Origin of the sequence: Pseudomonas sp. Z1-12 (genome assembly GCF_051132015.1) — a bacterium.
GTDB lineage: Bacteria > Pseudomonadota > Gammaproteobacteria > Pseudomonadales > Pseudomonadaceae > Aquipseudomonas > Aquipseudomonas zanjanensis.
In genome coordinates this window covers 689,610-746,779 of the sequence record NZ_CP071647.1, presented here as the reverse complement: position 1 = coordinate 746,779, position 57,170 = coordinate 689,610, and the positions used below count along the sequence as shown (strand labels likewise).

Genomic DNA, 57,170 nt, shown 5'->3' with positions numbered 1-57,170 from the left:
CGTTCGGGGGTAGTGTCCACTGTGGAGATGTAAGCGGCATCCATATTGTCTGGATGCCAGATTCGCGGCCATGTATTGAGCGGATCCAGCCGGGTGATACGCACGCCCCAGTCTTCGGCCATTCGCCGGATATCAAGCAAGGAGGTTCCCTGCTTGATGATGCGTTCCAGTTCGGATGGCATCAATGACAGCTCCTGGAATCCAGCGAGCTGGGTGGCTCGGAATTTCTCCGCGAGCGGCAGATGCGCGATGTTCGAAAAAGGCATCATGTAACTGTTGACGGTGCCAGGCATGTCTTTCTCCACTCAATCCATTGCTTTGTTGTTGTAGCAAATTGACGGTGGAGCAAGACATTGTAAATTTCGCAAGACGTGCGCAGTCTTCGCAGACTGGCGCACTCGCGTCATTCAGGCCGAATCGATTGAGGTGTTGCCCGTGTTCAGATAAATGATGACTTCCTTGGGAATGGAAGGGTCACTGGGAGACAACACGGTGGCGCGGCGGATGTGCGACTTTCGGATCAAGCCTTTATCAACGTGACACATTGCTACTTTGACGGCTACGGGTTGACGCATCATCGTGGCAGCAATGCCACTGCTTACACCGAAAATGTATTTTTTTGAATTGCGATTGATAGCCGCCAGATTACTAAACGTCATCTCGTTCTTCTGAATCGTCTCGAAGTCGATCGAAAACAATCGATTGGAAATGAAAAAGCTCAACCCATGGTACTTGAACAGGTAATCAATCTTGCCGGAGCCATTCATGTCGGGAAAGCGTTCGAGGTAATAATGCATGAGCACCCCATCACGCTCATAAAGGCAGAAAAGCGAGCGCAGAATCTGTCCTTTGTAGATCGAAGAATAATGGTAGCGCTCATAAACGCCGACCAGCTCACTCAGCTTGTTTTCGTTCACTTTCACCACTTCGTCGATGAACATCAGCATCTTCGGCGACTGGATCAGATTGCGGAACAGATGGAAATGGCCGCCCTCCACCATTGAACGAAAGTCATTGGGCGCAGAGAAAAGCACGTCGGCACTGACCCCAAAAAAACCGGCGATTGCCCGCAGATTGTTCTTTGAAGGCGCATGTGTACCCGCAAGGTATTTATTAAACTGCTGCCGATTGATACCGATCTTGCGGCACATTTCGGAAATCGTTCCGACCTGCTCACACAAGGTGCGCAGATTCTCCGGAAAATGTTTTTCACTCTGCATCTCTTTCTACCATCCTTAACTGCCGCGTTCAGTGGTTCTTGTCACCACAGCTCCGAATCCGGAAACGTGCAAGGGCGTCAAGCAAAAAAGGTGCCCATAACTCCAAAGGCCTGATCTTGTGGTTTTCCAAGGTTAGCTCCCTCCGCTCACGCCCTGTTATGCGTCAACTCGCGTTACCAAGCGAAACAAAGATGCGATACATCGGGGCCTAAACGCTTTCAAGTTGCGTCAGTTTGAGAGGGCAAGAAGTCGAATGCGAAATTGATTTCAGTTCAAGGGGCGGTAGCCTGAACTCACCGTGAATGCTGTTCGGACTGCGGCCTGATTACAGTGCCTGCATGGGTGAGGAAGTTGCGAATGAATAAGAAAGAAGAGGTGGCGCCAGACGTCATCGTCATTGGTAGCGGCGTCGGGGGAGGTACATCGGCCCTGCGCTTGGCTCAGCGCGGTCTTAATGTTTTAGTCTTGGAGCGCGGTGACTACTTGCCTCGCGAAGCCGATAACTGGAGTCCAAAAGCGGTATATGTAGACCGAAAGTACGTAGGCGAGGACACATGGTTGGATGGTGATAACCGGCCTTTTAGCCCTTCGATTTATTACAACGTTGGTGGCGCTTCAAAGTTTTTCGGCTGCACAATGATCCGTTTTCGCGAGCGTGATTTCGAAGAAGTATCACATTTCGAGGGTGTATCACCCGCGTGGCCCATCACTTATCACGACTTGGAACCTTATTACGTCCAGGCCGAACGTCTTTACCATACTCACGGCTCTGCGGGCATCGATCCAACGGAAGCGCCGCGTTCGTCCCCTTTTTTGCTTCCAGGGCTCGTTTCAGATCCTCCAATGGTTGCGCTGATGGAGAAGGTCCGGCGCCAGGGTTTTAAGCCTTTCCCCCAACCTGCTGCGATTCGTATGGCGCCAAGCGGTGCGTGCATTCGTTGTGATACGTGTGATGGCTATCCCTGCCAGGTCGAAGCAAAAGCAGACGCAGAAATCAGCGTTGTACAACCTGCGCTCGCAACGGGGCGTGTGGTGTTACGGACTCGAACCCAGGTACATCGCTTGATTCTGTCGGATGACGGCAAAAACGTAACGGGCGTTGAAGTTGAACACGACGGAAGCCGAGAAGTGCTTTCAGCACGGATCATTATTCTGTCTGCCAGCGCAGTTAATTCAGCGGCACTGTTGCTCAAGTCAGCCTGCCCGCAGGCCCCAAATGGCGTGGCCAACAGCTCCGGCGTTGTTGGTCGGCACTATATGGCGCATAACAACACTGCATTGATGGCAGTTTCGGCAAGCAAAAACGAAACGCACTTTCAAAAAACTATAGCGATGAATGATTTTTACTTCGGCGACAAGGAATTTCCACATCCCATGGGTTGTATCCACTCCTTAGGGAAACTCAAAGCAGGCATGATGACCGCTGCTAATAAATGGGTGCCTGATTTCGTCAATGCTTTCATCGCAGCGCGCAGTTTTGACTGGTGGATCATGTCTGAAGATTTGCCTGATCCGGATAATCGGGTGACTGTCGAAAACGGCATGATCAAGCTGGACACCAAACGCAACAACCTCCGCGCACATAAAGAGCTAGTGAAACGCATGACTCGAATGATGCGTAAAGCGGGACTGCCATTGATACTGACGAAGCTAATGCCCGCCGCATCAACATCACACCAATGTGGCACCGTGCGTTTCGGCAAAGACTCCTCCACCGCTGCTCTCGACCCGTTTTGCCGCGCCTTCGATCATAGAAACTTATTTGTAGTTGATGCCTCTTTTTTTCCATCATCGGCTGCGGTTAATCCCGCTCTAACGATCGCCGCACAGGCACTACGAGTCGCGGATCATATTGCCACTGAGGATTTCGGGATAATAACAACTCGAACTTCCGAATCTCAACTACATCACATTTAACATAAAACTACTACTATAAATAAAAGAGGTTTAATCGTGAGCAAGGTTCTTTATCTATATGGAGGTTGGCCCGGCCACTACCCCTATGAAGTAGCTTCATGGGCCAGAGAAGTTTTCAAGGAATTGGATTTCGATGTCGAAGAATCAACGGATATTTTTACGCTTGATCGCGACTTAACGAATTATGACTTGATCGTCGTGGGTTGGAACAACGCGGTCACCACGGAAACACTTACCGCTTCGCAAGAAAATCATTTACTCGCGGCAATCGAGAGTGGAACCGGTTTGGTCGGCTGGCATGGTGCAGGAGCGGCGTTTCGCGCCAGCTTGAAATACCACATGGTGTTAGGTGGCTCATTTCTCGAACACCCAACGGGAGAAGGTTATCCCCACCCTTATATGGTCAACATCATTGATAGTGAACACGAAGTGTCTCGCGGTGTGAATGACTTTGAGGTGCGGTCTGAGCAGTACTACATGCAGGTTGATCCTAATCTGCATGTACTGGCAGAGACAACGTTTGACGGCAATCCGATGCCGTGGTTGAAGGGTCATCGTAGCCCCGTTGCCTGGGTGCGTCAGTGGGGCGAAGGTCGGGTTTTTTACCATTCCATAGGGCACGACACGAGCAATCTAGCAGATCCCAACATTCGCCTACTCACCAAGCAAGGCCTGAATTGGGCCACCCGCAAATAGGTATGACGTGATGAAAAAACTCACTGGCAGCCAGATCGTGGCGCAAACGTTAAAAAACTACGGGGTCGAGTACGTCGCCGGGATTCCAGGCCATGGCATCTGGACGCTCACCGACGCCTTCCTCGAAGAAGATTCGAAGATCAAGTTCATTCAGGTCTTTCATGAGCAAAGCGCCGTTCACCTGGCGGATGGTTACTACCGGGTCGCCGGTAAACCGATGGCCGCTGTCACCTCCATCGGCGCCGGTGCCACCAACACCATCATCGGCTTGGCCACCGCGTTCACCGATTCCACCAGCCTGATGCTGATCACCGGCGGGCCGCCCACGCACATGCGCGGTCATGGTTTGCTGCAAGAGCTGGAACGCTACACCGACAACGACTTCCCGAAAATCGCCGAAGCCGTGACCAAGCGGCACTGGGTCGCCACCCGCGTCGAAGAGCTGCCGTTCATGATGCACCGCGCTTGGAGCGCCATGGTCACTGGCCGCCCAGGCCCGGTGCACATCGAAATACCGATGGACGTGCAAGCCGAAGCGGCCGAGGTGACCTTGCACGCGCTGGAAGAACGCACGCCAATCGGTAAATCGTTCCCGGATCCGGCGGCCACCGCTCAGGCTGTAGAAGAACTCAAGGCCTGCCAGCGTCCGGTGCTGGTCATCGGCGGCGGCGTGATCACCGGCGAGGCGCATGCCGAGATCCTGGCCTTGGCCGAAGCTCTGAAAATTCCGGTGGTGACCACCTGGAACGGCAAGAGTGGCTTCCCCGAAGACCACGATCTGTTCGCCGGCAGCGTCGGTCAGACCGGCACCCTGTGCGGTAACAAGGTCGCGTCGACAGCCGATGTGATCGTCGCTGTGGGTTGCCGCTTCACCGACTGGTCGTCGTCGAGTTATGCCAAGGGCGTAACCTTCGCCATTCCGCCGTCGAAACTGATTCACATCGATATCGATCCGCACGAAATCGGCAAGAACTACCCGGTAACGGTGGGCATCTGCGCCGACGCCAAATACGCGCTGGCGGCCATCGTCGAAGGCCTCAAGGGCTTCAGCGCCGAGCGCGAGCAGTACATGAGCGACCTGGCCGGTTATAAGGACGAGTGGGAGACCAAACTGGCCGGGCGTCGCGACTCCGACCGCTTCCCGTTCACCTCGCAACGCCCGCTCGGCGCACTGCGCAAGATCTTTCCGCGTGACACCATCGTTGTGGTGGGGTCGGGCAACACCCAGGGTGCGGTCAAGCAGACTTTCCCGGTCTACACCCCACGCACTCACCTGACCTCCGGCGGTTTCTCGTCGATGGGCTGGGCAGTGCCGGCGGCCATCGGTGCCAAACTGGCGGCGCCGAATCAGCCGGTGGTGTGCATTCTCGGCGATGGCGACTTCCTGATGACCTCGCAGGAAATTGCCATCTGCGTGACCAACAACATCCCCGTGATCTTCATGATCCAGAACAACGCGGGCTACATGTCGATTCGCGGTGGCCAGCGCAAGCAAACCAGCCGTCACATCGGTACCGAGTTCAACCACCCGGACGGCACGCCGTATAGCCCGGATTTCAAAGCGGTGGGTGAAGCATTCGGTTTGAAATCCTACCGGGTGGAGCGTCCGGAAGACCTGGAGCCGACCTTGCAAGAAGCGCTGGATCTGAACGTGCCGGTGCTGATCGAAATCCCGACCGACCGCGATGCCGCAGGACCTTGGGTGCCGGGTTGGTGGGACTTCCCGATTCCGGAATACATCACGGACGAGCGGCAGGAAGAGTATCGAGTGTTCCGGCAATCGGAGCAGCATTTGTAATACCCATAAAAGACTCGATGCCTAGTCGGCATCGAGTCTTGTCCCGGACCTCACGGTCAAAGCGGCGTTCGCGTCGAGGCCCTTACCACCAACTTGGTCGGTAAAATCCTGCGCTTTAAGATACAAAAGTACCCACACGCCCATCTAACTTTCGACAACCGAAGTGATATGTGCCCTGCCAACATGAGAACGCTGTCACATTGCCCCAAACCGAATTCAGTCCTCCCTCCTCAAAACTATTGAATCCTCAAATTGCCCCCCCAAACCCGCTGCCTCCTTCACGTAACCGGTGAAACGCTCATGCAAGCTATAATTCCCCAGAGATTGAGATCCTTGCACTGCTACTTCATCAACTGGGTTACGTTGCGCGTCAGCAACTTTCAACGGGCGCATATATAACGATAACCAGCCGACTTGTAGACCGACGCGGCCAATACGACACATTTGATGGAGACCTTTGCTATAAGTATCGTTCGTCCTCAGTATGCTAGGTGACGACTAAAGAAGGGAGGGTTTTCTTACCCTGCGACTCTTACCGCGAAGAGATAGATGTTATTCCACGAGCCGTTACGAGCAATATAAGCATCAACGCCGCCACGCCGAGAAACGCAGTGCGCAAAGTGCTTACATGAGCAACGAAACCAATTAGCGCTGGCCCCAGTAGAATGCCGGAATACCCAATGGTTGTGACTGTAGAAATGGCAAGCCCTACAGGCATTGCTGTCTGCGAGCCGATTAGTGAACAATAAACGGGCACCGTGTTTGACAGGCCAAAACCGACCAATATAAACCCCATAAAATAGAGCTGCCAATGGTCAAGCAATACAGCCATGGCAATGCCAATCACCACTAAGACACTGCCCCATACTAGTACCCGTCGACCACCATAACAGGCTTGAAGGCGATCACCATTCAATCGCCCAACGGCCATCGCCAATGCAAATCCTGCATAGGCGATACCGGCCAATTCAGGCTCAACGTTATGCATGGTTGTCAAAAATACCGCACTCCAGTCCAACATCGCGCCTTCTACTAGAAATGCGATAAAACACAGCAAACCAACTGCCAGAACGTTACCAGTCGGCTTGGCGATCAGGGGACCCTCTTTATCCGCTCCGTAATTGAGGATGCGGGATGCGTGTCGTAAAGTGGTGCAACCGATAATGACGACAACAGCCAGGGCAGCCTGTAAAGGCGACGCTCCGAACCATAGCAATGCACTGATCAGCGCGGCGCTGAGAATAGCGCCAAGGCTGAAAAGCCCATGAAATCCGGACATCATCGGACGCCCGCGGTCGCGCTCAACCATGACACCTTGAACGTTCATTGCCACGTCAGCGGCACCAACGCCAGCCCCAAATAGTGCCAACGCTACTGCAAGAGCCGCGAAGGATGTCAATGTCGCCAAAAGTGGTAACGTTAAACAAACAATGCTAGCTGATAGCAGCATCGAGAAGCGCACGCCTCTTTTTGCAGTAAGCATGCCCGCGAACGGCATCGTGATCATCGAACCCAGTCCAAAACATAAAAGCAATAGTCCCAGCTCTCCATGTTCTATGCCCATGCGAATGCGCGCATAAGGAACTAGCGGTGCCCAAGCCCCCATTGACATACCGGACAATAAAAATGTAAGTCGATAGGTCAACAAGTGCGGCATTGATACTTGAGGAACCTTTTCCGCGATAGTCATAAACACCTGCAATTATAAGGCAGAGAAAAAACCTCCCGCGAGCATACCCATTTTTTGTTTATGCACAAAACCATTCACAATCATCAAAGTATTATTTACATTCAGCTATCGCAACCAGAGAGACTTGTTCGCACTGTGACGCACATTAAATGAAAACGCTGCGTAACCAAGCGTCGTTTTCCTCTAAAATGTGAAATTGACTTAATACCTTGCTTGACATTGTGGCATGTGCTCTTAAGGACCCCCTGATCGACATCAACAAAATAGCGAAGGAATTATTTAAATAACTGTAACTCTTCGGTAAAATTACAATTTGTATTCTTGCGCGGTTAGACAGTTCTCGGGTTTCTGCCAAAGCCTTTTCCAACCTGGTACCCGGCGCCTTATCAGGTACAGGTAGCAGCATTGAGGCTCTTTCGTGTGTGAATTACAGAGGATGCGAAAAACTCTCAAACCGATTCGATTTTTTTCAGTTCGAAGTACTTGAATTTGCGTTTCTTCGCTTCTGCCTTCGCTTCTTGCTCGGCAACGATGCGGCTCAGAGTGCTTGCTTCATAGACGAGCAGCTCAGCATTGCCCTCAAATTCCGACATGACGCGCAACGTAACTTTTAACTTTGGCGAGCACGGATTTGAAGCACGTCGTGCGTTCGAAACGTGCTGCTGATCTGACGTAATACACGGTTTGTCTTCTATCGAGGCTAAATTTTTGGGCTCCGTGCCGAAAAGCGCCTCGCGCATTTCTTGTTCGGTCAGATTGTCTTTCATATGAAGGTCTCGGGTCTGGTGTGAATTCGCAGGTAGGCCAGTAAAAATTGAAGGGATATCGTCGCTGCCAGTCGGGCTGCAAGAGGTACCCCCGCCAACGGACTTTGCTAGTCGCATTCTATACGAATCGGGTAATTGATTGATTGATATCTCGGAGGGCGAAGCGTCGAAGCGTCAAGAGGCTAAACATCAGGGGCAGACAAAGCTAAGCGGGGTGCTTTCTGTTCAGGGTGCGGAATGGCGATACACACCGTCGCTGATTACGAACCTCACGATGGCCCACCGGCTCGCGGATGCTGGCTTCGTCATTGAATTCAAATTGCTTACAACCATACCGTATGGAAACGCTCGACAAGAGCAGAATTAAGAGGCGTGCTCAATCAAATCAGCAAGACGCGCCAAAGTTTCAATTCGCAGTCACTTGCCTGCTGCGAGCCAAGCTGAAGCGCGCGGGAACATTCTGGTGAATCCAACTCAACATCAAAACGGCAAATATCGGGTGCGGATTCCGCATAAACATATGGCCGACTAACGACATCGGTTGAAGGCGGCAATCGGCCAAGAGCAGGCATATGTGAATAGCCGTTTTCGACCGATTCTGTTGAAAAAGTCGCATTTTCAAATGGCCTGAACTCAGGCGCGACCACCACCGGAGAACCTACTCACCACATTGAGTGGTTTTTCGGCCCTTCGGTGACCTTTGCTGCTCTGCTATTGGGTTAATTTGAGGTTTCTTGCTTGGTGCAGGCGCACCTATCCCGTGACTGGTGGCCCTTGAGATGAAAATTTGGCCAGCCGTCGCAGGTTCTGCACCGCAGCGGCCAGCGTGAACTCATCCGTCGCGCCACTCATGCCACGTAGCCGCAGGCGATCCAATTTCAGGATGCGCTTGAGGTGGGCAAACAACATTTCGACCTTTTTACGTTCGTGGCGAGATCGCTGATATGCCGGCGTTGCGGCAATGCGCCGAGCCACATCGCGAGCGGCTTCATGGACGCTGCGAGCGATCTTGCGAATCGAAGTGTTCGGGCAACACTTGGCTTTCATCGGACATGTCGCGCAGTCGGTCTGTCTGGATCGGAAGATGATGGTGTTGGCTTTGGTGACGTGCGAACGCTCGTTCTTGAAGGCTCGCCATTCGCTGCGTAATACGTTGCCGGCTGGGCAGCGGTATTCCTCAGCCTCTTCATTCCAGTGGAAATCGTTACTCGAAAAGCTGTCGTTCTTGCGCTCAGTTTTGTCCCACACCGGCACATGCGGCTCGATGCCTTTTTCCTCCACTATCCAGGCCAGCATCGGCGCGGTACCGTAAGCGGTGTCGCCAATGAGGCGTTCCGGCTTGATGTCGAACTGCGCCTCGACCCGATTGATCATCGTCTTGGTGCTCTCGACTTCTGCGGTTCGATGAGCCGGTGTGGGCTCGACATCCACGATGACACCGTGCTCGGTATCGATCAGATAATTCGTGGAGTAAGCGTAGAACGCTGGGCCGCCTGGAGCAGCGGTCCAGCGGGCTTGAGGATCCGTCAGCGACAGGCGCTTCGGTAGCGTTTCGGCCAAAGCGTCTTCATCGAGGGCTTCAAGGTACTCACGCACGGCGCGGGTGCTCAGGGCCGGATCGCTCCAGTTGACTGGCTCATCACCCGGTACGCCCCGCTGCCGACTCGCATCCGCTTTGATGATGCTGGCGTCCACGGCAAAGCCTTCGCCTTTAACTAGGCCTGCGTCCATGCAGCGACGCAGCACTTCATTGAACAACCAGCGAAACAGATCACTGTCCCGAAAGCGGCCGTGTCTATTTTTGGAAAAGGTCGAGTGGTTGGGGACTTCATCTTCAAGGCTTAACCGGCAGAACCAGCGATACGCCAGGTTCAAATGGGCCTCTTCGCACAGCCGCCGCTCTGAGCGAATGCCGTAGCAATAGCCCACGATCAGCATGCGGATCATCAGCTCAGGATCAATCGACGGACGCCCGATCGGGCTATAGAAATCGGCGAGGTAATGGCGCAGGTCACTCAGATCGAGACACTGATCAATGCTGCGCAGAAGATGGTTGGCTGGGATGTGATCTTCAAGGTTGAACGAGTAAAACAGCCGATCCTGCCCACTCGATAACTGTCCCATCATGCTCTGTGATCCCCCGCCGGCCAATGAAGCAATTTTGCCGCAGGTCAAACAGGGGGAGCTACTTTTCAACAGAATCGGCCGATTGCTGTCTGTAACCATTTTTGGGTTGTAGATCTGGCATAGACTCGCCAGTCTTCGTCGGTCGTCACTCCGGCCTCTTTCAGTCACTTCAAATGCAACGGTTCGGTCGGCGCTGGCGCGTATGCAACGCAGTGGCAAGGCAAGCGAGGGTGGACAGAAATGCGACTTCCCACGTTCGAAAGAACCACATTGCCGCCTACCTCCGGGACGAGCTTCACGTTGTAGGTTGGACGAAGACTACGACTGCCGTAGCCGCATTATGGCGTCCGTAATGCCTTTGGCATTCGTATCCAATGTGTTCAGGGCAGCAATCGCGTTAACGGCGACATCCCCCACCCCATTCTTTGCAAGCCACCCAGTCACTTCCTCAATGGCCGCAGCAAGAGCATGCTGGTTGTGCAGCAGCAGGGTGAGAGCGTCAGCTATATGTATGTTGGCTTCAAAATCATCTGGCATAAATTTCGTCTTTGGATGTCCTGTGCGAGGAAGGCTAGTTGAGTTCATCCCTGGTTCAAGTCTTTTATCCAGACCCGCTTGTAAGTCGGTAACTGCGTTCGCTTGGCCAGCTATTTACCGCCGACTTTGACCCGCCCTCTACTGAGCAATACCACACTCAATCCCCGTTCTTTGCCTCCCATGTGGTAAGCAAAAAAAGCGCTGTCGAACCCGCCAGATACACTGCCAGCTCTGCATGACGAGGGGCGGCCTTCACCCCGCCCTTTCCTTTGCCATGGGCATCGCTCAAACGATTCCGAAGCGCCCCTAAACCCTCGATAACGGCTGTGCACCCTCCAAGGATTTGTTTGAACACAACCTCTTCATGTTGAGCCTTCGTCAGGTTTAGAAGCGTAGCTGTTTGCTTGTAGAGCTTGTTCAGGTCAGGAGTCGTCTCATGATCGCTCGTTCCGGCTTCGTCAAGAATGTGTTTGCATACCGATTCTAGGAGAGTACGAGCCATGGTGATAGCTCCCTCGGGATCAGTTGAGCGCCTTTCAAGCGCCTTTGTCCAAGCGATCCGAACGTGCTCAGCGTCAATGCGGTCCAGCGCCTCCGAGACAACGATATCTGAAGGGTGCTCCCCACCCGATTCAGCGAATTCAACGAGCGACCTAAACTCATCCCAGATGAACTTCCTACGCTCTGCGTAGCTTGGGAATTTTGGCTGGATGAACCCCCAAAATTGATCTAGGTTCCTGTAACGACGCACCCACGCAGGAACCAGCGAGGCCACACGGGGGTCATCAAGAACGCTCTGCCGGTAAAGAAGGTAATCCCGCTCATCGTCGTCGTTCCCGTTTCCGGTGGCGCGATTGATGTAGATCGATTGCAAGCCGTCAACGTCATCAATGAGAGCCATAGCTCCTGCACCTTCACCGTCTTGTAGTACCAACACGTTATAGCAGCCCGCACACGTTTGTGACCGGTCGCCGATTTTAATTGGTATCTAGTCGGCACAGCGCTCGGCAAGTCAGGAATCAAGGGCCAGAGCTGTCGCCCTCTGTCTCAAACTGACAGGGAGTGAAACTGGCGCCTTGGGATTGCGCTCAGTCTTATTTCGCTATCCCGCTTGCTTCTGGTGTCTGAGGCTCGACACGGCCAGTTCGACCTCGGTTTATCGATCCACTCACCTGCAACGTGCGCGGTATCTGGCCTCCGGTATCTTTCAGCCCAGTTGAAGCCGAGGCCCACTGAGCCCCTACCCTCCTATAGCTTTCTACATTTTTACTGACGGTTTTCAGCAAGCGGGGGCGGTGTCTGATTGACAGGTCTGTACGGCCCGGTTGGCTCTTTCGTACCTACATACGAAACTGTGAGCATCCCGTATTCATAGCTACCTTCAACACCTCCTATTTCAACCTGCACCCTGCCATTGATGAAGCCGTTGAACAGAACCACTGGATTGCCGTTGCGCGGGGTGATTGTCACCTTGGTTTTGCCTGAAGGTCGGCACGAAGTGTGCAGAAGAGCGTTCGTGTATACGACTTCGTCTCCAAAATCATACAACTTGTAATCACTGGCACCGCCTGGCTTGAGGCAATCGATACCCCTCAACGCGACACCCATCATCTCGCCAGAGCGAGGTATTCCGGACTTCTTGGCAACGAAGAAATGAGCGTCTGCAACGATTTGTTGGTCAGCAGGCATCGGTAGAAGGTGGTCTTGAGTCCATTCCACCATCGATGTCAGAAAAGGTCCGACGTATTCCGTTATGAGGCTTGTGTATGCCCCCAAGAAAACGCCACCGGTTGCAGAAATGACTGCGAGACGAGCCTTTTTAAACAGCCCAAAATCATTTGGTTTGCTGGCAGTATCTGGCTGGGAATTCCTACTTCTACGTTTGGCCACGTTGTATGTCTTCTGGTCTGTTCAATGGAGATGATGAGGCTGAAAAAACTTAGCGTTTGTGTTCCAGAACGAGAGGCTGAAGTTATTCTGGCCTCCGCCGTATGGCGTACAGCCCCCTTTCGTTAACGAAATCAGGAGTTAGATGCAGATCAAGCATCATTCTAATTACGGGTGAATAAGCGCTTTATCAGGCAAGTTAGCAAATGGGTGTTCTCCCTACCCCCGAACAAACTCGGAAAAAACTGACAAAAAAGGCCCATACGGGCCTTTTCATAGTTTCACCCAGATTACTTCGAGAGCCATGACTCTACGGTGGCAGCGCCATGCTCTTTCTTCCATTCCTTCAAGGTTTTGTGGTTTCCGCCCTTGGTTTCAACGGATTCACCTGTATGAGGATTCTTATAGACCTTCAGTTGGCGAGGCTTACGGCTGCCTCCTTTGGCTTCTGATACAGGGGCACGTCGAACTGGCTGGGGATCAAGCAGATTGATCACATTGCGAAGGCTATATCCATACTCTGCGAGCAAAGCGCGCAGCTTCGATTCGAATTCAATTTCTTTCTTAAGACCTGCGTCACCCTTCAACGCTTCTAGCGCGCTTAGCTGCTCGGCGAGGTGTTTCTCAAGCTGGCGGAACTCTGCGAGTTTTGACATGACGGGCCTCTTTTTAATAAGTCCTACAACACTACCATAAAAACGGTTAATGTCATCATGGTTGGAACCGCGAGGAATGCATTCTCTCCTTATCATTGATACCCATACCGCTATGATTCAACCGACGATTTTCGAGAGTGAAGGCGGCGCCTATACATGCGCCCGGAGCGTAGCTTTTGCATGCCGAACGAACATCACGGAATAAAATAATCAGGGCGAACGTCTTCAGGAGAAACTAGCCCTGCGGGCACGTAATTGCAAACTCCAAGCTTCCAGTGATGATTTATGTTCCTCACATACTCGTCGGTTACCACTGGCATCATTTCCGCTTGAAACGTCTCCCTATCAAAAATCTTAATTCTGACGCTCCGCCAATAAGGGTCTTCTGCAACGCCGAAAACGTCATCCCATTCCCGTTTAAATTCCTCCAATTTCAACAGTTCACTACCAGCATCAACCACCAACGTTAAGCTGCCCGATCGCGCACAGGCAAAAAGCACTGGAGACAGTATTCCTCTCGCTAAAGCGTCTTCTAGCCACAGGAACAAATTGGGCTCACTTAGAGCACACCACGCCACCCCAATCCGCTGAATGCTTCGGACCATTAACGGTTTTCCGTCCATACTTCTCCATTGAACAGCCTGCAAGATGCTGTACCCACATTGGCCCTCATTAATGAAAGGCCCGCTTTGTTCGTACTCTGTAAAAAAAAACCTGGAATAACAAGAATACTCACTTCTGATCAACATACATTCGTACCTATCCTTGATAGCTACGAGCAATACAACACTATAGCTTAAGAAAATTCAAGAATTACCCACAGACAAATCGGACCGCATCAATTAAAATGCCGACTATCGGGAAATTTTAAAAATACCCCGCTCTTTATTGCGCACCCAGAAATAGCGCAAATTGTTTGTCTAATAAACCCCCCTCGCATTTCGTTTAGCGAAATAAGTCTTACCATTATGGAAAATCAACTAGTTACCCACCATGACAAAAACAAAAATGACAGAATCACAACCTAATTAATAAACCAAAAAATATCAGCTTTTATTTTTTCGGTTTTGAACAGACCTTGACAATTCGCTCACACTGAACTTTCATTAAAGCCATATCGGCCAACCAATGAGTGATTGACATGAAAGTCCGAAAAAACCCGCAGACGCATGATTCCATGACGTCCATCGAAGGCCTCGAATCAAGACGCTGCCTCGCGCTCCGCGCTTGCAGTGAAACACATGAGCATCAACGAAATGATTAGCTTCATGACCGGTCATGTGGCACCACAGCGTCTGGACCATTACTTTAACTTGGCCCTACAAGACACTAATGAAGATGATCAACTCTAAATGGATGCCTCATCACTTCCATTACCTTGACGTGAGCACTGATTGTAGAAGCGCTACAGCATGGTATTACGATGCGGCGGAAATACTGCTTCTGGACTACGAGGGGAAGCCTTACTTGTTTTATATGCGGTAATAGAATTTGGTGGACTATCTTTACTATTGGAATCATACGGATTTTTAGTGGACGAGGCTCAATTTTAATTCATCCAAAATATTGAACACCTTTTCTTTAAAACGGCACGTCATCCTCCTCAAAATCAGGAGGAAGGATCGCTGGTGGAACAACGGCTGTGGCCTGAGTCCAAGGCAACTCTTCATTACCATTTGCCGCTGGTTCTGGGCGCGGTGTGGCCCAAGCACCAAAATCTGCATCACCCGACTGTGGTTTTGGATCAACAAAAGGGGCTTTAATCATCGTAGGCATTGATATGCTACCCCCAAATACTATTGCAGTTTGTCGAGGTAATCCCGAGATACGTTTTATCTCTCTTTTATCGGCCCACTCACTAGCAGACTGAATTGCAGCCAAATCTTTGTCGGATGTAAGTCGAAATGAAATCCAGTTATTGCATTGGGATAATACTGTAGGTGAACTTTCCGAAGGACGCTGAGTACTTAGCCATAGTGCCAACCCAAACTTTCGCCCCTCCTTCGCCAAGCGCTCATACGCTAGAGCGTTATCATTTGCATCCTCCCCTGATCCTACTTGACGCAGATAATGGTGAGCCTCCTCCAATACTAGAAGGGTCGGAACTTTGTTTTCCTGTCCACGTTTGAAAAGCTCGTAAGCATAAAGTTCTAATAACGCCCCTAAAATGAAGGGACTTAGGTCATGAGACAAATGGCGCAGGTTGACTATATGCATACGCCAAGGCTCTTCTGCTCCACCAAATATGCGCTCCACCAGCCTTGTCGACTCCCTTTCCCAATTTAGCACTCCAGGACCGCCTCTCCCGTCTCCACCGTTGACATCTACAACGTCACAGAACATCGGGTCCTCTGCAAAGCGATGGATACGCGTAACAAGTGGAGAGACATTTGAATAGCTAAATGAATCGCGTACCACTTGGCCATTCCTCGGTTGAAGGCTATGACTCTCCGCTACAAGTGCGGCTAAAGCCGCCATAGGGGGCCAATGAGTAGCGGTATGAGCTTGACCTCCCCGTATCTGCCGCATTCGAGTATCGGCTTCTAAAGCACCTTGCTGGCGACAGTCATCGAATAGATATGCAATGTTGTCGTTAGCTAGACCCGCACCACGCTGTGCGGGAAACCACCTGATCTGGTGCAGGTGTTCTAATGCGAATGTCAAAGCCGGTCGTTGTGTCTTCTCACTTGGGATTAGAAGGCGGTGCAGACCGCTACGGCCGAGAGCATAGTAGGGGATCTTAAATGCATTTTCGCCTTGCCCGCCAATCGTGGTGCACTTTACCGCCCCCTCTGGTAGGTCTGGGAGATCAAATGCGCTTGGGTATTCACCATTAATATCAAAAATGACAATACGTGCACGTGGCAGCCGAAGGATTTGCTGAAGAACCACTGCTGTGAAACAACTCTTCCCTTGCCCTGAGCTTCCGAGGACCGCTACATGTCGAGATACTAAATTTTCAAGTCCCACTACCAAGCTACCACCACCACGAAGATCTTCACCAAGTTTGATAGGAACGCTATCCTCCCCCTCATTTCCGAGAATGGCGGTCAGTTCTTCGCTGGTCAAAGGATATGCTTCTGCGCCTAAAGGTGGATTTGCTAAAGAGTCGTTAATAAATTTAATCACTCCTTCTTCCCTTCCTAACCTTCCGACAACGACTCCTGAAACATTTCGTAGTGGCTCCGTTTGATGAGTGCTAGATCCTATTCCTTGGCGGTGGGCTTCTCTAGGCTCATCAAAGCTCAGAGATAACACCTTCATCACCAACGCCCGACTACCCGAATCCAGTACAAGTAGGCTGCCTATTTCAGTTACTGCTGAAACACCTTGAGCATGCGACGCAAGCTGTCCACGATGCATATCCAGAAGATTCAATGTGACATCAGAACCATCAATTCTGACTACGTAGCCTACCGGTAGGCGACTCCTCATCATGCTTCCTCCGCCGGAGCATCTGTAGCCCTAAGAGCCTTTTCTAGTTTCCTCAAATCCTCATCGTAAATCAGCGGATCGGGCAAGTGACGGGCTAGTGAGTCCACATACGCAGAGGCCGCGCCGCCACCTACCACTGTAACCCGTGGGTTCTTCAACGAAAGCAATTTGCGAAGAGTTGGAGGCAATGCCAGATTCATTGGGTCGCCAGTGAATCCCGAAGCATAAATCACTAATTGTAAAGTCGGGTTTAACAGAGCCGAACGGATGAGTCTGTTTATATGCTCATCGCCAAATCCATATCCACACAGTATCAAGCATGTCTGCGGTTTGTTCATGTATTCCGCGAATCTGCGAAATAGTTCACCGAGCACATAACCTACCGTATCCATGTATTTCGCCGCTCTCGGCATTACCATCAGCCCGAGTTCTGCTCCCTCCCGCTCGGCCATAAACTCTGTAATTCGTTGGTGTGCTAACGAAGCGGGAATCTCGAAAACTTGGCCGCCCTCTTCTCTCCAAGTCAATGATCCATGTAGTTTGGCCAGATAGATGTTGTACACACCAAACCTTGCCTCACCCCTAGCTTGTGTATTGCGAAATCCAAGATCGAAACTCTGGGGAGAAAAACGGCGGGCATGGACTCCCAAAAAACCATTTGAGACTTGCAGGTCGATGGACTCTGCCGCCCACTCGATGGCGAGATCATAATTGGTGGTGAAAATCCAAGGCGAAGATTGACCAGGCTGCCTTGCTGAAACCAGTTTTTGCAAAATCGTTCTCTGGCTTGCGAGACGGGTTTCGTCTGACTCGACACCACCAGGAGAAATCCACCAAGCTTCCTGCAACAGCGCAGCACTCACGACCGTTCTATACAACGCCGCACGGGAGGTTTTGAGATCGGCGAGGTTTTGTAACTCTTCCTGTTCATCAGGAGCTAAACCAACCAGTTCGTCCTCGTCAATGAGTCCTGCTTTTCTGGTCCAGTCGGATAGCGCTATTTCCAAGCTATCTATTAAGCGCTCAATATTGGGGGTTATACGGTCTTGAGCTACTACAGCTTCCCTGGCAATGAAACCATGTTCCACTAGCCATTCAGCATCATGCGGGCAAGCAGCTACAAAATGGTTCCATAGGGCGATCATAGTAAATCCACCCGCAGCCACCGAGGCCCCAGCCCCAAGCAACAAACCAACGTTTTCTAGACGTAGGAGTGATGCAAGGTGAGCCTGAAGCTCTACTTCGTCAGCTAAAAGTGAAGCTCCACGTATGGCGATAAAAGGCATCCTGACCCCCATGGAATAATTCCATTCGTTGTGCAATGACAAGCAACTCAAATCGCGAGCAACTGAAGCTCAGCAAGCGTAGTCCGAAGCTGATAATTAGCCACCCTGTCGCGGTGCCTGCGTCCCTAGCCGCTTGACGCCAAAACCGGCTCCCAAGTGCTAATTTTTACGCTCAAGCATGGGCACCGGTAACAAACGATTCGAGCGTGAAGCGCAGTTTGTATGTGGGGCTCTAGAGCGAAATTTACGTGTACGCACGAGTCGTACCGTACGTGCAATTTTTTAGGAATTGATAGGCAAGGCGAGCCGAATGTAGTGGATGTAACCCCCAATCTAACCACGAGTTGCCCCTTTTGAAGCCACGATCGCAGAATGCAAGCTTCGGCTGGGGAAAGCACTTGGCTCAGATCAAGCAGCGTCCTCGGCGACGATTGGGTTTTTGACGTGACTGTTGGGCATGATCGCAGTGAGCCCTTACGACGCAGTGGAAACTTAATTCCTTCTCCGACCCATCGCCACGAACGCAGCATTTTTGATGACATAGATGAGTCATTCTCTTTATCGGAGATATTCATGACGGCCATCATCCCCTAAACATGACCTAATTACTGGTTGAATAACCGCGCAGGTTTACAACATAAGAAACTCCCGCTAGGCCGAAAATCTAGGGACGGACTCTCGTCGCACCGGTCATAAATGTCATAACGTTTATCCACCGATAGACGACGCAATGGCATTCTGCTAGCGTCCGGACACCGTATTCGGGAATGTCCAGACGGCAAGACAGGGAAGCCCTGAAACTAGGCGTCTTAAGCACAAAATGGCCGGGTTAAATACGTGATATCGATTACAGACCTCCACGAGATCGATCCACCGGACCGTATCTACTCAGCATCCGCGAGCCACGTTCACAGCGGAATCCCCCTCCCGAAACCAATGCGTGTTCGAAGCTTCAGCCCCGATGAGTGGGAGGAATTCGTAGAAGAGTGGGCAAGCTCCTTAAAAAATGAATATCCCAAAGTCCGACGCTTTGGCGGTTCCGGCGACCTCGGTGTCGACATTGCAGGGGTGTGTACGCCTGAAGGTTTCAAGGGAGCTTGGGATAATTATCAATGTAAGCGCTACGACCATCCTCTTCGACCTAGTGACGTCTGGGTCGAGATAGGGAAAATTATTTATTATTCTTATGCTGGCAAATACATTCCTCCAAGGAAGCATTATTTCGTCGGCTCACAAGATATCGGCACGAGCCTTGAGCAGCTTCTAAATAACCCAGAAGAACTTCAGTTTAAGACCGAAGAAAATTGGGAAAAGTATTGCAAAGGCGGCATAACCTCAACAATGGAAATCGAATTGGCAGGAGAACTACTTGCACATTTTGAATCATTTGACTTCAACATATTTTCTTCTAAATCAATTGTCGAATTGATAGAGGGTCATAGCAAGACTGGATTCCACTCTGTAAGATTTGGGGGTGGACTTCCGCTTAGACCTCAATCTCTATTGCCACCAGAAGCGCCTGCTAGCGAGGAAAACAGATACATACGACAGCTACTTGATGCTTACGGGCAGCACATGAAAATTCACTTTCCAGACCCGACTGGACTCGAACTCCATGCGGCGCTAAAGCGTGACTATCTGCGACAACGTGAACGCTTCTATCACGCCGAATCCTTAAGAAACTTTGCTAGAGACACAGTTCCAGAAGGCACTTTTTCCGCCTTGCAAGATGAAATTTTTTATGGCGTCGTTGACACATGCGAGGATGCACATGCGGATGGCTTCGCAAGAATGAAAGCGACAGTTCTGCTTTCCGCCAGCATTGCCGCAACTGCCAATCCTTTAGCGTCTGCATTCAAAACTCAAGACAGACAGGGAATTTGTCATCAACTAGCAAACGATGATCGACTTACATGGGTCCCTACACATGAATAAGTCACCTACAATCACCCCATTCAACAGCCCCCTAGAAACAGGGGTTCGGTCCCTCGCCATATTAACAGCAGCGTTTCCAATGGCAATGGATCTCCAGCGCTTGGTCGAGATGGATTACCTTGTGGTTCACTCCGAGGATGCTAACGGCCCTAGCAGCCTACATGCTCCTCTTCCTCTCAGGGCTGGAGAACTTCTTGTGCGTCGAGGGCTAATAGAATCAGGTCTAAAGCTAATGATAAGCCGTGGGCTTTTACGTCGCTTGGCTTCGTATGATGGCTTTAGTTTCATTGCTACAGACGCAGCGTCGCCATTCATATCTTCTCTCAGCTCCGTATACTCACGAAGACTGCTTAGCAGAGCAAAATGGGCGTATGACGAATACGGAAACACCCCTACAGACGAAATTGGAAATATTACTCATAGATTTCTAGAGTGGTCTAGCGAGTTCCATACAGTACAAAATCCTGGCGGTCGTTAATGAGCGAAAATAGTTTTCAATTGCGATGCATTGAGTTTGTCGGACCAGCAAACCAAAGCAAAGTTAACTTCTTTGAAGGGGTAAACGTTGTCTGTGGATCCTCTGACACCGGTAAGTCTTTCCTCGCCGAATCGATTGATTTCATGCTGGGCGGCTCTGAGCTTCGGCAAATTGATGAGCGCATAAAATATGACAGAATCATGCTTTCCGCTGAGTCATCGAACGGAGAGCGCTGGGAGTTAGAGCGCTCTACTTCTGGAGGAGGTTTCAAGCTTACAAAACCAGGAGAAGATGACCCTGTAATTCTGAAGCCCTCTCACTCGCACGGAGCTTCAGATAACTTATCTGGCTTTTTGCTTGGAAAACTAGATCTTCTAAGCAAAACCATACTAAAAAGTAGCAAAAACTCTACCACTCAAAGCCTAAGCTTTCGAAATATTGCAAGGCTTGCAATCGTCCAAGAAGACGAAATACAAAGCAAAGGCTCTCCATTCTGGGGTGGCCAATTCACCACAAAGACGTCGGAACTCGCAACCGTAAAATTAGTATTAACAGGCATCGATGATTCTTCAATAAATACACCATCGACTAAACATGTGGACAACTATGGAAAAATCGTACTTCTAGAAGACTTGATCTCCGAGCTACTAAACGATATTGGCAGCTCCAAAAAAATAGAACTTGAGGAGCAGTTTTCGCGATTAAACACCTCAATGGCGGCGCAGCGTGAAGCCCTACTATATGATCAAAAGCACCTTTCAGAAAGCTTGACTACACGTCAGACGAACATTCTCCAACGTAGGGAAATACAAGAGCGACTGGACGAGATTGTCGACCTTATTTCTAGATTCTATTTGCTTCGAGATCATTACGACATAGACATACAGCGATTGGAGGCAATCAGAGAAAGCGGCTCAATGTTAGTCTATGTGGAAGTCGTACCTTGCCCGATGTGTGGGGCGGACGCCGATTCTCAACACTTTGAATCTGGCTGTGATGGTGACATTCAGGCTACTGTGTTAGCGGCTACGGCAGAAATAGAAAAAATAGAAAAACTAAAGCTAGATCTAATCAAGACCATTGACGACCTTCAAATCGAAGATGCCGCACTAACAGCTCTAAACTTGGAAAAACAAGAAGAATTCTCTACTATAGAGCAATCGTTGCAGGACCTGATAACTCCAAAAATTAAAAACGCTCAAGCTGAATATGAAAAGTTGGTTGAGCTTCGGCTGGAGGTTTTGAAAACCCTAGGCAACTATGAGCGAATAGAGAGACTCGAAAAAAGAAAAGAAGAGTTAGAGAAAGAAACATCATTGCCAAGCTCTAAAACCCAATCATCTGTGGGAATTCCAGAAATTATCGGGAATGCACTTTCGGATAAGATCTCTAACATTCTTACCGAATGGAACTTCCCAGGCGAATGCAAAGTTCACTTCGATAAAGCTGCAAGCGATTTCGTAATCGACGGTAAGCCTCGCGGCAGTCGTGGTAAAGGACTGCGTTCAATCACTCATGCAGCGGTTAGCCTTGGTCTCTTGGAGTACGCTCAAGAAAACGATTTGCCTCATCCTGGCTTTTTGGTAATTGACTCCCCTCTTCTTGCCTATTTCAAACCGGAGGGTGATGACGATTTGCTTTTGCGAGGGAGCAATTTGAAAGAGAAATTTTATGAATATTTGGTCCGATTTCATACGTCCAAAAGCCAGGTCATCATCATTGAAAACCAGCACCCCCCGGCGGAATTCGTACATGACATCCACTTAACGGTGTTCACCAACAACCCTTCAGAAGGTCGCGCAGGCTTTCTCTAAGGCTTGGGACGCGTTCAAGTGAGCTGACCGTAGGGTATGGCGTCTTTCTGAGCGCCTGGAGCGCTCTGGGGATGGGACGCGACAAGTCTTAGCCTAGGGGCTTGAGATGCTTGAAGGCTTTCGGAGCCTCTACTGGCTCGTTTCCGATCAGCGCTCCATTGGATTCGAGCGCAGATTGCACATGCGCAAGGTCTCACTCATGACGTGGCCATCCTCAACATCTCCCATTAGGCTCAGAAGCTGTTTTTGCGTCATGCCGGAATCCAATTCAACCTCGACGTCCGGGAACGTCCCATCGGGGATGATGGTGACTCGTCTCAACGCCTCCATTCTGCTGGAACCAGGTAGGTCCAGTACGTCAGCCAAGCAATCTGCTCGGAAAGAAAATGTGTTCATGCTATCCACCTAAAATTGACAAGGTTCATTACTTAGCTACCCTTTGAAAAGGCTCATCATTCGAGTCTCTCCGCCCCACTTAAAAGTCTCCTTTGCTAGCTCCATCGTGCCTCTCGCAAGCACTCATCTGCCCAAAGCCTTCAGGTTGAATGCTCTTAGAAGCAGCTAAGAGAGATCAGGGGATTTGATACTGGAATTAGCTTGTCTGGAAAATCACCGCCGAGTAGATCGTGTCCCGCACCAGCGTCGACGAGGCTTCGTTGTTCATCATGATCGCCAGGATCACCACTTCCACCAGCACCGCCGACAAGGTGAGGATCATGGTGCCGTAAGGATCACCGACCTTTTCCGCCAGCAGCTCGGCGTGATGGGCCACGCGCATGGAGGCGGCGACGATAAAACCGATCAGGACCAGGCCGCCGAGCAACGCCACCAGTTGCCCGCTGCCCAGCAGCCAGTGCTCCAGCGGATAGGCGACACATACGGCGGCCAGCGCCAGCAACAGCAGTTTTTCTTGCTTGATCAAAGTGAGCATCGCGGGCCTGTCACTGTGAACGGGTCATGAGTTACTGACTGTGGGGGGACGCGAACGTTTCGTCCGATTGTGACGCACCAGGGGGTGGCGAGTGGCTGGCAGGTGCACCTTTATTGTTCTCAAGAGCCTCATCGCGAGCAAGCTCGCTCCCACAGTTGTGCATTGCTTTTGTGGGAGCGAGCTTGCTCGCGATGGCTGCCCCGAGAAGATCGCCGATTTTGTTGTCTTGTTGGTCAGCATTTTGCATTGCTGCTGCACAGCCAACCTCACAACAAAATGGAGTTCGAGTTCATGCACAAACGCCCCTTGAAGAAATTGCTTTGCGCCGTCGTCGCGGCCGTCGGCCTGGGTGCCGGCCTGAATGCCAGTGCTGCCGACCCGCTGAAGGTCGGCTTCGTCTACATCGGCCCCATCGGCGACCACGGCTGGACCTATCAGCATGAACAAGGGCGCAAGGAACTGGCGGCGAAGTTCGGCGAGCAGATCACCACCCACTACGTGGAAAACGTACCGGAGGGGGCCGACGCCGAGCGGGTGATCCGTAACATGGCCAAGGACAAGTACGACCTGATCTTCACCACGTCCTTCGGCTACATGAACCCGACGCTGAAAGTCGCCAAGCAGTTTCCCAAGGTCATCTTCGAACACGCCACCGGCTACAAGCAGGACAAGAATCTCGGCACCTACCTGGCTCGCACCTATGAGGGTCGCTACGTCGGCGGCTTCCTCGCGGCCAAGATGACCAAGACCAAGAAGATCGGCTACGTCGCCTCGTTCCCGATCCCGGAAGTCATCCGCGACATCAACGCCATCCAACTGGCCCTGAACAAATACAACCCCGGCACCGAAATCAAAGTGGTGTGGGTCAATTCCTGGTTCGACCCGGGCAAGGAAGCCGATGCCGCCAACGCGCTGATCGACCAGGGCGTCGACGTCGTATTCCAGCACACCGACAGCCCGGCGCCGATCCAGGCCGCCGAACGCCGCGGCGTCTATGCGGTGGGCTACGCTTCGGACATGGCCCATTTCGGGCCCAAGGCGGTGCTGACCTCCATCGTCAATGACTGGGGCCCGCATTACATCCAGGCGACCCAGAGCGTGCTTGACCACAGCTGGAAATCCCAAGACTACTGGGGCGGCCTGAAGGAGGGCACGGTGAAACTGCCGATCAGCGACCTGGTGCCGGCAGCGGTCAAGGGCGAAGCCGAGCAGATCATTGCCGACATCGAGAGCGGTGCCTTCCACCCGTTCACCGGCCCGATCAAGGACCAGGCCGGCGTCGAGAAAATCCCCGCGGGCGTAAGCGCCACCAACGCGGAACTGGCGTCGATGAATTATTACGTCGAAGGGATGAAGGCTGAGATTCCCAAGTAAGTGCCAAGCCCAACCCAATACCCATTGTGGGAGCGAGCTTGCTCGCGATTGCGGACTGACATCCATTATCTGTATTGGCTGACACACCGCTATCGCGAGCAAGCTCGCTCCCACAGGGGCCCTTTATTTCACATCTGGAAAGCCGCATGAACAGCCTGCCCATCATCGACATCAGCCCGCTCTACGGCGATGAGCCCGACGCCTGGCAAGGCGTCGCCGAGCAGATCGACCGCGCCTGCCGTCAGTGGGGCTTCTTCTACATCAAGGGCCACCCCATCAGCCCGGCGCGCATCACCGAGGTGCTGGGCAATGCCCAACGCTTCTTCGCCCTGCCCGTCGAAGAAAAACTCAAGATCGACATCACCCAGACCCGCCACCACCGTGGCTACGGCGCCGTCGCCACGGAACAACTGGACCCGACCAAGCCCAGCGACCTGAAGGAAACCTTCGACATGGGCCTGCATCTGCCGGCCGATCACCCCGAGGTGCTGGCGGAAAAACCGTTGCGCGGCCCCAACCGCCACCCAGACTTGAGCGGCTGGCAAGCCTTGATGGAGCAACATTACCGTGACATGCAAGCGCTTGCGCAAACCCTGCTGCGGGCCATGACCCTGGCCCTGGGCATCGAACGGGACTTTTTCGACACGCGCTTCAACGAACCGGTAAGCGTGCTGCGCCTGATCCATTACCCACCCCGCGACACCGCCAGTTGCGTCGAACAGCAAGGTGCCGGCGCCCATACCGACTACGGTTGCATCACCCTGCTCTACCAGGACGCCGCCGGTGGCCTGCAAGTGCGCAACGTCAATGGCCAGTGGATCGACGCGCCGCCCATTGATGGCACCTTCGTGGTCAACCTCGGCGACATGATGGCGCGCTGGAGCAACGACCGTTACCTGTCCACGCCGCATCGGGTGATCAGCCCGCTGGGAGTGGACCGCTATTCGATGCCATTCTTTGCCGAGCCGCACCCCGACACGTTGATCCAGTGCCTGCCCGGTTGCCAGAAGGACGCCCACCCACCCAAGTATCCAACGACGACCTGCGCCGAATTCCTGCTGTCGCGCTTCGCCGACACCTATGCTTACCGGCGGGAGCCCCAGGCCGTGTAGTGGATCAGCCGGTCAGGTTTTACCCGACAGGGCGGCCAGCCCCCTGTAGAATGCCCGCCATCGATTCGCTGATGAGAAAAGACCATGTACGACTGGCTGAACGCCCTGCCCAAGGCTGAACTGCACCTGCACCTGGAAGGCTCGCTGGAACCCGAGCTGCTGTTCGCCCTGGCCGAACGCAACAAGATCGCCCTGCCGTGGAACGACGTCGATACGCTGCGCAAGGCCTATGCCTTCAACAACCTGCAGGAATTTCTCGACCTCTATTACCAGGGCGCCGATGTGCTGCGCACCTCCCAGGATTTCTACGACCTGACCTGGGCCTACCTGTTGCGGTGCAAGGCGCAGAATGTGATCCACACCGAACCGTTCTTCGACCCGCAGACCCACACCGACCGTGGCGTCCCATTCGAAGTGGTGCTCAACGGCATCGCCGCCGCCCTCAAGGACGGTGAGCAGCAACTGGGCATCACCAGCGGCCTGATCCTGAGCTTCCTGCGTCACCTGAGCGAAGAACAAGCCGAGAAAACCCTCGACCAGGCGCTGCCGTTCCGCGACGCCTTCGTGGCCGTGGGCCTGGACAGCTCGGAAATGGGCCATCCACCGAGCAAGTTCCAGCGCGTGTTCGACCGCGCACGCAACGAGGGCTTCCTGACCGTTGCCCATGCCGGCGAAGAAGGCCCGCCCGAGTACATTTGGCAAGCCCTGGACCTGCTGAAGATCCAGCGCATCGACCATGGCGTACGCGCCATCGAAGATGAGCGGCTGATGCAGCGGATCATCGACGAGCAGATTCCATTGACCGTGTGCCCGCTGTCCAACACCAAGCTGTGCGTGTTCGACGACATGTCGCAACACAACATCCTCGACATGCTCGAGCGCGGCGTGAAGGTGACGGTGAACTCCGATGACCCGGCGTACTTCGGCGGCTACGTCACCGAAAACTTCCACGCCCTGCATACCCACTTGGGCATGACCCAGGATCAGGCCAAGCGCCTGGCGCAGAACAGCCTGGATGCGCGGTTGGTAAAACCCTAGCCCCAACAATCACCCCCTGTGGGAGCGAGCTTGCTCGCGATGGCGGTCAATCAGGCGACATCGATGTTGAATGCCGAACCGCTATCGCGAGCAAGCTCGCTCCCACAGGTTTTTTGATCGCTTGCAAATCCACGGTTGGACGCAGATCCAATTGTGGGAGCGAGCCTGCTCGCGATAGCGGTGTATCAGTCGACATTAGTGTTGAATGCCAGACCGCTATCGCGAGCAGGCTCGCTCCCACAGGGGATGGTGTTTAGTCGGCGACGGGCGCTTCGCTCAATTCTTCCAGCGTCTTGCCCCGGGTTTCCATCCCGAACAACCAGACCACCCCCGCCGCCACGGCGAAGCACAGCGCGCCCAGGGCGAACACACCGCCCTGGCCGGTGATGGGAAACACCAGGCCGGTCACCAAGGGGCCGAGCAGCGAACCGATACGCCCAACCGCCGAAGCAAAACCCGAGCCCGTGGCCCGGGCCGAGGTCGGGTACAACTCCGGCGTGTAGGTGTAGAGCACCGCCCACATGCCGAACAGGAAGAACTGCATCAGCAACCCGGTGCCGATCAGCAGCCCGACGTTGCCGCCAAACACCGCGCTCTGCCCATACAGAAACGCCATCACCCCGCCGCCCAGCAACGTGATGATGCACACCGGCTTGCGTCCCCAACGCTCCACCAGCCAGGCCGCCATCAGGAAACCGGGAATCCCGCCCAGGGAAATCAGCACGGTGTAATACACCGACTGGGTCACGGCGAACCCCGACTGCTGCAACAATGCGCTGAGCCAGGACGTCAGGCCATAAAAACCGAGCAAGGCAAAGAACCAGACGCTCCAGATCATCATCGTGCGCTGGCGATACAGCGGCGACCAGATCTGCGCCAGGGCCGAAAAGAAATTGCCCGGCACACTCTCGCCCCTTGGCAGGCGGATCGGCTCCGGCAGATCGCGACGTCCCAGCGAGGTCCGGACCTTGTCTTCGATCCGCTTGAGCACCGCGTCCGCTTCGTCACCCCGACCGGCCTGTTCCAGCCAGCGCGGCGACTCGGGAATGAAAAAGCGAATCGCCAGGACAAACACTGCCGGCACCGCCAGCACCAGGAAGATGTCGCGCCAGCCGATCACCGGCAGCAGGAAATACGACAGCACCCCCGCCGCCACGAAGCCCAGGGGCCAGAAACCATCCATCAAGGCGATGTAGCGCCCTCGACGCTTGGCCGGGATCAACTCCGACAGCATCGACTGGGCAATCGGAAACTCCATGCCCATGCCGATGCCCAGCAGAACGCGAAACAGCGTCAAGGTCTCGACATCCTGGGCGGTGGAGCATAGGTAACTGGCAATGCCCCACAACACGATGCTCCACTGGAACACCGGCTTGCGCCCGAACCGATCGGCCAGCATGCCCGACAGCGACGCCCCCAGCACCATGCCGAAGAAGCTGGAGCTGGCGAGCAAACCGGCCTGGGCGGTGCTCAGGCCGAACTCGGTTTTGATCGAGCCCAGCAGGAACGTCATCATCGCCAGGTCCATCGAGTCGAAGAAAAACGCCAGGGCGATGATGATGAAAATCACCCGGTGATACCCACTGATGGGTAACCGCTCCAGGCGTTCCGCCGCGCTGTAACCGTGAGTGTCCATGCTGCCTCCCCAATCCGAAAATTCCCCGGACCGAGTGTGCGCGAACCTTGCGAGCGGCTATTGCTGAATACGACCTGTCGACAGCCCTGAACGACGCGCCAGGCAGTTCCCTAGAACGCCATCTCCACGGCATCCTGCCGGGCGAACCGGTGGATTTCCTGTTGGCCGAGCGTCGTCACCTGCAAGGCCCGCGAATCGTTGGGCAAGGCCAGCCAACCTGACTGCATGAACAGTTGCAGCAACGCCGCCCCCAGCGCGCCACCCAGGTGCGGACGACGCTCGCTCCAGTCCGGGCAAGGGCACGCGATACGGGCATTGCGATAAGCCAGGGCCTGGATGAACAAGCCCCGCTCGGCCAGTTGAGTGGCACCCTTGTGCGTGACGATCACCCGCTGTTCGAACTGCTCGATCCATCCGGCGTCCAGCAGGCGCTGGTAGAGGTCGGCCGCCAGGGTTCCCCCCAGGTGGTCGTCGCACAGCCTGGCCCGCATCAACGAAGCGGGGGCCGACGGAGCCTTGGTCGGCATGACCCGGCGCTTGAAGACCTCCGGAATCTGCCGTGGCGTACTGACCAGGGTCGCGCTGGCCAGCGCTTCGACGGCGGCGCCGATTTCAGGCGCGGCCAGGCGGAAAAACCGCTTGCGGCCCCGGGCTTCGACTTTCAACAGACCTCCCGCGGACAAGCGCCCCAAGTGCGCATTGGCCGAGGACGGCGACAATCCGGCGAGCAACGCCAGCTCCTCGGCCTGGCGGGCCGTGCCGTCCATCAAGGCCCACATCATTGCGCTGCGCTTGGGGTCAGCCAGCAGCGTGGCGATCTGGCTGATGCAAGGTGCATGTTCCATGTATTCACTCCCTGTTGAATCATTCGTCTACTGCTCTGGCGCAGGCGGTCGCTAGTATAAGCGCGGTGACCGCGCTTTCCTGTCCTCCGGAAACCTTTGGAGGCGATTGTTCATGAGGGAAAAGTCTCTATTTGCGTGCGACTAATGGCCCGCCCCCGCCGGGAGTGGAAATCGAGCGGTCAACTCACCGCAGCGGTCCCGGAGCATGTCCCGCAAAAGGTTGATGGGCTTGCTCAATTGCGCCCGGTGGGCACACAGCAGATTGAGGGGCGCGCGCTCGCATTGCAGGTGCGGCAAGAGGATTTTCAAGCGCCCGGCCAGTACGTCGGTGGACACATCCAGCCACGATTTGTAGGCGATCCCAGCCCCCGCCACCGCCCAGCGGCGCACCACATCGGCATCATCACTGAAGCGATCGCCGCCGACGGTGAGGCTCACCTCCCGTTTGCCGTCATGAAAGACCCATCGGTCATGGACCCGGCTGCCCAGCATGTACAACAGGCAGTTGTGCTGGGCCAGTTGTTCCAGTTGATGAGGTTCACCCTGGCGCGCCAGATAGTCTGGCGACGCACACAGCACTCGACGGTTATCCGGGGCGACGGGCAAAGCCACCAGGCTTGAATCTTCCGGCTCGCCATAACGCAGGGCGATGTCCACCGGCTGCTTGAACAGGTCGGCCATGCGATCTCCCAGCAGCAGCCGCACCGTCAGCCCGGGGTGCTCGCGCTGGAACCCATCCAGCCAGGGCAACAGCAGGTTGCGCCCCAGGTCCGAGGGCGCGGACAACTGCAACACCCCGCTGACCTGATCCTGCCCGCTGGTCAATAACCGCCGTCCTTCGTCGAGACTGCTCAACGCGGCACGGGCGTATTCGAGAAACCCCTCGCCTTCGGCCGTCAGGCGCAGGCTGCGGGTGGAACGGGCCAACAGCCGCGCACCGAGGTGCTGCTCGATCCGTTTCAACGCGGCACTGGCCACCGCCGCCGACAGGTCCATGACCCTGGCTGCCGCCGAGAGACTGCCCAGGTCCGCCGCCCGGACAAACAATTGCAAGTCATCGAAGCGAAGCATGACGACTCCATTATCAAAATATTATTGAAAGAGCCTGTTGTTTTAGCCGGTTTTATCTCGGTGATAAATAGCTAAACATGGCCTTCATCGAAACTCACCTCACGGAGCCGCTTCATGAAAGCCATCGCCTACTACCATTCGTTGCCCATTACCGACCCGCAATCGCTCCAGGACATCGAGCTGCCGGAACCGGTCGCAGGTCCCCGGGACCTGCTGGTGGAGGTCAAGGCCATTTCGGTCAATCCGGTGGACACCAAGGTCCGCCAGAACGTCCAGCCCGAAGGTGGCGCCGCCAAAGTGCTGGGCTGGGACGTGGCCGGCGTGGTCAAGGCAGTCGGCAGCGAGGTCACGCTGTTCAAGGCCGGGGACAAGGTGTTCTACGCCGGTTCCATCGCCCGGGCCGGTGGCAACAGCGAGCGGCATGTGGTGGATGAACGCATCGCCGGCCACATGCCCAAGACCCTCGGTTTCGCCGACGCCGCGGCGCTGCCGCTGACGGCCATCACCGCTTGGGAATTGTTGTTCGAGCGCCTGCGCATCCAGGAAGGCCAGGACGACCAGGGCCAGAGCCTGTTGATCGTCGGCGCGGCGGGAGGCGTGGGTTCGATCCTGACGCAACTGGCCCATCAACTCACCGGGTTGAAGGTGATTGGCACCGCGTCCCGTGCGCAAACCCAGGAATGGGTGCGCAGCCTGGGTGCCGACCTGGTGATCGACCACAGCCGCCCCTTGAGCGAAGTGTTGAAAGAAGCGGGCCAGCCCCAGGTGACTCACGTCGCCAGCCTGACCCAGACCGACCAGCATCTGGACCAACTGGTCGAAGCCCTCGCGCCCCAGGGCAAGCTGGCGCTGATCGACGACCCCAAGGCGCTGGACGTGACCAAGCTCAAGCGCAAGAGCCTGTCGTTGCATTGGGAATTCATGTACACCCGCTCGCTGTTCGAAACGGCCGACATGCTTGAACAGCACAAGCTGCTCAACCGCGTGGCCGCCCTGATCGACGGCGGCACGCTGAAGACCACGGTGGGCGAGCATTTCGGCACCATCAACGCCGAAAACCTGCGTCGGGCCCATGCCTTGCTGGAAAGCGGCCAGGCCAAGGGCAAGATTGTGCTCGAGGGCTTCTGACCGAACACGGCGGTCGCCCCGCTAACAATCCCGTGGCGAGGGAGCTTGCTCCCGCTGGGCTGCGTAGCGGCCCCTGGTTTTTGCGGTTGCTGCGCAACCGAGCGGGAGCAAGCTCCCTCGCCACAGTGATTGCATCATTAGCCTGCGACTAACCGTCAGTCCGAGAGTTGACCGTTGTCACAATTGCGATCGTATTCGGGTCTACACTCGAGGCCTTTGCAACGCAATCTTTTCGTGAGGAGGTCAGCAATGAAGATCCTGATAAAAGAAGTGGCAAAATCCCAATGGCAAGTGCGTCTTGACCAGCACGTCGTCACCTTCCGTACCGAGGCCGAAGCCCAGGCTTTTGCCACGACCTTGCAGGCGCGGATCCACGCGCCCCATCGTTTCCCCGAACAACAGCAGCGCGCGGCCGGCTGAGTCAGCCTTCGCGACTGGCCTGGACCAGTGCCCGGGCGTTTTGCAGACGACGGGTGAGCATGGCGGCACCCACCACCAATAACCCGCAAAGGCTGATGACCAAGGCCATCGGCACAGCGGTGCCGTCATGCAATGCAGCGACCAACGCTGCTGCCCCGGCGGCCACGGAAAACTGCAGGCATCCCAGCATCGCCGAGGCACTGCCGGCCCGGGCGCCCTGCCCGTTCATGGCGCAGGCCGAGGCATTGGGAAGGATGCAACCCAGGCTGGCGATGCAGATAAACAGTGGGACCAGCAGCGGCCACAACTGCGCCGGTTGCAATGAACTGACCGCCAGCAGGCTCAGCCCCGCCCCCAGGTAGACCCATACCGCGCGGTTCAACAGGAACGCCGGGCCGCGCTTGGACAGCAACCGGGCGTTGACCTGGGCAACCAGGATGAAGCCCGCCGCGTTGGTGCCGAACAGCCAACCGAAATGTTCGGCCGGTACACCGTAGAGCTTGATGAAGACGAAAGGCGAACCGGCGATGTAGGCAAACATCCCAGCGATAGCGATGCCCCCCGTCAGCGCATGGCCGAGGTAGACGGCGTCGGTCAATAACCGGCCGTACTGGCGCAGCGCGCCCGACAAAGGGGGGCGTGGCACATGGTCCGGCAAGCTTTCCGGCAACCACAAGGCCACGGCTGTCGCCGCCAGCGCGCTGAACACGGTCAGGGCAATGAAGATCGACTGCCAGCCATGCAGGTTCACCAGCAACCCACCCAGCATCGGCGCCAGAATCGGCGCCAGACCCATCACCAGCATCAGTTGCGAAAACACCTTCGCCGAGCCCACCGCATCGCATTTGTCACTGACCACCGCTCGGGAAATCACCATCCCGGCGCAGCCGCCCAAGGCCTGGACGAAGCGAGCGCCAATCAGCCATTCGAGGTTCGGCGCATAGGCGCAGGCCAGGGACGCCAGGGTGAACAGGCCGACGCCCGTCAGCAACGGAATGCGCCGCCCGAAGCGGTCCGCCACCGGCCCATAGGCCAACTGCCCGATGGACAAGCCGAGGAAATAGGCCGCCAGGGTCAGTTGGATGTGTTTTTCGTCAGTACCGAAGGCCGTGGCCATCGCCGGAAAGGCGGGCAGGTAGAAATCGATCGCCAAGGGACCGAAAGCGCTCAAGGCGCCAAGAATCAGAATCGTACGGAGGTTCATCGGGCGTCCAGCTCAGGCGTCGTTCGACAGCCCGACAGTCTAGCCGTGCCGGGCGCTCTTGAACATTCCGATAGGTCGCTAACGATTAAAAAAACTCAAGCAACACTGGTCCCATAACCCTCTTCCTTGATGGCCGCGACCACGGCATCGGCCGGCAACGAACTCTGGACCTGCACGGTCTTGGTGCGCAGGTCGACGCGCACGGCAGCCGCCGGATCCTTGGCCTGGACCGCCTCGGTGATGGCCTTGACGCAGTGACCGCAGGACATGCCCTCGACATTAAAAGTTTGCATGGGATGACTCCTTGGGATTGAGGTTGCCGCCAGTCTCAAGCTTGCCACGATGGAAAGGTCAAGTTCTGACAAAAACTGCCGGGCTGGCAATCGGCATCGCCCTCAGCCAAGCTGCACACATCAAGGATTTCACACCGGAGGTTCAGCCATGCGCTGGTCAGCGTTCAGCCTGTTTTGCATGCTCGGTCTTTCAGCGGTAGCGCCCCAGGCCTCGGCCGCCGGCGAAGACTATGGCGTGTTGATCATTTCCCGCGAGCGCCTGGAGGTGTCGACCAATTGCGAAATCGGCATCTACATCCAGGATCAACTCTCGGCCCGGCTGTTCCAGGAACAAAGTACCTCGTTCAACCTGCCGCCGGGTAAAGTCTCCTTGCGCCTGAAGTTGCTGCCGGGGCAGGCGCCGGGTTGTAATCCGGGCATGCTCGCACCGGGCTCGCAGGACATTACCCTCAAGGCCGGTGACATCCTGAAGTTCCGCGTCGCCATGAGCCAGGAAGGCATGTACCTCAAGCAGGCTGGGCTCGGTTACTGAAACACCCATCTTGTGGTTGCCAGCCCCTGTGGGAGCGAGCTTGCTCGCGATGGCGGCCTGACAGCCAATATTGCTGTTGACTGACCTACCGCTATCGCGAGCAAGCTCGCTCCCACACAAGCTCAGCATCAGCTTTTGGATTGGCGCTTGACCTTACCAGCATGGCAAGGTTGATCCTGTAGTCATTCACTACAGGGAGCCTGACCCATGCCCGAATCCACCACGTTCGATCTACCCATTGCCGGGATGACCTGTGCCAGTTGCGCCGGGCGGGTCGAGCGAGCCTTGAGCAAAGTCGCCGGTACCCGTGCTGTCAGCGTCAACCTGGCGACGGAACTGGCCCGAGTCCAGGCCCCCGAAGGCAGCCTGCCGGCCTTGAAGCAGGCCGTCGAACAGGCGGGCTATAGCGTTCCCGTGCAGACCCTGGAGTTGAACATCGAAGGGATGACCTGCGCCTCCTGTGTCGGTCGGGTCGAACGCGCCCTGGGCAAGGTCGATGGCGTGAACAACGTGAACGTCAATCTGGCCAACGAGCGGGCCCACCTCGAACTGCTCGGCCACGTGGATGCGCAAATCCTGATCGATGCGGTCAAGCGCGCAGGCTACGACGCCACGGTCTGGCAGGCCGAGCTGGCAGCCGATACCCAGAACCACCGCCTGAATCGTGAACGCCTGGCACTGGTGCTGGCGATCCTGCTGTCCGTGCCGTTGGTGCTGCCCATGTTGCTGCAGCCGTTCGGCGTGCATTGGATGCTTCCGGCCTGGGTGCAGTTCGCCCTGGCGACGCCGGTGCAATTCATCTTCGGCGCGCGGTTCTACGTCGCCGCCTTCAAGGCCGTGCGGGCCGGTGCCGGGAACATGGACCTGCTGGTGGCCCTGGGTACCAGCGCCGGCTATGGCTTGAGCGTGTATGAATGGGCGATCGCCCGTCCCGGCAGCATGCCGCACCTATATTTCGAGGCCTCGGCGGTGGTGATTGCCCTGGTGCTGCTCGGCAAATACCTGGAAAGCCGCGCCAAGCGCCAGACCGCCAGCGCCATCCGCGCCCTCGAAGCCTTGCGCCCGGAGCGAGCGATCCAGGTGATCGATGGCCAGGAGCGGGACGTTGCCATCAGCGCCCTGCGCTTGCATGACCGGGTGCTGGTCAAGCCCGGCGAACGCTTCCCGGTGGACGGTGAAGTGCTGGAAGGCCAGAGCCATGCCGACGAAGCGCTGATCAGCGGCGAAAGCCTGCCGGTGCCCAAGCAGCCCGGCGACAAAGTCACTGGTGGCGCTATCAATGGCGAAGGCCGGCTGCTGATCCGCACGCAAGCCTTGGGCGCCGAAACCGTTCTGGCGCGCATCATCCGCCTGGTGGAAGACGCCCAGGCCGCCAAGGCGCCAATCCAGAAACTGGTGGATAAAGTCAGCCAGATCTTCGTTCCGGTGGTGCTGGTGCTGGCCCTGGCGACATTGATCGGCTGGTGGCTGTATGGAGCCCCACTGGAAACCGCACTGATCAACGCCGTTGCGGTGCTGGTAATCGCCTGCCCCTGCGCCTTGGGCCTGGCGACGCCCACGGCGATCATGGCTGGCACCGGTGTGGCTGCGCGCCACGGGATTCTGATCAAGGACGCCGAGGCCTTGGAGCGCGCCCATGAAGTCACGACCGTGGTGTTCGACAAGACCGGCACCCTGACCTCCGGCACACCCCGCATCGCCCACCTGACCGCCCTCGACGGTGACGAGGACGCGCTGCTGAAAATGGCCGGGGCGCTGCAACGCGGCAGCGAACATCCTCTGGCCAAAGCGGTGCTGGACGCCTGCACCGAGCGCGGCCTGCACGTGCCGGATGTCAGCGACAGCCAGTCCCTGGCCGGACGCGGTATCGCCGGCAGCCTCGACGGGCGCCGCCTGGCCTTGGGCAATCGTCGTCTGCTTGAAGAACTGGGTCTGAACCCCGGTTCGCTGGCCGAATCCGCACAGGTTTGGGAAACCGAAGGGCGCACGTTGTCCTGGCTGATCGAACAAGGCGCAGTGCCGCGGGTGCTAGGCCTGTTTGCCTTCGGTGACACCCTCAAGCCCGGTGCTCTGGCAGCCGTACAGGCCTTGGATGAACAACACATCGCCAGCCACCTGCTCACCGGCGACAACCAAGGTAGCGCCCGAGTAGTGGCCCAGGCGCTGGAGATTTCCAATGTCCACGCCGAGGTACTGCCGGCGGATAAATCCGCCATCGTCCAACAATTGAAGCGCCATTCGGTGGTGGCGATGGTGGGCGACGGCATCAACGACGCCCCGGCCCTGGCCGCCGCCGACATTGGCATTGCCATGGGCGGCGGCACCGATGTGGCGATGCATGCCGCGGGCATCACCCTCATGCGCGGCGATCCGCGCCTGGTGCCGGCGGCGCTGGACATCAGCCGCAAGACCTACGCCAAGATCCGCCAGAACCTGTTCTGGGCGTTTATCTATAACCTGATCGGCATCCCCCTGGCGGCGTTCGGTTTTCTCAACCCGGTGCTGGCCGGCGCGGCCATGGCGCTGTCGAGCGTCAGCGTGGTGAGCAACGCGTTACTGTTGAAGTTCTGGACACCCAAGCCATTGGAGGACAAGCGATGAACATCGGCCAAGCGGCCCGCCAGAGCGGCCTGAGCGCGAAGATGATCCGTTATTACGAATCCATCGGCCTGCTCAAGGCTGCACATCGTACCGACAGCGGTTACCGGATCTACGGCACCGATGACCTGCACACCCTGGCGTTCATCAAGCGCTCCCGCGACTTGGGATTTTCCCTGGAAGAGGTCGGCAAACTGCTGACCCTCTGGCAAGACCGCCAACGCGCCAGCGCCGACGTCAAGGCCCTGGCCCGGCAACACATCGATGAGCTGAACCAGAAAATCCGCGAGTTGGCCGAACTGCGCGACACCCTGCAAGACCTGGTCGAACACTGCCACGGCGACCACCGCCCGGATTGTCCGATCCTCAAGGAACTGGCGTCGGGGTGCTGTAAGAATTGATGCCAACCGCCAATCCCCTGTGGGAGCGAGCTTGCTCGCGAAGACGGCGGCACATTCAACATCAATGCAAGCTGAACCACCGCTATCGCGAGCAAGCTCGCTCCCACAGGGGGCTTGGTGGGGGACATCAGATTCGAGCTCCAACACAAAACCTCTGTGGGAGCGAGCTTGCTCGCGAAGACGGCGGCACATTCAACATCCATGCAAGCTGATCCATCGCTTTCGCGAGCAGGCTCGCTCCCACAGGGGGCTTGGTGGGGGACATCAGATTCGAGCTCCAACACAAAACCTCTGTGGGAGCGGGCTTGCTCGCGAAGACGGCGGCACATTCAACATCCATGCAAGCTGAACCACCGCTATCGCGAGCAAGCTCGCTCCCACAGGGTTCTGTGCCACAGAGGATTGGCGGTGGGGGCCGCTTTTGGTGCCCACAAAAAAACCCGGCCATTGGCCGGGTTTCTGTTCAACCGATCATTGCATCCATGGCGGCGGTGGTTCTTCGGTCTTGCCGGGTGGTGCATCGTCGGCGGCGCGGACCGCCTGGCGGCGTTCTTCGTCCAGGCGTGCAGCCTCGATTTCACGCATGATCCCGCCGACATCCGCCAGTTCTTCCGGCTCGTCGAACTCGCCGGTCAGCGCGCTGGCCGGGTGCAGGGTGCCGGCTTCGTACAGTGCCCACATTTCCTTCGCGTACTTGGTGCGCTTGAGCTCCGGGGCGAACCGGCCGAAGTAGGACGCCATATTGCCCACGTCCCGCTCCAACATGCTGAAGGCATGGTTGTTACCCGCGGCATCCACGGCTTGTGGCAGGTCGATGATCACCGGCCCCGTTGGCGTGAGCAGGACGTTGAACTCCGACAGGTCACCATGCACCAGACCGGTACACAGCATCAGCACGATCTGGGAAATCAGATAGGCGTGATATTCACGGGCCTGGTCCGGCTCCAGCACCACATCGTTCAGGCGCGGAGCCGCATCGCCATACTCGTCGGCCACCAGCTCCATCAGCAGCACGCCTTCGAGGAAGTCGTACGGCTTGGGTACACGTACACCCGCGCTCGCCAGGCGAAACAGGGCCGCCACTTCGGCGTTCTGCCAGGCGTCCTCGGTTTCCTTGCGCCCGAACTTCGAGCCCTTGGCCATGGCCCGGGCCTGACGGCTGTTGCGCACCTTGCGGCCTTCCTGATATTCGGCCGCCTGACGAAAACTTCGCTTGTTCGCCTCCTTGTAGACCTTCGCGCAACGTAGCTCGTTGCCGCAGCGCACCACATAAACAGCTGCTTCTTTACCACTCATGAGTGGGCGCAGCACCTCGTCGACCAGACCGTCCTCGATCAGGGGTTCAATGCGTTTTGGAGTCTTCATCAGCTTTTATTGTGGGTCCTTTATTACCAAACACGCGAATGACAGTCGTTATACGGCAATCCTTGCTCCACGGGGAGGGGGTGCCGACCTATGAACCGGTGATGCACACAATGTGCCGGATTATCGACCGCGCCAAATCATAGCCGAGACCGGACCTGGCGTTGGCAACTGAATGCCCAGGTATTTGCGACAAGAGCTGACAGCCATGTCTACAACCGCCGTAGGCCAGTGTGGCGACTCAATGCTTGAACAACTCCCCCGGGGTAAACCCGAACATCCCCTTGAACGCGGCAATGAACGCAGACGTTGAATCATACCCACAGGACAACGCGGCGCTGGTAACGCTGTCGCCCTTCTCCAACGAGCCCAGGGACGACAACAAACGCATGCGCTGGCGCCAGGCCCGAAAGCTCAGGCCGGTCTCGCGCTGGAACAGGCGCATCAGGGTTTTTTCCGACGTGCCCAGACGCTCGGACCAAGCGTGCAAGGTGACGTTCTGTTCGGGCTGTTCGATCAATTCGTTGCACAGCGCCAGCAAGCGGGCATGTCGCGGCAGCGGCAAGGAAAATCCCACCTCCGGCAGCGTCGCCAACTGATCCAGCAGCACCTGCACCAGCCGTTCTTCCTGGGTATCACCCTGGGGATAATCGACCGGCAGCTGACAGAACACCTTGATCAGTTCACGGGCCAGCGGCGTGACCTCCAACACCCGACAGCGCTCGTCGGCCCAGGGGCAAGCGTGGCGATGGACGTACAGGCTGCGCATTTCCGCCCGGGTGGAGGTCACCACTTGGTGCTCCAGGTCCGCTGGAATCCAGATGCCCCGTTGTGGTGGAGCAAAAAAACTGCCGGCGGCGGTGTGTACGCCAAGAACGCCGCTGATGGCGTAGGAAAACTGCACCCAATCATGACGATGGGCTTGGGTCCAGGAACCGGCGCTCAGGCTTTCGACACGGGCGTACAGCGGCCTCGGCAATTGCGCTAGGTCGGGGATATGGCGTTCCAGCTGCTGATGTCCGTTAGGCGGCATTGATTGGCCTTATGTCGCAAGACGACTAATGAAGACGACGTTAGGCTAAGTCGACCTTTCCTACAACTTGCGGTGCCCTATGCATATCGTCAGACACCTCAAACGCCTGGTGACCGACTGGTTCCTGTGCGGCATGTTGCTCGCCACGCTGTTGGCATATTTCTTCCCGACCTTTGGCGCCACGGGCGGTGCCATGCATGCCGAATGGGTGGTCAACATCGGCATCTTCGTGGTGTTCTTCCTGCACGGGGTCAACTTGTCCGGCGAGCAGATCCGCCACGGCCTGAAGAACATCCGGCTGCATGCGATGGTGCAGGGTTTCACCTTTGGCGTGTTCCCATTGATCTGGCTACTCAGCAATTGGCTACTGAGCAGCCATGTGCCGGCGCTGCTGATGCTGGGGTTCTTCTACCTCTGCGCCCTGCCCTCGACGATCTCTTCCTCGGTGGCCCTGACTGGCAGTGCGAAAGGTAACGTGCCTGCGGCAATTCTCAACGCGAGCCTGTCCAGCGTACTGGGGATTTTCCTGACACCGTTGCTGGTCAGTTTCGTCGTCGGCAGTGGCGCCGGGGGCATCGACCTGGGGTCAACCTTGCTCGACCTGTGCCTGATGTTGCTGCTGCCGCTGGTGCTGGGGCAGTTCCTGCGACGTTGGCTGGCCGGCTTTTTCGGACGATACAAACGCTACACCGGCATCATCGACAAGTTGGTCATCCTGCTGCTGGTCTATGCGGCGTTCTGCAACTCGATGGTGTCCGGCATCTGGCGCCAGCAAGGCAGCGGCGTGTTGCTTAGCGCAGTGGTGGGCAGTGCCGTGCTGCTGGCAATCATCCTGTGGGCGACCACCCGTACCGCCCGCGCCCTGAAATTCAACAGCGCCGATGAAGTCGCCGCGGTGTTTTGCGCCAGCAAGAAATCCCTTGCCGCCGGGGTGCCGATGGCGGCGTTGATTTTCGGCAACCACCCGGGCCTGGGGCTGATTCTGCTGCCGATCATGATCTATCACCCGCTGCAGTTGATCGTCTGCTCGATCCTGGCCGAGCGCTATGCCAGCCAGCACAAGGCGCTGACATCCGGCCAGGACGGCGCCCTCGTCAACGCTCGATGATCGCCGTCACGCCCTGGCCGGCGGCGGCACAGATGGAGATCAACCCTCGACCTCGCCCGGCGGCGTCCAGCAACTTGGCGAGGTTGGCGACAATGCGCCCGCCCGTGGCGGCAAACGGATGCCCGGCGGCCAGGGAACTGCCCTTCACGTTCAGCCGGCTGCGCTCGATGGACCCCAGCGGCGCGTCGAGGCCCAGGCGGGTGTTGCAATAGTCCGGGTCTTCCCAGGCCTTGAGCGTGCACAGCACTTGGGCGGCGAACGCTTCATGGATTTCGTAGTAATCGAAGTCTTGCAAGGTCAGGCCGTTGCGCGCCAACAATCGCGGCACGGCGTAGACCGGGGCCATCAGCAGCCCTTCGGCACCGTTGACGAAATCCACCGCTGCCGTTTCACCGTCACGCAGGTACGCCAGGATCGGCAGGCCCCGGGCCTTGGCCCATTCTTCGCTGCCCAGCAGCACCAACGAGGCACCGTCGGTCAGTGGGGTGGAGTTGCCGGCAGTCATCGTGCCCTTGGCGCTTTTTTCGAAGGCCGGCTTGAGGGACGCGAGTTTTTCCAGGGTCAGGTCCGGGCGCAGGTTGTTGTCCCGGGTCAGGCCGAGAAACGGCGTCATCAAGTCGTTCTGCCAGCCTTCGGCGTAGGACGCGGCCATCTTCTGATGGCTCTCCAGGGCCAGCTGATCTTGCGCCTCCCGAGGGATCTGCCAGGTCTGGGCCATCAATTCACAGTGCTCGCCCATGCTCAGGCCAGTGCGCGGTTCGTTGATGCGCGGCAGATCCGGCATCAGGTGTTGGGGGCGCAATTGCAGGAAGGTCTTGATTTTCTCGGCGGTGCTCTTGGCGCGATTGGCTTGCAGCAGGATCCTGCGCAACCCCTCGTTGACGGCGATCGGCGCGTCCGATGTGGTGTCGACGCCGCCGGCAATGCCGCTGTCGATCTGGCCCAGGGCGATCTTGTTGGCCACCAGCAGCACCGTCTCCAGCCCCGTACCGCAGGCCTGCTGTACGTCATAGGCCGGCGTCATCGGTGACAACCGCGAACCGAGCACGCATTCGCGGGTCAGGTTCATATCCCGAGAGTGCTTGAGCACCGCACCGGCCGCCACTTCGCCGATGTGCAAGCCATGCAGGTTGTAGCGTTCGATCAGCCCCTCGAGGGCAGCCGTCAACATCGCCTTGTTGCTGGCGGTGGCATAGAGCCCGTTGGAGCGGGCGAAGGGAATGCGGTTACCGCCGATGATCGCGACGCGGCGTAGCTGTGTCATGAAAGAACTCCCTGTGTAGGTCTGAATGTACTCGCTGAAACAACCGAACGTCTGTGGGAGCGAGCTTGCTCGCGATGAACGATGACGCGCTATCCCTGAAAAATCGCGGCGCCTGCATCGCGAGCAAGCTCGCTCCCACAGGTATCCGGTGCCTTGGACAAGACGCTCCGGGACAAGCTTAGGCTTTATCTCGCCGATCGAACGACTGATTGCCAATCATGGTCCACACTTGGAACCTCATCAGCCGGAGTGTGTTCCATGTCTGACCGTTATATCGACTTCGCCAATTCGCCCATCGGCCGGCGCATGGTCGGGTCCCTCGGCCTGCCCTCGCCGGTACGCCTGGAACGCTGGCAGGCCGGGCGGCTGCGGCCGATCGAAGGCGCGCTGCTGCTGGGCGGTGGGCCGTTGACCGAACAGATCGGCACCTTTGCCAAGCGCCTGACCGACAGCATTTTCATCTACGGCGGCGAACCGACCCTGGCCACGGAATGGATCCCCGGCCACGGCCCGAAAATCAAGGCGGTGGTGTACGACGCCAGCCATTTGGTCCAGGCCGACCAGCTCAAGCAACTGCGGGAATTTTTCCAGCCGCTGATGAAAAACCTCGACCACAGCGCCCATGTCGTCATCCTCGGGCGTGCACCGGAAAGTCTTGGCGATCCGTTCGCCGCCAGTGCCCAGCGGGCGTTGGAGGGTTTCAGCCGGTCCCTGGCCAAAGAGCTGCGCCACGGCGGGACGCTGCAATTGCTGTACGTCGGCAACGGTGCCGAAACCCAGTTGGAAGGTGCGCTGCGGTTTTTCCTGTCGCCCAAAAGCGCCTTCATTTCCGGGCAGGTCATTCGTCTTAACGCCTGTGACAACCAAGTCCAGGACTGGACCCGGCCGCTCACGGGGCTCAAGGCGCTGGTCACTGGCGCAGCCCGCGGGATCGGCGCCGCCATCGCCGAAACCCTGGCCCGCGATGGCGCCGACGTGATCCTGCTGGACGTCCCGCAGGCCAAGACCGATCTCGACGCCCTGGCGGCGCGCTTGAGCGGACGCAGCGTCACGCTGGATATCTGCGCTGAAGAGGCGGCCCCACAGTTGATCGAGCACTTGCCCGACGGCGTCGACATCGTGGTGCACAACGCCGGCATCACCCGGGACAAAACCCTCGCCAACATGACCCCGGAATTCTGGGACGCCGTGCTGGCCGTCAACCTCAACGCCCCGCAAGTACTGACCAAGGCCCTGCTCGACAGCGGCACCCTGCGGGACAATGGCCGGGTGGTTCTGCTGGCGTCCATCAGCGGCATTGCCGGCAACCGTGGGCAGACCAACTATGCGGCGAGCAAAGCCGGGCTGATCGGCCTGGCCCAGGCGTGGGCGCCGCAGTTGCAGACACGCGGTATCAGTATCAATGCCGTGGCGCCGGGCTTCATTGAAACCCGCATGACCGCCGAGATCCCCTTCGCCTTGCGCGAGGCCGGACGGCGCATGAGCTCCCTTGGCCAGGGCGGTTTGCCCCAGGACGTCGCCGAAGCCGTGGCCTGGCTCGCACAACCGGGCACCGGCGCCGTGACGGGGCAGGCCTTGCGGGTGTGCGGTCAAAGCCTATTGGGAGCGTGACCATGACGATCCAATGGCATGACGTCAGCAGCCCGCCCTCCATGTCCGGGCTTTATTCGAAAGCGGCGACACGGCGCAAGATCACCGGAACGACCTTGCCCGAGGAAGGATTGCGCCAAGTGCTCCAGGTCGACCCGCAACGGCTGGCGGCTTATCGCAAGGTTTGCGGTTTCGTCGATAACGGACTACTGCCGCCGACCTATCCCCACGTCTTGGCGTTCGCCCTGCAAATGCAATTGCTCACAGGGCGGGACTTTCCCTTTCCGTTGTTGGGGCTGATCCACTTGAGCAACCGCATTCGTGTACTGCGGCCCATGGGTGGGGTCGGCCAGGTGCGGACCAGCGTCCATGTCGAGAACCTGCAAGCCCACGCCAAGGGCGCAGTCTTCGACCTGATGACCCGCCTCGATGATCAATTGGGGCCGCTGTGGGAGGCCCGGAGCCAGATGCTGTGCAAAGGGGTCCAGCTTGACGGCGCACTCGTGGACGACTCGCCCGAGGCCAGCCTGCCCTTGATTGAAGTCGCGCGTTGGGCCGCACCGGCTGACATCGGTCGGCAGTACGCCAAGGTCTCCGGCGACTACAACCCGATCCACCTGAGTGGCATGAGCGCTCGGCTGTTCGGCTTCCCCACCGCCATCGCCCATGGTCTGTGGAACAAGGCCAGGACCCTGGCGGCGCTGGATGACCACCTGGCCGAGGCCAACATCGAGATTGACGTGACCTTCAAAAAACCAGTGCGCCTGCCCAGCGAAGTGACCCTGCTGGCCAGCGCGGCGGGCTCCAGTGGGCAACTGCAACTGATGGGCGCCGGGGCGCTGGAGCATATGGTGGGGGCGTGGCGGCCGGTGGCCTGAGCAGAATAACGGCACTCACCATAAATCCATTGTGGGAGCGAGCTTGCTCGCGATAGCGGTGGCTCAGCTTGCATCAAGGTTGGCTGTACTGCCGTCATCGCGAGCAAGCTCGCTCCCACAGTTTGTTCCGGAGTGTTCGAGGGGCAGGCGCTCGCCACGAAATCCCTGTGGGAGCGAGCTTGCTCGCGATGGCGGTGGGTCAGCTTGCATCAAGTTTGGCTGTACTGCCGTCATCGCGAGCAAGCTCGCTCCCACAGTTTGTTCCGGAGTGTTCGAGGGGCAGGCGCTCGCCACAAAATCCCTGTGGGAGCGAGCTTGCTCGCGATAGCGGTGGGTCAGCTTGCATCCATCTTGAATCAACCCACTCAGCGCGGCGGGTAGTTGGACAGGATCCGCCCGACCGTCTCTCGCACAGCCGTGTTGCGGTCGGTCGGGTTGGGGGAGTTGCTGAGCAATTGCTCATCACTGCCACGCCACACCAGCTTGCCGTCCTTGCCATCGAGCAGGTCGATCTGCACGGTGGCGACCTTGTAGCTGATGTTGCGGGTTTCGTTGTACATCGGCCCGCCCCAATACCCGTTCCAAGGGCCACCCCAACCGCCGCCATAGTTGGTCGTGACCTGTTGCTGGCGGTCCTCGACAATCAAATAGGCCTGGACCAGCACATCGCCGCGCCCACCTGCCGCGGCCGGGCGCAGGCCGCGCTGGTCGAGTTGATCGGCCACCGCCTGGCGGATCCGCTGTTCGGTCAGGTCGCTCTTGATACGGGGGTCATCGGGACGATATTGCAGCGCCGGGTCTTTCCAGCTCCAACTGCGATATGCCGCGAAATCACGGCTGGTGTCGAAGTCATGATTGACCTGGTTAGAAGCACAGGCCCCCAGCAGCAAGGTGAAGGCCAGTAGAGCAAGACGGCGAAACATGGTTTTTCTCCGTTGCGTAATCAACTTGGCGGATACGCCGACAGGGCTTTTTCCACCGCTTCACGAATGGCATCGGTGCGCTCGGTCTGGCTGCCCCGCTGGCCAGTCTCGGCGCTGGCGCTCCACACCGGCTGACCGGTGCGGGCATCAAACAGGTCCACCCGAACCACCACGACTTGTTCCTGATACGTGCGCACCATCGGCATCGGACGGTACACGCCATAACCCGGACCGTAGCGGTCGTAACGGTTGTAGCCACCGTAGTACCCCGCATCATAGTCGTCCCGAACCTGACGCACGCGGGTCTCCAGGCGCAGGTCGGCGCTGACGAACAGGTCGGCGGGCCGGTTGTCATGCAGCGGCCGCAGGCCTCGCTGGTCGAGGGCGTTGCTCACCGCTTCGGCCACTTGGGCCGAATCCGCCCAGGCAGTGCCCGGTGGCAAACGCCCGTCACGCCAGGCCCAACTGCGATAGCGCCCGTAATCACGGGGCGGCGCCGGATAGGCGCTACGGTCGAACACCGTGGCGGCCTCGGGCGGCGCCGGCGGCAGCGGGTTGGACGTGGCGACATAGGGATTGCTGCCCTGGCAGGCCACCAGCCCCAGGCACAGCACCAACAACCCTGAACGACCTTTCATTTCGCGCTCCGATTGCACGTTCAGATCAGAGGGGACGACAAACCCAGTGCAGATAACGCCCCAACCCGGCAAACGCCGGATGGCGACGGTGGGCCAGTTCCATTTCCAGCAACTGCGCCAGCTCCACCCGCCCCTGGAATTCTACGGGCATGTAGTCATGGAAAACCCGCACGCCACTCTGGCTTTCGACCTGCCACAGGCCTTCAAGTTGCGCCGCCAATTCGCGCGGATCAAGGGGCTGTTGTGGTGTCAGGCTCTGTTTTTCGCCGGCCATGTCGTTTTTGCGCAACTTGCGAAAATGCCCCTTGAGCAGGTTGCGATAGACCAACGCGTCGCGGTTGTAGAACGCCAGGGACAACCAACCACCCGGGACCGTGAGTTGGTGCAACACCGGCAGGATCGCGTGGGGCTCGGCCAGCCACTCCAGCACCGCGTGACACAGCACCAGGTCGTAAGGCTCGGTCAACTGGCCGAGCAGCTCCTGCCACGGCGCCTGGATAAACGTGGCCTGCTGGCCGGCCTCGGCAAAGCGTTGGCGGGCGCCTTCGAGCATGGGTTCGGCCGGCTCGGCCAGGGTCACCTGGTGGCCGCGCTCGGCCAGCCACAACGACATGTGGCCCAGGCCGGCGCCGATGTCCAGCACGCGCAACGGGCGTTGCGGCAAGCTTTCCAGCAGGTCGGCCTGAAGCACTGCCAGGCGGATCGCGCCCTTGGCCCCGCCGTAGATTTTCTCAGCGAAACGCGTGGCGAGCTGATCGAAATGACGGTCGCTCATTGGCCGAACCGCCGTTCGCTGTCCGCCAGCTTGCTGCGCACCACGGCGTCCATGTCCAGGCCCAGCTCGCTGCACAGCAGCAACAGGTACAACACGATGTCACCGACTTCCTGCCCGGCGTGGGCCAGTTTGTCCGCCGGCAACTGGCGGGACTGGTCCTCGGTCAGCCATTGGAAAATCTCCACCAGCTCGGCCATTTCCACGCTGGCGGCCATGGCGAGGTTTTTCGGGCTGTGAAATTGCCGCCAATCGTTACGGTCGCGAATGGCATGCAGGCGTTCGGTCAGTTCAACAAGGTTCATCGGGTTCTCCTGAATGCGCATAGCTTCAGGGGGATGACCGGGGAAGGCAAGAGTCCTCGGTACGAAGCGGCGGTTTGCCCCATAATCGAACCAACTCGGCCGCCACAGTTCCTACAATCAGGAGCCAACGGCTCAACGCAGATTCCCTCCCATCAGGATGCACATATGCAGGTAGAAAGCTTTTTCGAATGGCTCGGCCAGGCGCTCGGTTCGGTGATCCGGTTCATCGTCGACCTGCTCAGCGGCCTCTTCAACACCCTGGCCAACGCCGGCGGCAACTTCGTCGACGGGCTGTCACGCACCCTGGGCATGGACACCTCGATCATCAGCATCATCGCCCTGATCCTCGGGCTGATACTGCTGTACTCGGCCATTCGCGCGTTCATGCGGGCCTCGATCGTCATGGGCATCATCTGGCTGGTGCTGGGGTTGTGGTTGTTGAGCTGGATCATTCACTAAAGCCTCCAGCGTCCTCTCGCCTGACACACCCTGTGGCGAGGGAGCTTGCTCCCGCTGGGGCGCGCAGCGGCCCTGTTTTTGGGGACTGCTGCGCAGTCCAGCGGGAGCAAGCTCCCTCGCCACAATGAATCCAAGTTCCGCAGGGAACGAGCAGGCAAGAACCCGCTACAATCGCGCTCCATCAAGGAGCCCGCATGCCCAACCTGATCACCGACTGGCGCGACCGCCTCACCCATCGCCGGGTCTGGGCGTTGGCTGCGCCGATGATTCTCTCGAACATTTCCGTGCCGCTGGTGGCGCTGGTGGATAGCACGGTCATCGGCCACTTGCCCCATGCCCATCAGTTGGGCGCGGTGGCGGTCGGGGCGAGTTTGTATACGGTGCTGGCGTGGGCCATGGGTTTCTTGCGCATGGGCACCACCGGGTTCGCCGCACAGGCCGCCGGGCGTGGTGACGGCGCGGCGTTGCGGCAAGTGTTGCTGCAAGGCCTGCTGTTGGCGATGGGGTTGGCGATGTTGCTCGGTGCCGTCGGCGTGCCGTTGAGCGACGTGGCCTTGCACTTCATGCAGCCGTCCGCTGAGCTCAACCAATTGACCCGCGACTTCTTCCACACCCGGCTCTTCGGCTTGCCGGCGGCGCTGGCCAGCTATGCGCTGGTGGGCTGGTTCCTTGGCGCCCAGAATGCCCGGGCGCCGTTGGCGATCCTGCTGGTGACCAACCTGGTCAACATCGCCCTGAACCTGTGGTTCGTGATCGGCCTGGACTGGGGCGTGACCGGTTCGGCCCGGGCCTCGGTGATTGCCGAGTGGACCGGTGCGCTGGTTGGCCTGGCCCTGGCTCGCAAGACCCTGCGGGCCTGGCCCGGACAAATCGCCTGGGCAGCCCTGGGCGTATGGCAGAACTGGCGTCCGCTGCTGGCGGTGAACCGGGACATTTTCATTCGCAGCCTGGCCCTGCAAGCGGTGTTTTTCCTGATCACGGTGCAAGGCGCGCGCCTGGGGGACGCGACCGTGGCAGCCAATGCCCTGCTGCTCAACGGCCTGCTGTTGACCGCCCATGCCCTGGACGGCCTCGCCCACGCCGTGGAAGCGCTGTGCGGCCATGCCATTGGCGCTCGCGACCGCCTCGCCCTGCGTCGCTCGCTGGTGGTGGCCGGCGGTTGGTCGCTGATTGCCAGCCTCGGCTTTGCCCTGCTGTTCCTGCTCGCCGGCCATGTGTTCATCGACATGCAGACCGACATTCCCGACGTGCGCGCCACCGCTTATGGCTACCTGCCCTACCTGGCGACCTTGCCGCTGATCGCGGTCTGGAGCTACTTGCTCGACGGCCTGTTCATCGGTGCCACCCGCGCCCGGGAAATGCGCAACGGCATGGTCTTGACCCTGCTGCTGGTGGCGCCAATCGCCTGGATGCTGCTGGGGTTGGGCAACCACGGACTGTGGATCACCTTCCTGCTGTTCATGGCCTTGCGCAGCCTCACCCTCGGTGCGTTTGCCTGGCACTTGCAGCGGCACGACCGTTGGCTCGGCGCGCCGACGTAATAACCCTCAACCCTGACGGCCCTGCCAGCGTCGCCGCAGGTGATCGAGCCGCTCGCGCTGAGAATCACCCTCCGGCCCCGGCAGGAGCCGGGCATTGGGGTATTGCAGCCGCAGCCAGAGCCAGTCGTCGAGCACCGTCCGCTCGGTAAAACCCAGCGCCAGCCCCTGCTGCACATCCTCCCAGAGCCGGCGGTAATCACGGCCGGTGGAAAGGGACCATTGCCACGCGTGACGCTCCAGCAGGCAGCGCTGCAACTGGCCCTGCTGTCGATCGCTGAGGCCGTGCTCCTTCTCCAGCGCTGCCACCGGCAATCCGGGGTTGGACAGTTGCTGCCAGCCCTGACTGCCGATCGCCCGGTCGGCCCATGTGCCGCCAAACCAGCGCAACAGGCTGATCGGACCCAGCCAGCAACTGAGTTCATGGGAGTCGCAACCGTCGAAGAAATAGCTCGCGGTGTGCGGGTTGTAGTAATTCAACAAGGCTTTGTGATGCAGGCCGAGCGTCACCGTCAGCATGCGCCGCAGATGCGCCAGTAATTGCACCGCAGGCTGTGGACAGGCCAACAACAGCCCTGGCCAGGCGTGCGGGTCCAGGTGGCAAAGACTCGTCAACGCTGGCGATTGGCGCAGATCCACCAACAGCGGGCCGTGGTCGCGAAGCCCATGCAACTCGGTGCCTTCGAACAGGGCAAAGCGCTGGGCGTCGGCGAACTGCGCATGAACGCGCTGCGCTGCCTCAGGCGCACTCGGCACGTCCAGCAACAACCACTGCGGCGTCGATCCAGGCACGGCCACGGCGCTCATCGAGCAACGCCCGAGCCGCGGCCCATGAGCATGCGGCAGGTGCACAGGGGTTGGGTGCAAGGGTTGAAAGGCCCGCCTTCGGGCAACAGGCACAACAAGACCAGCGGCTCGGCCTCCCGCATCGCCGACAACAGCACCGGATCGACCACAGATGGCCCAAATGTTTCGCCCGAGAATGACTCATCCGCGCCCTCTACCAAGGCAGGCTCGCTCAGAAATGCACTGATCAACGGCCGATCCGGATCGCCTTCGATAAAGCTCACCAGCACCTCGGTACCGTCACCCATCGCGTCTACCCCGCCAGCCGCCAGCTCGGGCGCCAAAGGCAACCAGCAATGGCTGGGACTGGAACCTTCGCCCTGATAGACCCAGTCGAACTCCACCGCCACGCGCCCCGCCCCGAGCACCGGAGGCTCGTCAACCGCCACGACCCAACCGCGTTGCCGGCTTGCCATGCGGGGCTTGGCCGGGACGTTGTCCGGCATGAACAGCACGCCCCGGGGAATGGCCTTGAAATGATTGCCATACACGCCCGCCTGGGCGCGATGTTCGACCCTGGTCAACAGCCAGCGCCGGTTCCAGCCGGCAAACGGATGGGCCGTCAGCGTCAGTATCTGGCCGGCGTGCAGGTTCGTCAGGTCGCTACGACCCTGGGCGACTTGCTCCCCCGCCACAGCGGTTTGCACGCTGAAGGTCCGCACCGCGGCAGTCGGCCCCTCGTCCGCATAGACCGCCTGGCCGGCAGGGGGAAAACTGTGCGGGTTGTCCGCGAACACCAGGCAATGCCCGTCGCGGGCGTGTTCGAAATGAAAGTGGATACCCGCTTGGGCGCACACGCGCTGGAGGAACTGCAGGTCCGATTCCCGATACTGGGTACAAAAATCCTGCGGTGGGTAATCGCCACTCAGGTCCAGGCACAGGCTGCGCCCGCTGATGCCATGGGCCTTGAGCACCTGGCGAATGATCTGCGGCACCGAGCGGGCGCTGAACACTCGCTGGTTGAAGCGTTGACCCAGACAGGCCAGCCTGGGGCTGATGCGCACCCGGCAGCCGACGCCATGGGAGTGCTGGACCCACTCATGGATCTGCCCATGAATGCCTCGGCCTGACGCTCCGAAACTCAACCAGACGCTGCGGTACAGCAAGCCCGCCAAGTCCAGGTTCGGGTCGAGCAACGGCAGCTCCGCTTCATAGATGAAGGGTTCGCTGATCGCTTCACTGCCCGTAAAAGCGACCACGTCAACGGGCTCGGGCAGACCGGCTATCTCCAGATGAAAAGCTGGCTCGCGGGCTGGATCGGACATCGGCGTTTCTCTACAGGAGGGGCGGCCGGGGATTCTCGCCGACCGACATGGCCGCGTAGAGGGGCCAAGTACAAGTTAGGAAAGGGACTACATGAAATAAGGACATCGCCGATTAAATGAACCGGTGTGAAGAAATAGCCGTGGCATAAACAAAAATACCCTCCAGGACTGTCCGAAAAAAACCGCAATGTACGGTGTATTTTTCTGACAGCCCCGGCGGGCAGTGTCGATCAGCCAAGAGGTGAACGTGATGCAATCCTGTGGCGAGGGAGCTTGCTCCCGCTTGGGTGCGAAGCAGCCACAACGAATGGGTCTGCTGCGCAGCCCTGCGGGAGCAAGCTCCCTCGCCACAGTGAATCGCGCCAACCTTGAGGGAGCGGCTGTTGGGCTATCTTCTATCAGGAAGACAGATACGACGAACGCGTCAGCCCCAAACGCAACGCATCGAGGAACTGGGTGCGCTCGGCGGCGCTGATGCGGGCGCTGGCGCACTTGTCGCGGTAGTGCGTCATCAACTCCTCTGGCGACAAGTGCACGTAGCGCAGCATGTCTTCGATGGTGTCGTGGGTTTCGATACCTGCGTGGTACACGCTGCCGTCGGCGTTCTGGTAGATGTTCACCGAGTCGGTATCGCCGAACAGGTTGTGCATGTCGCCGAGAATTTCCTGGTAGGCGCCCACCAGGAAGATGCCCAGCAGGTAGTCTTCACCAGGATTGAGGGCGTGCACCGGCAGGCTGGTCTCGATGCTCTGCTCGTCGACGTACTGCTTGATCTTGCCGTCGGAGTCGCAGGTCAGGTCTTGCAGCACGGCGCGGCGCAGCGGCTCTTCGTCCAGGCGATGCAGCGGCAGGATCGGCAGCACTTGGCCGATGGCCCAGGTGTCCGGCAGGCTCTGGAATACCGAGAAGTTGCAGATGTACTTGTCGGCCAGCTTGTCGTTGAGCTCGTCCAGCACCTGGCGGTGCGAGCGCTGGCGGGCCTTCAACGAGTTGTGCAGGCGACGGCACACGGCAAAGTAGCACTGCTCGGCCAAGGCTTTTTCCGCCAGGGTCAGCTTGCCGTCGGCATATTGCGCCGCCACGTCGCTCATGTAGTGCGTGGCGCGCCAGTAGGTCTCGGTGACCATCTCGATGTCGGTGGGGCCCAGCAGGTCAACCAGCCATTGCACGGTTTCCGGCAGTTCCTGCTTGTTGTCGATCGCCGGCACGTCGTCGTTGTGTTTTTCGACGTCGGTCACCTGCACCACCAGCATCGCGTGGTGAGCAGTCAGCGAGCGGCCGCTTTCCGAGAAAATGTGCGGGTGCGGCAGGCCCTGGGCGTCGCAGAACTCCTTGAGCATGCCAACCACGACACCGGCGTAATCGTCCATGTCGTAGTTGATCGAACTGGCATTGCGCGAGTGCGTCCCGTCGTAGTCCACGCCGAGGCCGCCGCCGACGTCGATGTGATCCACCGGCAGGCCGAGGTTGCGCAGCTCACCGTAGTAACGGATCGCTTCCTTGAAGCCATGCTGGTAGTCCGCCAGGTTGGCGATCTGCGAACCCATGTGGAAGTGCAGCAGGCGGATGCCCTGGTCCAGGCCAGCCGCGCGGAAACGCTCGACCACCGACAGCAGTTGCGCGGCCGACAAGCCGAACTTGGACTTCTCGCCACCGGTATCGGCCCACTTGCTCGACGCCAGGGACGACAGGCGCACCCGCAGGCCGACCTGTGGCTTGACCTTGAGCACTGCGGCCTCTTCGATCACCAGGCCGACTTCGGACTCTTTCTCGATGACGATGAAGACGTTGTGGCCAAGCTTCTGGCCCATCAGCGCCAGGCGGATGAATTCGCGGTCCTTGTAGCCGTTGCAGACAATGGTCCCGCCCTTCGGTGCGAGGGCCAGCACCGCCAGCAGCTCCGGCTTGGAACCGGCTTCCAGGCCGATGGAGACGTTCTGGGTGGCAATGATGTTTTCGATCACCGCTTCTTGCTGGTTGACCTTGATCGGGTAGAGCGCGGTGTACTTGCTCTGATATTCCAGGCGCGCGATGTTGCTGTCGAACGCGCCGGTGAGCTGGCGCACACGGTCTTGCAGGATGTCGGGGAAGCGCACCAGCAACGGCAGCGAGAGGCCACTCTGGCGCAACTGGTCGACTTGCTCGAACAGGTCGATGGGCGAACTGCCTGGACCGTTCGGACGGACTTCGACGCGACCGGCTTCATTGATCGCGAAATACCCGGCCCCCCAATGGCGAATCCCGTAAACACTGCGGCTGTCCGCAACTGTCCATTGGCTGCCATCGTCTTTGCGTGTGCGTCGTACGGACATCGAAGTCCCCTATAAAGAAGTCAAAATGCACCATCCGGTCGGAGGCTGGGGCAGTCTAGAGAGTGAAAATGACGAATTGCCTGTTAGCAAGGTAGACCCTGCTCCCAGCGATGAGTTTAGAAACCCGTTCAGAACAGGCTCTGTGAAAACCATGCGGGCGACCTCGGACGGCGGGTCCGGGTCAAGCCGAGGGTGGTTTTCACAGAAGCTGCTAGCCGCCGGATTTCTTTGCCTTGAAGCCGTGCTTGAGCAGTTCCGCCAGCAGCAGCTCGACGTGATCGCCCTGGATCTCGATGATGCCGTCTTTCAACGCACCACCGGTGCCACAGCGTTTCTTCAACGTGGTGGCCAACTCCTTGAGCGCGTCTTCGGCCAACGGCACACCGGTGATCGTGGTCACCGTCTTGCCGCCGCGCCCTTTGCTTTCACGGCGCACACGGGCAATGCCGTCACCGGCGGGGATGGCGGTCTGTTTGCAGATACAGGCATCCACCGGTTGACGGCAATCAGGGCAATGACGACCGGCGTCGGTAGAAAATACCAGGCCGCCCAGGGCGGCGAAGGATGCGGCTTTTTTGGCCACCGGCAATCCTCTTGGGAGGACAAAGACTGGTCGAGGGGAGAATGTGCCTCGACCGCGAAACCCCACTCAGGCAGGGGCAGCGCTACTGGACCGCAGACACGGTTCAGCTTGAAAAGTCGCGCAGTGTAACGGCAAAAAGCCGACTTGCTAAGGGCCAATCAGCGCCAATTTATAGCTTCTTTGCGACGCTGCCACCGTGGACGCGCAAATAGCGCTCAAGTGCCGCCAGGGAGTCCGGGCAGTAAGGCATGCGCTGGATTTCATCGAGCACCTGTTCGAGGGGCAGGAAACGCGCTTCGAGGACTTCTTCGGGCTGCAGGACCAATGGGCCGTCCCACACCGCCGAGAACGCCGAGCACCACAGACGACTGCCGGGGTCTTCGAAATAAAAATGGTCATGGGCGGTCAGTTCCACGCCGCTCACGCCCAGCTCCTCCGCCAGCTCACGGGCCGCCGATTCGGCGTAGGTCTCGTCGGCCTGGACCATGCCGCCCGCCGCCACGTCCCAGAACCCCGGGTAGATGGCCTTGCTCAGGGTGCGCCGGTGAACACAGAGTTCACCGGCCGAGTTGAACAGCATGATGTAGGTGCCACGTCCGATCAGCCCGCGTTCGCGCAACTCCGAACGCACCAGGCTGCCGAGCAGGTTGTCGTGCTCGTCGACCCACGCGATCAACTCGGCATCCGAGGCCACTCGGTGAGCGACCTCCCGGGGGCTTTCACTCATGGATCAACCCTGGTTCAGCAGTTGCCGCAAGTCGATGACCGCTGCGTTGGCCCGGGAAATGTAGTTGGCCATGACCAGCGAGTGGTTCGCCAACACACCGAAGCCACTGCCGTTGAGGATCATCGGGCTCCAGACCGGTTCCTGGGACGCTTCCAGTTCACGGATGATCTGCCGCACGCTGACCGTGGCGTTCTTTTTCGCCAGCACATCGGCGAAGTCCACTTCGATGGCGCGCAGCAGGTGCGACAGCGCCCAGGCCTGGCCGCGGGCTTCATAGAACACGTTGTCGATCTGCAGCCATGGGGTCTCGACCACCTCTTCGTCCACCTGCGGCACCTGGCCCGGGGCCGGGACTTCGGTTTTCAGCGAGGTGTTGAGCTTGACCCGGCCAACGCTGGCCGACAGGCGCTGGGACAACGAACCCAGGCGCGTGCCGACGTCGCCCAGCCAGTTGTTCAAGTTGTCGGCGCGCGCGTAGAACAGCGCGCTTTTCTGGTTCGGGTCGGACAGCCGCGCCTGATAGCGGCTCAGGGAGTTGATGCCTTCCTGGTATTCGGATTCGCTGGAGGGCAGCACCCAGCTGCGGTTGTCGAAGTTGAAGCGCGGCTCGGCCTTGGCCAGGTCGGCGTCCTCGGCGGACTGGGACTGGGAGCGGGCGAAGTCCTTGCGCAGGGCGCGGCTCAGGTCGCGGACCTGCACCAGCACGCCGTATTCCCAGCTCGGCATGTTGTCCATCCACAGGCCTGGCGGGAAGCGGTCGTTGGAGATGTAGCCACCCTGCTTGGTCAGCAAGGTCCCGGCCACGGTCTTGAGGGTCTCGACCGTGGTGTAGCCCACCACCATCTGCCGGCCGTCCTTCTCGGCCGCGGCCTGGGCGTTCTGCTGCACGGGGAACAACGCGGGCTCCTGGCTCCAGTACCAGCCGACGGCAATGGTCACCAGCAGGTAGAGGGCAATCAGCGTCGCCAGTGCGCGGCTGAAAAAAAGCCCACCCAGGTAGCTGCGGGCGGCCGATTTCGGCTCGGCGGCGCGTTCAGGCGCGCTGCCCGCGCGGTTTTTCCAGTCCAGCATGGCGATGTTCCTTCAATCACTTGAGTTCTCGGTTCGACCACAACCCTACGCCATCGTGCCTGATTTGAAACGCGATAATGCGGCGCCAATCATGCCGGGCGCGACAGGGCAATCGAACAGCACTATAAAGGAAGCATTGCCATCGGCCTACGAGACTGTCCAGTCACAAACTGAATTTCGCGACTGGACAGAATATTGACGTACGACACTCATGCGAGGGAAAAGAGGTGCTAGCATAGAGCCACCAGTCGATCTCAGCATGCACCCTAACTAGTAGTCAGGATATGACCGAGCCAGAAGACCCCAGCCGTGAGCGCCTCAAGCACCACTTTGCCCAGCGGGTAATTCATCAGGCTCGTCAGATCCTGGAGATCTGGCAGCGCCTGCAACGCAGCGAATGGTCAAGCACCGACCTCTCGGAACTCAGCGAAGCCAATCTGCGCCTGCTGCGCTTTGCCGAGCGCTTCGAACAGCCCGAGCACTCCCAACTGGCCCAAGGCATCAGCCAATCGCTGCAAGCGGTGGATGCCAATCGCGGGCGCCTGAGCAGCCAGCTGATCACCGAAATCAACCGCCTGATGCAGCGTTTGTCGCGCACCGGCCTGCGCCACGGCGACCAGCTCGAACAAACTTTCCTGCCACCGCTGCGCAAACCCGTCTACGTGATGCTGCAGGACCATGACCGCGCCGAGCGCCTGGCCAAGCAATTGGAATTCTTCGGCCTCAGCGCCCAAGCGCTGGACAATGTCGCGGCGTTCCGGGCCTCGATGGTCGAGCGCCTGCCGGCGGCAATCGTCATGGATGTGGACTTCAGCGGCCCCGGCACTGGCCTGAAACTGGCCGCCGAAGCCCAGGAAGGCCTGGAACAACCGTTGCCGCTGTTGTTCTTCAGTTTGTTGGAAACCGACACGCCGACACGCCTGGCCGCGGTACGCGCCGGCGGGCAGGAATTCCTCACCGGCACCCTCGAAGCCTCGAGCCTGCTGGAAAAGATCGAGGTGCTGACCTGCGTCGCCCAGTACGATCCCTACAAAGTGCTGATCATCGATGACTCCCGTGCCCAGGCCTTGCACACCGAGCGCCTGCTCAACAGCGCCGGCATCATCACCCGCACGCTGATCGAACCGATCCAGGCCATGGCCGAGCTCGCGGATTTCCAGCCCGACCTGATCATCCTCGATATGTACATGCCCGCCTGCACCGGCACGGAACTGGCCAAGGTGATCCGCCACAATGACCGCTACGTCAGCGTGCCGATCATCTACCTGTCCGCCGAAGACGACCTGGACAAGCAGCTCGACGCCATGAGCGAAGGTGGCGACGACTTCCTGACCAAGCCGATCAAGCCTCGGCACCTGATCACCACCGTACGCAACCGTGCGGCCCGGGCGCGCAACCTCAAGGCGCGGATGGTGCGCGACAGCCTCACCGGCCTGTACAACCACACCCACATCCTGCAACTGCTCGAAGATTGCAGCTTCCGCGCCCGTCGCGAAGGCAAGCCCCTGAGCTTCGCCATGCTCGATATCGACCATTTCAAACGGGTCAATGACAGCCACGGCCACCCCATGGGCGACCGGGTGATCAAGAGTCTGGCGCTGTTTCTCAAGCAACGCCTGCGCAAGACCGACTTCATCGGCCGTTACGGCGGCGAAGAGTTCGCCATTGTC

51 protein-coding genes and 1 pseudogene (2 of these 52 cut by a window edge) are annotated in these 57,170 nt (G+C 58.1%); 20 read left to right on the top strand and 32 right to left on the bottom strand.

Going from position 1 to position 57,170, the window contains the following annotated elements:
• Positions 1-293, bottom strand: partial view of a sugar phosphate isomerase/epimerase family protein gene (locus J3P85_RS03210; RefSeq protein ID WP_434704887.1) — the 5' end (the start) only. 592 nt of this gene lie to the left of the window's left edge; only the first 293 of its 885 coding nucleotides appear in the window; the start codon lies at positions 291-293; the stop codon falls past the left edge of the window.
• Between the two features lie 114 nt (positions 294-407).
• Positions 408-1,220 carry a helix-turn-helix domain-containing protein gene (locus tag J3P85_RS03205; protein ID WP_434704886.1) on the bottom strand — a complete coding sequence of 271 codons (813 nt, stop codon included), beginning with the start codon at positions 1,218-1,220 and terminating at the stop codon, positions 408-410.
• A 357-nt stretch (positions 1,221-1,577) separates the two neighbouring features.
• Between J3P85_RS03205 and J3P85_RS03200 the strand changes: the two genes are divergently transcribed.
• From J3P85_RS03200 to J3P85_RS03190, 3 genes are read left to right on the top strand one after another with little or no spacing between them, the layout of a single operon-like run.
• The gene (locus J3P85_RS03200; RefSeq protein ID WP_434704885.1) at positions 1,578-3,137 is read left to right on the top strand and encodes an FAD-dependent oxidoreductase; all 1,560 of its coding nucleotides are present in this window, start codon (positions 1,578-1,580) and stop codon (positions 3,135-3,137) included.
• A gap of 36 nt (positions 3,138-3,173) precedes the next feature.
• Positions 3,174-3,833, top strand: coding sequence for a ThuA domain-containing protein (locus J3P85_RS03195; protein ID WP_434704884.1), 660 nt, complete (start codon positions 3,174-3,176; stop codon positions 3,831-3,833).
• A gap of 10 nt (positions 3,834-3,843) precedes the next feature.
• Positions 3,844-5,631, top strand: a complete 1,788-nt coding sequence (locus J3P85_RS03190) for a thiamine pyrophosphate-binding protein (protein ID WP_434704883.1) — start codon at positions 3,844-3,846, stop codon at positions 5,629-5,631.
• Between the two features lie 532 nt (positions 5,632-6,163).
• Here the strand turns inward: J3P85_RS03190 and J3P85_RS03185 are convergent.
• The 10 genes from J3P85_RS03185 to J3P85_RS03140 form a co-directional block, all read right to left on the bottom strand.
• Positions 6,164-7,321: an MFS transporter gene (locus tag J3P85_RS03185; RefSeq protein WP_434704882.1), complete on the bottom strand. Its 1,158-nt coding sequence runs from the start codon at positions 7,319-7,321 to the stop codon at positions 6,164-6,166.
• Between the two features lie 449 nt (positions 7,322-7,770).
• Positions 7,771-8,088 (bottom strand): hypothetical protein, encoded by a 318-nt coding sequence (locus J3P85_RS03180; RefSeq protein WP_434704881.1) that lies wholly within the window; start codon positions 8,086-8,088, stop codon positions 7,771-7,773.
• A gap of 753 nt (positions 8,089-8,841) precedes the next feature.
• Positions 8,842-10,215, bottom strand: a complete 1,374-nt coding sequence (locus J3P85_RS03175; protein ID WP_434704880.1) for a transposase — start codon at positions 10,213-10,215, stop codon at positions 8,842-8,844.
• 318 nt (positions 10,216-10,533) lie between these two features.
• Entirely contained in the window at positions 10,534-10,752 is a 219-nt protein-coding gene (locus J3P85_RS03170; protein WP_434704879.1) for a hypothetical protein, read from the bottom strand.
• A gap of 157 nt (positions 10,753-10,909) precedes the next feature.
• Positions 10,910-11,653 carry an abortive infection family protein gene (locus tag J3P85_RS03165; RefSeq protein ID WP_434704878.1) on the bottom strand — a complete coding sequence of 248 codons (744 nt, stop codon included), beginning with the start codon at positions 11,651-11,653 and terminating at the stop codon, positions 10,910-10,912.
• A gap of 365 nt (positions 11,654-12,018) precedes the next feature.
• Positions 12,019-12,642: a hypothetical protein gene (locus J3P85_RS03160; protein ID WP_434704877.1), complete on the bottom strand. Its 624-nt coding sequence runs from the start codon at positions 12,640-12,642 to the stop codon at positions 12,019-12,021.
• Between the two features lie 287 nt (positions 12,643-12,929).
• The gene (locus J3P85_RS03155; protein WP_434704876.1) at positions 12,930-13,295 is read right to left on the bottom strand and encodes a histone-like nucleoid-structuring protein, MvaT/MvaU family; all 366 of its coding nucleotides are present in this window, start codon (positions 13,293-13,295) and stop codon (positions 12,930-12,932) included.
• Positions 13,296-13,489: 194 nt separating this feature from the next.
• Positions 13,490-13,918 carry a hypothetical protein gene (locus tag J3P85_RS03150; RefSeq protein ID WP_434704875.1) on the bottom strand — a complete coding sequence of 143 codons (429 nt, stop codon included), beginning with the start codon at positions 13,916-13,918 and terminating at the stop codon, positions 13,490-13,492.
• Between the two features lie 958 nt (positions 13,919-14,876).
• Positions 14,877-16,733: an anti-phage-associated helicase HerA gene (gene herA / locus J3P85_RS03145; protein WP_434704874.1), complete on the bottom strand. Its 1,857-nt coding sequence runs from the start codon at positions 16,731-16,733 to the stop codon at positions 14,877-14,879.
• Positions 16,730-18,016: an SIR2 family anti-phage-associated protein gene (locus J3P85_RS03140; RefSeq protein ID WP_434704873.1), complete on the bottom strand. Its 1,287-nt coding sequence runs from the start codon at positions 18,014-18,016 to the stop codon at positions 16,730-16,732. The genes herA and J3P85_RS03140 overlap by 4 nt, the downstream gene beginning before the upstream one ends.
• 936 nt (positions 18,017-18,952) lie before the next feature.
• Between J3P85_RS03140 and J3P85_RS03135 the strand changes: the two genes are divergently transcribed.
• From J3P85_RS03135 to J3P85_RS03125, 3 genes are read left to right on the top strand one after another with little or no spacing between them, the layout of a single operon-like run.
• A complete protein-coding gene (locus tag J3P85_RS03135; RefSeq protein ID WP_434704872.1) occupies positions 18,953-19,951 on the top strand; it encodes an ABC-three component system protein in 999 nt (332 codons plus the stop codon).
• A complete protein-coding gene (locus J3P85_RS03130) occupies positions 19,917-20,429 on the top strand; it encodes an ABC-three component system middle component 2 (protein ID WP_434704871.1) in 513 nt (170 codons plus the stop codon). The genes J3P85_RS03135 and J3P85_RS03130 overlap by 35 nt, the downstream gene beginning before the upstream one ends.
• Positions 20,429-22,243 (top strand): hypothetical protein, encoded by a 1,815-nt coding sequence (locus tag J3P85_RS03125; protein ID WP_434704870.1) that lies wholly within the window; start codon positions 20,429-20,431, stop codon positions 22,241-22,243. The genes J3P85_RS03130 and J3P85_RS03125 overlap by 1 nt, the downstream gene beginning before the upstream one ends.
• Positions 22,244-22,390: 147 nt before the next feature.
• Here J3P85_RS03125 and J3P85_RS03120 read toward each other — a convergent pair whose 3' ends face one another.
• Together J3P85_RS03120 and J3P85_RS03115 are read right to left on the bottom strand one after the other, a co-directional pair.
• On the bottom strand, positions 22,391-22,639 hold the full coding sequence (locus J3P85_RS03120) for a hypothetical protein (RefSeq protein WP_434704869.1): 249 nt from the start codon (positions 22,637-22,639) through the stop codon (positions 22,391-22,393).
• Between the two features lie 211 nt (positions 22,640-22,850).
• Positions 22,851-23,174: pseudogene (locus J3P85_RS03115) on the bottom strand (calcium:proton antiporter); the annotation flags it as partial.
• 291 nt (positions 23,175-23,465) lie between these two features.
• Between J3P85_RS03115 and J3P85_RS03110 the strand changes: the two are divergent.
• The 3 genes from J3P85_RS03110 (at position 23,466) to J3P85_RS03100 (ending at position 26,698) form a co-directional block, all read left to right on the top strand.
• Positions 23,466-24,548, top strand: a complete 1,083-nt coding sequence (locus J3P85_RS03110) for a BMP family ABC transporter substrate-binding protein (protein ID WP_434704868.1) — start codon at positions 23,466-23,468, stop codon at positions 24,546-24,548.
• 146 nt (positions 24,549-24,694) lie between these two features.
• The gene (locus J3P85_RS03105) at positions 24,695-25,660 is read left to right on the top strand and encodes a 2-oxoglutarate and iron-dependent oxygenase domain-containing protein (protein WP_434704867.1); all 966 of its coding nucleotides are present in this window, start codon (positions 24,695-24,697) and stop codon (positions 25,658-25,660) included.
• A gap of 84 nt (positions 25,661-25,744) precedes the next feature.
• Positions 25,745-26,698 carry an adenosine deaminase gene (locus J3P85_RS03100; protein ID WP_186707946.1) on the top strand — a complete coding sequence of 318 codons (954 nt, stop codon included), beginning with the start codon at positions 25,745-25,747 and terminating at the stop codon, positions 26,696-26,698.
• Between the two features lie 253 nt (positions 26,699-26,951).
• Here J3P85_RS03100 and J3P85_RS03095 read toward each other — a convergent pair whose 3' ends face one another.
• The 3 genes from J3P85_RS03095 to J3P85_RS03085 all read right to left on the bottom strand — a co-directional run bounded on the left by J3P85_RS03095 (position 26,952) and on the right by J3P85_RS03085 (position 30,250).
• Positions 26,952-28,334: an MFS transporter gene (locus J3P85_RS03095; protein WP_434704865.1), complete on the bottom strand. Its 1,383-nt coding sequence runs from the start codon at positions 28,332-28,334 to the stop codon at positions 26,952-26,954.
• A 110-nt stretch (positions 28,335-28,444) separates the two neighbouring features.
• A complete protein-coding gene (locus J3P85_RS03090) occupies positions 28,445-29,179 on the bottom strand; it encodes an ArsR/SmtB family transcription factor (protein WP_434704864.1) in 735 nt (244 codons plus the stop codon).
• Between the two features lie 141 nt (positions 29,180-29,320).
• On the bottom strand, positions 29,321-30,250 hold the full coding sequence (locus tag J3P85_RS03085; protein WP_434704863.1) for a LysR family transcriptional regulator: 930 nt from the start codon (positions 30,248-30,250) through the stop codon (positions 29,321-29,323).
• Positions 30,251-30,364: 114 nt separating this feature from the next.
• Here J3P85_RS03085 and J3P85_RS03080 point away from each other — a divergent pair, with 114 nt between their 5' ends.
• Together J3P85_RS03080 and J3P85_RS03075 are read left to right on the top strand one after the other, a co-directional pair.
• Positions 30,365-31,378, top strand: a complete 1,014-nt coding sequence (locus tag J3P85_RS03080; protein ID WP_434704862.1) for a zinc-binding alcohol dehydrogenase family protein — start codon at positions 30,365-30,367, stop codon at positions 31,376-31,378.
• A gap of 249 nt (positions 31,379-31,627) precedes the next feature.
• Positions 31,628-31,798 (top strand): hypothetical protein, encoded by a 171-nt coding sequence (locus J3P85_RS03075; protein ID WP_170866862.1) that lies wholly within the window; start codon positions 31,628-31,630, stop codon positions 31,796-31,798.
• A gap of 1 nt (position 31,799) precedes the next feature.
• Here the strand turns inward: J3P85_RS03075 and J3P85_RS03070 are convergent, their stop codons facing one another.
• Positions 31,800-33,002, bottom strand: a complete 1,203-nt coding sequence (locus tag J3P85_RS03070; protein ID WP_434704861.1) for a multidrug effflux MFS transporter — start codon at positions 33,000-33,002, stop codon at positions 31,800-31,802.
• 95 nt (positions 33,003-33,097) lie between these two features.
• Positions 33,098-33,295 (bottom strand): heavy-metal-associated domain-containing protein, encoded by a 198-nt coding sequence (locus J3P85_RS03065; RefSeq protein ID WP_434704860.1) that lies wholly within the window; start codon positions 33,293-33,295, stop codon positions 33,098-33,100.
• Positions 33,296-33,443: 148 nt separating this feature from the next.
• On the opposite strand from J3P85_RS03065, the gene J3P85_RS03060 reads away from it, so the two are divergent.
• The 3 genes from J3P85_RS03060 (at position 33,444) to cueR (ending at position 36,826) form a co-directional block, all read left to right on the top strand.
• Positions 33,444-33,827, top strand: coding sequence for a hypothetical protein (locus tag J3P85_RS03060; protein ID WP_434704859.1), 384 nt, complete (start codon positions 33,444-33,446; stop codon positions 33,825-33,827).
• A gap of 207 nt (positions 33,828-34,034) precedes the next feature.
• A complete protein-coding gene (locus J3P85_RS03055; RefSeq protein ID WP_434704858.1) occupies positions 34,035-36,428 on the top strand; it encodes a heavy metal translocating P-type ATPase in 2,394 nt (797 codons plus the stop codon).
• Positions 36,425-36,826, top strand: a complete 402-nt coding sequence (gene cueR / locus J3P85_RS03050; protein WP_109752292.1) for a Cu(I)-responsive transcriptional regulator — start codon at positions 36,425-36,427, stop codon at positions 36,824-36,826. The genes J3P85_RS03055 and cueR overlap by 4 nt, the downstream gene beginning before the upstream one ends.
• 471 nt (positions 36,827-37,297) lie before the next feature.
• On the opposite strand, the gene J3P85_RS03045 is transcribed toward cueR, so the two are convergent.
• Both J3P85_RS03045 and J3P85_RS03040 read right to left on the bottom strand, forming a co-directional pair.
• Positions 37,298-38,191, bottom strand: a complete 894-nt coding sequence (locus tag J3P85_RS03045) for a PA4780 family RIO1-like protein kinase (RefSeq protein WP_434704857.1) — start codon at positions 38,189-38,191, stop codon at positions 37,298-37,300.
• A 238-nt stretch (positions 38,192-38,429) separates the two neighbouring features.
• Positions 38,430-39,221, bottom strand: a complete 792-nt coding sequence (locus tag J3P85_RS03040; RefSeq protein ID WP_434704855.1) for an AraC family transcriptional regulator — start codon at positions 39,219-39,221, stop codon at positions 38,430-38,432.
• A 79-nt stretch (positions 39,222-39,300) separates the two neighbouring features.
• Here J3P85_RS03040 and J3P85_RS03035 point away from each other — a divergent pair, with 79 nt between their 5' ends.
• A complete protein-coding gene (locus J3P85_RS03035; protein WP_434704854.1) occupies positions 39,301-40,329 on the top strand; it encodes a bile acid:sodium symporter family protein in 1,029 nt (342 codons plus the stop codon).
• Here the strand turns inward: J3P85_RS03035 and J3P85_RS03030 are convergent.
• On the bottom strand, positions 40,316-41,593 hold the full coding sequence (locus J3P85_RS03030; RefSeq protein ID WP_434704853.1) for an acetyl-CoA C-acetyltransferase: 1,278 nt from the start codon (positions 41,591-41,593) through the stop codon (positions 40,316-40,318). The two genes, J3P85_RS03035 and J3P85_RS03030, sit on opposite strands and share 14 nt — an antisense overlap.
• 258 nt (positions 41,594-41,851) lie before the next feature.
• On the opposite strand from J3P85_RS03030, the gene J3P85_RS03025 reads away from it, so the two are divergent.
• Entirely contained in the window at positions 41,852-43,204 is a 1,353-nt protein-coding gene (locus tag J3P85_RS03025) for a 3-oxoacyl-ACP reductase (RefSeq protein WP_434704852.1), read from the top strand.
• A gap of 2 nt (positions 43,205-43,206) precedes the next feature.
• Complete coding sequence (locus tag J3P85_RS03020) at positions 43,207-44,061, top strand: MaoC family dehydratase (RefSeq protein ID WP_434704851.1); 855 nt, start codon at positions 43,207-43,209, stop codon at positions 44,059-44,061.
• Positions 44,062-44,426: 365 nt separating this feature from the next.
• Here J3P85_RS03020 and J3P85_RS03015 read toward each other — a convergent pair whose 3' ends face one another.
• Genes J3P85_RS03015 through J3P85_RS03000 form a run of 4 tightly spaced genes read right to left on the bottom strand, consistent with a single transcriptional unit; the run spans position 44,427 to position 46,699 of the window.
• Entirely contained in the window at positions 44,427-44,984 is a 558-nt protein-coding gene (locus tag J3P85_RS03015) for a DUF4136 domain-containing protein (protein ID WP_186707916.1), read from the bottom strand.
• A 20-nt stretch (positions 44,985-45,004) separates the two neighbouring features.
• Positions 45,005-45,622: a DUF4136 domain-containing protein gene (locus tag J3P85_RS03010; protein ID WP_186707914.1), complete on the bottom strand. Its 618-nt coding sequence runs from the start codon at positions 45,620-45,622 to the stop codon at positions 45,005-45,007.
• A 25-nt stretch (positions 45,623-45,647) separates the two neighbouring features.
• Positions 45,648-46,397: a methyltransferase gene (locus J3P85_RS03005; protein WP_434704850.1), complete on the bottom strand. Its 750-nt coding sequence runs from the start codon at positions 46,395-46,397 to the stop codon at positions 45,648-45,650.
• The gene (locus J3P85_RS03000; protein ID WP_003186192.1) at positions 46,394-46,699 is read right to left on the bottom strand and encodes a MazG-like family protein; all 306 of its coding nucleotides are present in this window, start codon (positions 46,697-46,699) and stop codon (positions 46,394-46,396) included. The genes J3P85_RS03005 and J3P85_RS03000 overlap by 4 nt, the downstream gene beginning before the upstream one ends.
• Positions 46,700-46,864: 165 nt before the next feature.
• Here J3P85_RS03000 and J3P85_RS02995 point away from each other — a divergent pair, with 165 nt between their 5' ends.
• A complete protein-coding gene (locus J3P85_RS02995; protein WP_434704849.1) occupies positions 46,865-47,158 on the top strand; it encodes a hypothetical protein in 294 nt (97 codons plus the stop codon).
• A gap of 194 nt (positions 47,159-47,352) precedes the next feature.
• Positions 47,353-48,699 (top strand): MATE family efflux transporter, encoded by a 1,347-nt coding sequence (locus tag J3P85_RS02990; protein WP_434704848.1) that lies wholly within the window; start codon positions 47,353-47,355, stop codon positions 48,697-48,699.
• Positions 48,700-48,705: 6 nt separating this feature from the next.
• Here J3P85_RS02990 and J3P85_RS02985 read toward each other — a convergent pair whose 3' ends face one another.
• The 6 genes from J3P85_RS02985 to J3P85_RS02960 all read right to left on the bottom strand — a co-directional run bounded on the left by J3P85_RS02985 (position 48,706) and on the right by J3P85_RS02960 (position 55,500).
• A complete protein-coding gene (locus tag J3P85_RS02985) occupies positions 48,706-49,503 on the bottom strand; it encodes a DUF4123 domain-containing protein (RefSeq protein ID WP_434704846.1) in 798 nt (265 codons plus the stop codon).
• Positions 49,500-50,807 carry a type VI secretion system Vgr family protein gene (locus J3P85_RS02980; protein WP_434704845.1) on the bottom strand — a complete coding sequence of 436 codons (1,308 nt, stop codon included), beginning with the start codon at positions 50,805-50,807 and terminating at the stop codon, positions 49,500-49,502. Before J3P85_RS02980 ends, J3P85_RS02985 begins: the two co-directional genes overlap by 4 nt.
• 398 nt (positions 50,808-51,205) lie before the next feature.
• Positions 51,206-53,119, bottom strand: a complete 1,914-nt coding sequence (speA, locus tag J3P85_RS02975; protein ID WP_186707901.1) for an arginine decarboxylase — start codon at positions 53,117-53,119, stop codon at positions 51,206-51,208.
• A gap of 211 nt (positions 53,120-53,330) precedes the next feature.
• Entirely contained in the window at positions 53,331-53,702 is a 372-nt protein-coding gene (locus J3P85_RS02970) for a translation initiation factor Sui1 (protein ID WP_053118082.1), read from the bottom strand.
• Positions 53,703-53,871: 169 nt separating this feature from the next.
• The gene (locus tag J3P85_RS02965) at positions 53,872-54,429 is read right to left on the bottom strand and encodes an NUDIX hydrolase (RefSeq protein ID WP_250964111.1); all 558 of its coding nucleotides are present in this window, start codon (positions 54,427-54,429) and stop codon (positions 53,872-53,874) included.
• 3 nt (positions 54,430-54,432) lie between these two features.
• Positions 54,433-55,500 (bottom strand): DUF2333 family protein, encoded by a 1,068-nt coding sequence (locus tag J3P85_RS02960; protein ID WP_434704844.1) that lies wholly within the window; start codon positions 55,498-55,500, stop codon positions 54,433-54,435.
• Between the two features lie 284 nt (positions 55,501-55,784).
• Between J3P85_RS02960 and J3P85_RS02955 the strand changes: the two genes are divergently transcribed.
• Positions 55,785-57,170, top strand: partial view of a GGDEF domain-containing response regulator gene (locus tag J3P85_RS02955; protein WP_434704843.1) — the 5' portion only. It continues 285 nt past the right edge of the window; the window shows 1,386 of its 1,671 coding nt (coding positions 1-1,386); the start codon lies at positions 55,785-55,787; the stop codon falls past the right edge of the window.

What these genes read in the sequence shown, in the direction of transcription:
- J3P85_RS03070 (WP_434704861.1), bottom strand. Translation starts at nt 33,002, where the DNA reads ATGAACCTCCGTACGATTCTGATTCTTGGCGCCTTGAGCGCTTTCGGT.
- J3P85_RS03025 (WP_434704852.1), top strand. Translation starts at nt 41,852, where the DNA reads ATGTCTGACCGTTATATCGACTTCGCCAATTCGCCCATCGGCCGGCGC.
- J3P85_RS03190 (WP_434704883.1), top strand. Translation starts at nt 3,844, where the DNA reads ATGAAAAAACTCACTGGCAGCCAGATCGTGGCGCAAACGTTAAAAAAC.
- J3P85_RS03085 (WP_434704863.1), bottom strand. Translation starts at nt 30,250, where the DNA reads ATGCTTCGCTTCGATGACTTGCAATTGTTTGTCCGGGCGGCGGACCTG.
- J3P85_RS03155 (WP_434704876.1), bottom strand. Translation starts at nt 13,295, where the DNA reads ATGTCAAAACTCGCAGAGTTCCGCCAGCTTGAGAAACACCTCGCCGAG.
- J3P85_RS03035 (WP_434704854.1), top strand. Translation starts at nt 39,301, where the DNA reads ATGCATATCGTCAGACACCTCAAACGCCTGGTGACCGACTGGTTCCTG.
- J3P85_RS03140 (WP_434704873.1), bottom strand. Translation starts at nt 18,016, where the DNA reads ATGCCTTTTATCGCCATACGTGGAGCTTCACTTTTAGCTGACGAAGTA.
- speA (WP_186707901.1), bottom strand. Translation starts at nt 53,119, where the DNA reads ATGTCCGTACGACGCACACGCAAAGACGATGGCAGCCAATGGACAGTT.
- J3P85_RS02960 (WP_434704844.1), bottom strand. Translation starts at nt 55,500, where the DNA reads ATGCTGGACTGGAAAAACCGCGCGGGCAGCGCGCCTGAACGCGCCGCC.
- J3P85_RS02995 (WP_434704849.1), top strand. Translation starts at nt 46,865, where the DNA reads ATGCAGGTAGAAAGCTTTTTCGAATGGCTCGGCCAGGCGCTCGGTTCG.
- J3P85_RS03175 (WP_434704880.1), bottom strand. Translation starts at nt 10,215, where the DNA reads ATGATGGGACAGTTATCGAGTGGGCAGGATCGGCTGTTTTACTCGTTC.
- J3P85_RS03000 (WP_003186192.1), bottom strand. Translation starts at nt 46,699, where the DNA reads ATGAACCTTGTTGAACTGACCGAACGCCTGCATGCCATTCGCGACCGT.
- J3P85_RS03100 (WP_186707946.1), top strand. Translation starts at nt 25,745, where the DNA reads ATGTACGACTGGCTGAACGCCCTGCCCAAGGCTGAACTGCACCTGCAC.
- herA (WP_434704874.1), bottom strand. Translation starts at nt 16,733, where the DNA reads ATGATGAGGAGTCGCCTACCGGTAGGCTACGTAGTCAGAATTGATGGT.
- J3P85_RS03105 (WP_434704867.1), top strand. Translation starts at nt 24,695, where the DNA reads ATGAACAGCCTGCCCATCATCGACATCAGCCCGCTCTACGGCGATGAG.
- J3P85_RS03015 (WP_186707916.1), bottom strand. Translation starts at nt 44,984, where the DNA reads ATGTTTCGCCGTCTTGCTCTACTGGCCTTCACCTTGCTGCTGGGGGCC.
- J3P85_RS03040 (WP_434704855.1), bottom strand. Translation starts at nt 39,221, where the DNA reads ATGCCGCCTAACGGACATCAGCAGCTGGAACGCCATATCCCCGACCTA.
- J3P85_RS03005 (WP_434704850.1), bottom strand. Translation starts at nt 46,397, where the DNA reads ATGAGCGACCGTCATTTCGATCAGCTCGCCACGCGTTTCGCTGAGAAA.
- J3P85_RS03125 (WP_434704870.1), top strand. Translation starts at nt 20,429, where the DNA reads ATGAGCGAAAATAGTTTTCAATTGCGATGCATTGAGTTTGTCGGACCA.
- J3P85_RS03165 (WP_434704878.1), bottom strand. Translation starts at nt 11,653, where the DNA reads ATGGCTCTCATTGATGACGTTGACGGCTTGCAATCGATCTACATCAAT.
- J3P85_RS03060 (WP_434704859.1), top strand. Translation starts at nt 33,444, where the DNA reads ATGCGCTGGTCAGCGTTCAGCCTGTTTTGCATGCTCGGTCTTTCAGCG.
- J3P85_RS03130 (WP_434704871.1), top strand. Translation starts at nt 19,917, where the DNA reads ATGATCGACTTACATGGGTCCCTACACATGAATAAGTCACCTACAATC.
- J3P85_RS03185 (WP_434704882.1), bottom strand. Translation starts at nt 7,321, where the DNA reads ATGACTATCGCGGAAAAGGTTCCTCAAGTATCAATGCCGCACTTGTTG.
- J3P85_RS03020 (WP_434704851.1), top strand. Translation starts at nt 43,207, where the DNA reads ATGACGATCCAATGGCATGACGTCAGCAGCCCGCCCTCCATGTCCGGG.
- J3P85_RS03135 (WP_434704872.1), top strand. Translation starts at nt 18,953, where the DNA reads ATGCGTGTTCGAAGCTTCAGCCCCGATGAGTGGGAGGAATTCGTAGAA.
- J3P85_RS03090 (WP_434704864.1), bottom strand. Translation starts at nt 29,179, where the DNA reads ATGGAACATGCACCTTGCATCAGCCAGATCGCCACGCTGCTGGCTGAC.
- J3P85_RS03110 (WP_434704868.1), top strand. Translation starts at nt 23,466, where the DNA reads ATGCACAAACGCCCCTTGAAGAAATTGCTTTGCGCCGTCGTCGCGGCC.
- J3P85_RS03180 (WP_434704881.1), bottom strand. Translation starts at nt 8,088, where the DNA reads ATGAAAGACAATCTGACCGAACAAGAAATGCGCGAGGCGCTTTTCGGC.
- J3P85_RS03080 (WP_434704862.1), top strand. Translation starts at nt 30,365, where the DNA reads ATGAAAGCCATCGCCTACTACCATTCGTTGCCCATTACCGACCCGCAA.
- J3P85_RS02980 (WP_434704845.1), bottom strand. Translation starts at nt 50,807, where the DNA reads ATGTCCGATCCAGCCCGCGAGCCAGCTTTTCATCTGGAGATAGCCGGT.
- J3P85_RS02985 (WP_434704846.1), bottom strand. Translation starts at nt 49,503, where the DNA reads ATGAGCGCCGTGGCCGTGCCTGGATCGACGCCGCAGTGGTTGTTGCTG.
- J3P85_RS03205 (WP_434704886.1), bottom strand. Translation starts at nt 1,220, where the DNA reads ATGCAGAGTGAAAAACATTTTCCGGAGAATCTGCGCACCTTGTGTGAG.
- J3P85_RS03045 (WP_434704857.1), bottom strand. Translation starts at nt 38,191, where the DNA reads ATGAAGACTCCAAAACGCATTGAACCCCTGATCGAGGACGGTCTGGTC.
- J3P85_RS03120 (WP_434704869.1), bottom strand. Translation starts at nt 22,639, where the DNA reads ATGAACACATTTTCTTTCCGAGCAGATTGCTTGGCTGACGTACTGGAC.
- J3P85_RS02990 (WP_434704848.1), top strand. Translation starts at nt 47,353, where the DNA reads ATGCCCAACCTGATCACCGACTGGCGCGACCGCCTCACCCATCGCCGG.
- J3P85_RS02965 (WP_250964111.1), bottom strand. Translation starts at nt 54,429, where the DNA reads ATGAGTGAAAGCCCCCGGGAGGTCGCTCACCGAGTGGCCTCGGATGCC.
- J3P85_RS03150 (WP_434704875.1), bottom strand. Translation starts at nt 13,918, where the DNA reads ATGGACGGAAAACCGTTAATGGTCCGAAGCATTCAGCGGATTGGGGTG.
- J3P85_RS03170 (WP_434704879.1), bottom strand. Translation starts at nt 10,752, where the DNA reads ATGCCAGATGATTTTGAAGCCAACATACATATAGCTGACGCTCTCACC.
- J3P85_RS03095 (WP_434704865.1), bottom strand. Translation starts at nt 28,334, where the DNA reads ATGGACACTCACGGTTACAGCGCGGCGGAACGCCTGGAGCGGTTACCC.
- J3P85_RS03055 (WP_434704858.1), top strand. Translation starts at nt 34,035, where the DNA reads ATGCCCGAATCCACCACGTTCGATCTACCCATTGCCGGGATGACCTGT.
- J3P85_RS03200 (WP_434704885.1), top strand. Translation starts at nt 1,578, where the DNA reads ATGAATAAGAAAGAAGAGGTGGCGCCAGACGTCATCGTCATTGGTAGC.
- J3P85_RS03010 (WP_186707914.1), bottom strand. Translation starts at nt 45,622, where the DNA reads ATGAAAGGTCGTTCAGGGTTGTTGGTGCTGTGCCTGGGGCTGGTGGCC.
- cueR (WP_109752292.1), top strand. Translation starts at nt 36,425, where the DNA reads ATGAACATCGGCCAAGCGGCCCGCCAGAGCGGCCTGAGCGCGAAGATG.
- J3P85_RS03065 (WP_434704860.1), bottom strand. Translation starts at nt 33,295, where the DNA reads ATGCAAACTTTTAATGTCGAGGGCATGTCCTGCGGTCACTGCGTCAAG.
- J3P85_RS03030 (WP_434704853.1), bottom strand. Translation starts at nt 41,593, where the DNA reads ATGACACAGCTACGCCGCGTCGCGATCATCGGCGGTAACCGCATTCCC.
- J3P85_RS03075 (WP_170866862.1), top strand. Translation starts at nt 31,628, where the DNA reads ATGAAGATCCTGATAAAAGAAGTGGCAAAATCCCAATGGCAAGTGCGT.